Here is a 57671-nt window from a genome sequence, read left to right as displayed (position 1 = left end):
TGTTTCAACAAGTTTTTCCTTTTGTTCAACAGCCTTTCCTATTTCGTATAAAGGCAGACTTTTGTCAGAGAAATACTTTTTCAATATTTCTGCTTGCTCAGGCGAAACAAATATAAGAAGGCCGCCGGAGGTTTGTGGGTCAAACAATAAAAACTCTTCTTCCCTCGATAATGCGTCTCTATGTCGAACGTTTTTATGGAAAGAGTAGTGGTTTTTGATGATTCCTTCTGGCACAGCTCCCTGTTCTAGCAAAGGAAAAACATCATCGAGATGCGGGATTTTATCATTATAAATTTCAATTGATACTCTGCTTTTCTCTGCTACTTCTGACAGGTGGCCTAAAAGACCGAATCCCGTCACATCCGTACAGGCATGAATATCTACCTCGAGAAATGCTGCAGATGCCTCACGGTTCAACGTCATCATCAGTTCCACCACTTCGTTTACTTGCTGTTCACTGGCCAGCTTATGGTCGATGGCAGTTGTGTAAATACCAATGCCCAGCGGCTTGGTTAGAAAAATTAAGTCTCCTGGCTTACCACCTGATTTGCTGATGAATTTACCACCCTCAGGGATGAAGCCAGTTACACTGAACCCATATTTGGGGGAATCGTCGATGGTATGGCCGCCAACAATGGCAACACCGGCTTCCATCGCTTTATCTGCTCCACCCTTGATCATAGTTTCAAGGTAGCTTAGAGGCAGGGATGAAATCGGGAATTCAATGATATTTAACGCATACTTAGGGATCCCTCCTTTTGCGTATATGTCGCTGAGGGCATTCGCAACTGCAATTGCACCAAATTGATAGGGGTCATCCACGATAGGTGTTATGATATCGACAGTTTGCAGGAGGGTTTCATTTTGATGGGTAAAAGCAAACACATCTTCCCCAATGCCTGCAATAATTTTTTGATCAGATGAATCTGGTAAATTACGCAATACTTGCGCAAGGTCTGAGGACCGTATTTTACATGCTCAGCCAGATCCTGAAGAATAAGAGGTTAACGCAATATTAGGATTATGCATACTCTTCTCCTTTGTTTTTAATAACTTCATCATACCATGATAAGATTCCGGGGTGTAAATATGGATTTCCACCAATTAAAGAGTTTTTACTATGTAGCCAACTACCTTAATTTTTCAAAAGCTGCAGAAAAGGTTTCCCTTAGCCAGCCTGCCGTTTCCAGGCAAATTGAAGCATTGGAAGTCTATTATAAGCTTTCTCTCTTTAATCGAAGTGGCAGGAAGGTTGAATTAACAGACGCAGGACGGAGATTGCTCCAATATACCGAAAAAATCCTTTTGCTGACAGAAGAAACAGAAAAAGCCATGATGGCCCTTACCAACCTGGAGACTGGTGATATTAGAGTGGGAGCATGCACGACTGTTGGCAACTATATTCTGCCCGCTTTAATTGTCGATTTTCAAAACAAATATAAAAAAATAAAGGTAGATTTAATAATTGATCATACAGATTCTATCATTGAAAAATTAAAAAAAGGAGAATTGGATGTAGCTATTACTGCTTATGGAAATAATGATCCATTATTAACATATAAGCCAATTTTGAAAGATGAAATAATATTCGTTACTGACAGAGGTTTCAGACTGGATGGTGTATCTTCTATCCATCAATTGAAAAATGAGTTATTCTTTTTAAGAAAAAAAGGCACAAATACAAGGGGACTTATTGATTTACTGTTTGAATCACATGGGTTCCAACCAACTAAGCTGCTTGAATTCGATACAAACGAAGCAATCATGAGAGCACTTAAAAATGGAAGAGGAATTGGTATCCTGCCACAGCTTGTTATTACGGATAAACTGCAATCAGGACAGATAGAAAGGTATGAAATTAACGAAAGAAGCCAAAGAAGCTTTTCAGTCATATCACCAAGAGAAAAATTTATCAGTCCTTCTCTTTTGATTTTCAGCAATTATATAAAGAAGAATATATTTGCTTACAGTTAAAGAATAACAAGTTTTGCACATTTTATAGAGGCATAAACAAAAGGGAATTTAGTTAATCATATTAGATTCTATAGAAAAATTTAAATTCTTCTTTAACTAAACTGCGTCGTCGTTACTTTAAGTACATTTTTTTCACAAACTCTAAAGACTTAAATGTGATTTGCAAAAATCTGCCCCGTTTAAAGAAGACTGGTAAACAGCCTGTCATTCCTTGACACTTTTTGTCATTCAGTGATATGAAATGTGTCTCTACAATTTTTGGCTGTATTCATATTAAATCTACTAGGTAATTCTAATGCGAGAATATTCGATTTAATAACAAGAAAACGGACTAGATAAAAATACTCAGAGCAAACCAAATGCCTTTTAAGTATTTGGTTTGTTAATTGCTAACTTACTTTTGTTTTGTTTCCAAAGGTGAAGATTAACAGAATCTTTTTGTTCCTTTTTTATTTCAACTATAAAAGTTGGTATGTACTCAAATTTTAGAGGACAATAATAGTAAGTATTCTCATTAAATTCGCTCTGCTGAAAGTGTTCTAACCAACAATAGAAATAGTTAGTTATAACCATCCCATAAATTTTATTAATTAACCATAAAACTAATTTGCGAGTTCTATATTTTTCATCAATAGAGGATATCGTTGCATAAAAAAGCCTTTCAAAAAAACCATGTTCTTGGTAGGAATAAACTTTAAAATTAAGGTAAGTATCATGAATCTTTGGTCTTTTTTTGTCTACTTCAGAAATATTACTAAGCCCCTCAATAAATTTTCTCCAATGAACATAGGCGTTAGCGTATGGACACTTTGGCTTAACAGGATGTTTCCTAATATTAAATTCTATACATTGTTTGTGTTTAAATAATATGGTAGCTTTAAGGTGCCTAACAAATGAATGAAAGGTTTTTAGAGTAGACAAGTACAGTATTTTAAAGTCGTTTTCAGTAAAATTGAATTTCTCCTCATTATTATTTGCTTTTGGACTACTGAAAGTAAGTAACTCTTCATTACCTATATTCTCATTACATTTATTAAATAAAATGTAATTATACTTCTCTAAAGCAGCCTCTCGGACAATAAATACACCAGGATCAAAATAAAGAATTATATTTCCTTTATTTGATTTATTTTCAATTAATTCTTTTGTAATACTGCAGCTTGACTGAAATTTTTTTACTGTTTGCCATTTCATTTTAGCATCAAAAAACAAATGAACTTTTTCGCTTGACTCTACATCTCTATTTAATTCTTTAAGTTGAAAATTACTATTAAGAGAATCATCAACTATAATACTCTTTTTATGGTTAGTGATGGCCAAAGGTATTTGATGAAAAGGGCAGTAACTTAAGAATTTATATTGATGGAATATGCTATGATAATTAAACTCTATACATTTTTTGCAAGTTGTAACTTCCTTTCTAAACAACTTTTCAAATGGGAAATTATTAATAGGCAGTCCAGCAGTGATTAATTTAACTAAGTTCAACTGATGTTGACAGATATCATAACCAATTAATATATTCGGTACTGAATTAAATCTAGAAAAAAATATTGAGTGATTGTTATCTGAAACAATTTTATCACTGGTGAAAAGATTTAAAATTTCTTTATTGCTAACATTGTTTGCTTCCTTTATCTTTTCAAAAATACTCCATATAGACTCAAACTCATTAATCCAGCTATTATTCCAGTTTAATAAAGATTTTTTCTTTATATCCTTCTCAATAATTATAATTGAACTCATATGTTCCTCCCCCTCACTATGATTATTGACAGCCGGAGGTGAAGAAATACAAAAAACTGCTGAAAATTTTCAGCAGCATAAAATATATTTAATTTTTTCTTCTTGAATCCAATTTCTCTATTGCTAGTTTCCTTGGATTATAATTTTTTTCAGAAGTTTTAATTCTTCTTTGTTTCACACTTTTATTCGGACAAAGTTCACTATATTTCGTAATTAATTTACTATAATCAGGTATATAATCCACCCAATAAATCTTGTCGCAATTGTCTAACCTAGAATTCACTATTAAGATTTGATTTAAATTTTTATATTTAATGTAATCAACACTAGTATTTTCTCTATTTTTTGTAGATAAAGAGTTTAGCAAACTATTAAAATGATGTGAATATAAATGGGCAATTACTCTATTAATAACCCATTCTAATTTAGGTACATTAAAATTAAAATTGTCTGATCGAATCAAATCTTTTGTCATAGTAAGAATTAAGTTTCTATCAATTCTATTTGCAATATCAAATCCTCGGTCATTTATTCTGTCTTCATAGGCATATCGATTATCAACACTTGTTGCTTCATTAAAACCTTGTAGATTTTTTCTGCTTTCTAGGTATGCGAAAGCTACCGGGCAAAAAAAGGAATTATCTTCTTCGCTCACTCTTAGATGATTCTTCATTCGCTTAAGGCAACTTCGGTGATATTTATAGACCTCTTTACGAATTTTCCTACTGATGGCTTTTATCGTTTGCCTGGTGGATAAAAATATTTCATCTATTACATTTAAATAGGGATTTCTATAGGGAAAACTATCGAGAAGTAATAATGGAACCATATTTCCTTTAATATTTGAAAAAGATATTGAACCATTAGAAACCATCCTACCACTTTTAATATGCGGTATGTCAGAAACTAAAGTTATCATTTTTTTCAAAAGATTATTTTGTAAAGGAAAGTCTTTATGGTGTAAAAAATAGGTTCCTTGTAACACTTTTAACTCTTCTTCATTTAACGTTAACCAGCTTCTTAGTTCTATTGATTTTATATCTTCCATTCTCGGGCTATACCAGTTAGGGAATAACTCGTCATTCTCTTCTAAGTATCCATTTCCACAATTACAATGAAATGGAGGGGTAGCTTTATTGGTTATTTCATAACCAAAGTCATTTCGGTACCATCTGCTACAACGTTCACAAGCTTGAATAAGTTTTTGATTATGAAAAGGACATTCGTCAATTATTTTAAGTTGATGAATAATACTATGATATCCTTTTTTAATACAAGTTGGACAAATATAAAGGCTGTTATGAAAGTATTTATTTACATTTGTTTTTCCATCAAAAAGTGGTTTGCAAAGCATATCAATAAGATTATTATTATATTCTTTTATGGAAAAACCGAAATAATGTTTGAATTGTTTATCATCAATTCCTTTTAAGGTCAATAACTCCCGGTGATTCCAACCTATATTTGATTTCAATCCCTTAACATGTGCTGTTCCACATATTTTTAAAAGTTCTTTTGAGGGAATTAGGTTTGCATGCTTGATTTTTTCAATAATGCCCCAAGGAGATTCAAAGTCGGCTATCCACTTAATATCCCATGTCAACCTTGTGCATAGTGTTTCTGTAGGTTCTAGATGTATGCGATTCAAAATAGGTTCAACCCTTTTACCACAGTCTATATTAATTAGATAGCACTATATAATTCAGATTCTATATAACTTGAGTACGTAATAGCATCGATCCATTGAGTTTTTGAAATAGAGCTCAAATCCTCACCTTCAACACCATATTTCTTTAATGCATATTCAATGGCTAAAGTTAAATATTGCATAGGGATTTCAAATCGAGAACTTAGTCCAGCTTCTCTTCTCATTTCTGTATAAATTTCCATCAACTCATCAGTATAATTTGCCAATCTAAATCCATTTACAAACGCATCAGGAAAATAATATTTAGTAAAGCTGAATCCACTATTTGCAGGGAATTCACAATCTTCATCATATCCTAGTAGGCATTCATACATATCTGACCGGTTACATACCCCCTCAAATTTATGTTGTTGTACCATAAACCTACCAATTATCTGAGCTTGACCTAATTCAAGAAAGACAGACCTCTGATCGAGTAACTCTTGCTGTCCTACTAAAAAAACCGTTAAAGAGACACCGAATCTGTCTAACTCGTTATTTATATCCATTAGCCACCCATACTGTATTTCGTGTAATCTTTGTGCATCATCTATGAAAAGTACTATTCTTTTTTGTCGAGAGACTTCAGCTTCTTGAATTAGAAATTTAAGCAATCTTTGTCTTTTAACATTTGCCTTTCCAGAAAAAGGAATTCCGTGCCCAACATCGATTAAAAGATCTTCAAAAAATACAGCTTCATTTGGGTTTTTATACTTTCGACAAGTAATAAAATAAATTGGTAAACCCTCAAATTCATTGGGAAGGATATGAGTCAGATACTTAATTGCTCTTGTTTTTCCTAGTCTGGGTCGACCGTAAATTATTGCACCAGGAAAACGGTTATTTAAACACTGCTGTATTTTAAAATATAGCTTTTGGATTTCATTTGTTGCCAGCAAATATCTACCTGTTTCAATCGGATGGCTACCATTTGGTATTATTGGACGATCTAAGTCTTGAGGAGCTTGAATTTGATTTGCTTGTTCCATAATTATTACCTCGACAATTCATTAAAAGGTTAATGTTCTCTTTAATCTTTTTTTATTTTCTACTTCAACACTTGGCATCTTATCTTTAGTATTTATTTTAATGGGACTTACATTGTTTAATTTAGGCGGATTAACCTTTTTCCTCTCGGATGTCTCTGGTATGTTTTTGGCTACTTCCTGTTCATTGGCTAAAGTTTTTTCTAACGAATTTAATTTATTTCTATATCTTTTATGTGTGATCGCTTTTTCTTTTAAATACTGTTGAAAAGCCCTAATCGGGTCATCTTTTGTGGTAAAGTGAATGAGTTTTTTATTTCTCAAACTAAAAATCTCTTTTCTTAAAGCCAGGCTATGCTTTGTTTTACCCCAATAACCGCTTCCTACTAATTTTCCGAGTTCTGATCCATCTGGTAAATATGCAGTTAAAAACCTTACATCATCAATATTTATAACTAATTCCAGTGTTTTTCCTATTAAGCCTGGAGACCTTAGTAAAAGTTCATTTGTATATCTTACGTTTTCAAACTGAATATACGGTCTTCTTCCCTGCTCGATACTTCCCTTAACTTCCCGTTTAGCTTCAACGCATAAAAATGGAATATTATCTCGCTCTTCTTCGGGAAGTTGGCGAATAATTGGGTCTTTATTTATTCTGTGTTGTAATGCTTCTAATGGAGTTGAATAACTTGTTCCTTCATTAGGCGTAGAATTATAATCAGCAATTAACACATCTGTTAATTCTTCAAGATCGTTTATATTCATCTTAAATTTTAGTGCTTGTTTTTCTGGGTTATTTCTTCTAGGATCCTTAGGATTGCTGCCTGTTGTATTTATTAGTCGGTGGAACCCATTTTCCTCAAGTAATCCAAAAAATCTCTCTATCAAAGACCTTTTTGTTGGGGATTTAATTGGACCAGCGTTTACTCTGCAGTTTATGATTCTTTTTACTCTGTCCCTTACTATGATGGATAAATTGGCTTTTGCATTGTCATAATAAAATTCATCCCATAAAGCCCACTTTGATTCTTTTATAAGCCCGGAAGGTATTCCTCCATTTGGTGGATATTTTAAACCAGGAATAGTCAAGTTAAGAGGCTTCCAAGGTTCTATTGATTTTTTCACACATTGCAGAACATCGTTTGAATTGTACTCTTTATTTAACGAAATGTGATATCCGAGAACTGCTCTTGATGCTACATCTATGATCACTAATAACCAAATTCGATCTAAAACCTTAGTAACTTCATCTCCAGAAGGTGTTTCAAAAGTTAATGAGAGGGATAGATCAATTTTGTGTCCGTCAAATTGGACCCTCTCGTATGGTTTTAAAAGGGTAGGTGCTTGTTCGTTAAAGTGACTATTAATATTATCATGATGTTCATTTTCACTGTTGTATCTATAGCTTGCATCAGACATTTTATCTTCTTCTAATTTTTGAAGATAGCTATATAAAGATCTTCTTGCCAACTCTTTCGTGTTAAAGGGGTAATCAAAAGGCGCTTTTAATCCTAACTCTCTACATTTCTCAATAAACCTTTTATGTATTCTGTTTTTTTTCATAACAGGGTCGGTTAGAGACTTATTCTTATTTTTGAAGAATAAAGTATCGATTAATTCTTGCAATACTGGATAGGTTTTTAACAACAGTGCAAATGCTCCAGTCTGCTGATTATAGTGCTTCTTTGATGTAGAGTTTGGTAACTCTTTTCTGTTATATTGTTTGATTGTCTTTCCAGGTATTAATGCATTAAATCCGTAAATTATCCCAAACTTATCTTCATATAAGCACTTCTTGAAAAAATTATTAATTTCTTTCCTATCTATGCCAGTCTCTATCTTTATTTCTTTAAGAGAATCGCCTTTTATAAACATCTCTACAGCTTTTTTTCTTTTTTTATAAGTCTCCAAATCTTGTTCGGGCATGATATTTAAATTTGCTCTTGGCCATTTGGTTGTATTTAATAATTCGTTATCGTATGATTCTGTGATTCTTCTTCTGGACAATGGAGCCACACCTCCGTATTTATATTTATTGGTTTTGAGTTTAAATTGGATGCTATTTTGTTATTGAATATTAAGCTATAAAGAGCAACTATGATTCTTTGCTCAGTAATCGAGTCGTTTAATTCATTCAGGACCGTTTTTATTGTCCTTTTCTCAAAAGATAGACATTTACTAACTTTATGTATATCTAAATCTATGGGGTTAGAACTAGAGAGATAGGGGATTATCCGCTTTGCATTATTTATTAATAGTTGATTTTTTAATAGATATGAATAATCTTTTACCTCTAATTGTCTGTTATTTTCCTTGCACCATTTTGCTAAAAAGGTAATTTCTCTTTTTTGTTTCTCACTTTTGCTTGCTTCAATAATTACAATGCTTTCCTGTCCATTTTTGTATTTTAGCCAGAAGTTAGGGATAACTTCAATTTTTTTCTTATTTAAAACACCCGATATCACTAAAGGACGTTCACAAAATGATATTATTTCATGGTTTATTTCAATCAGCAGCCATAATTCATAATTAGCTTGTCCAAGATAGCAGACATCACGTTTTAATTTAGGACTATAGGCCTCCCAATAATTCTTATAAAACGAGCTGTTCCTCATTATAGGATGCGGTTCATACAATTGTCACACCTCAATTCATAAATTACATATAGCTTACTCTAATTTCAAATAACTATGAACATATAAAGTTATGGGAAATACTCAATTTATTTCCTCATTGTTTTTGTTTCTTATTCGTTCCTTCAATTGGTTGCTTCTTTTGAAGGCCTTCCCTCTTTTTATACCTTCTAAATAAACCTCAGGATGACTAGATAAGATTAGTCTGATCTCTTCTTCTGTTAAGTAAATAGAATGCTTAGTTAATCTGATTTCTATGAATTTCAAAATATAACCTCCTCTCATTTTATTCTCATATTTTCCAATTTTTTAAGTGTTTATACTTGCTTTAACTTTGGTCAAAAAGAAAAACGTCTACAATTTAGTAGACGTTTGATAATTTGTTTAAATTAATGGTTACTTATTAATTCGTTAACTCCTTTACAAACAAGGAATAGATAGCCATTTTGTGTTTAAAAGATTCAATGCCACCTTCAAGACAGTTTACAATAAGTTTTGCGATTTTTTCATCAGAAGGATACCCTTTATTTTCAATCCAACCTTTACTATTGTTTGAATCCATAATAATAACTTGTTCTGTATCGGAATTGGTAACAATTGTTGAATTATGAGTTACAATTATCACTTGTCTATTGTTTTTTATCTGTTTTAAACTTTCTACTAAATTTTTATAAATATATTGATTATCTAGGTTATCTTCAGGTTGATCTATCACAAGAGGAGTGTTATCCATAGTATAATAACCATAATTAAATAGGAATGTTAAAACAGCTACAACTTTTTGCCCAAGGGACATTTCTGTTATATCTTTCATTAAAGAACCACTGGTACTTGTTAATTCTTTTGAATTCACATTAAATCTCAACGTGAATTCATCAATAACTTCAAACCAACTAACTAAAGTATCTTCAATTAATTTCCTATTAGAAGAAATTTTTTTGTAGATTTCTTTATATAGTTCAAACTTGTTTTTTTCATTCACTTCTAAGATTTCCGATACAATATCTGAGTATTTAATTTCATTTTTATTAGCAAAAAAAGAAATACCCAGTTTCCTATCTAAACCATGGAAATCTTTTTTTAATAACAATTTTAGAAACACTAAAAAACCATATTTCTTTGAAAATTCCTGGATATAACGAGCCACATTATCCCAATTTAAATAGGTATTTAGAATTCTTTGATTAGAGCTAATGTTTTCTAACAAATTGTTCAGATAATAATTATCCTCTTTTAATTTTGGAGAATAAACTATCTCCAGCAAATTTTCAAACTCATCATTGAATCCACTTATTTGTTTATTGATTTTTTCTTTTCTTTGATTTACAGCAATTAACATTAGGTCTATATTTTCTCGAACATATTTATAAAAACTTCTATCAGAAATTGTTTTAATACTTGTCAATATGTTTGAGAAACTATCTCCCTCTAAACGGAAAAGTACCATATCCCTAATAAATTCATCCACTTTTCCGAGATTTATTTTGTTTATGATATTATTAATTGAATATGACCTTCTATATATATTGGTTAATATTTTGAATGAATCATCTGAATCAAGTTTTACAAAACTATTTCTATCGACTTTATATAGAGATACCCAGTTTGGGGATAGGTGTATCTTACCTTCAAGATTATCAAGCAAAGCGTTCTGTAAAAAAATATTATCTATATAATATTCGCGTTCAAGATCCTTTGTTTGTGGCACAAATTCTAAAATATAATCATTTTCTCTATAATAAAAAAGAATATATATCTTCTTATGTCTTGAGATAAATTCCAGCTTTTTAATGTCATTAACTTCTAAAGTTAATGCAACCTCTATTATATTAATAATTGTACTTTTTCCGGTTCCTCTACCACCAATAATGCAATTTAAATCTCTGGAGAAATCAATACTAAAGGCTTCCTCAGTAGTTTTGGTAGGCTTATTTATTAGAAAGCCTGCATCACCAGGATAAGCTACCATACCTTTAATGAAAATGTTAGATTTGTTAGGTTTTATTTTATAAATATTTATAGGATGATTTTGAAAGGATTTTTTTAAAGAAGCGAAGTTCACCTTATTAAATTTCACCCAAGTATTCTTCACGCCTAAAGTGTCAATAGAATGAGAATCGCTTTCAAATATTACTCCTAGACGCTTAGAAGCTACTTTATCATGATGCCATATTCTATTTCTTTGTGCGTCTTCACTTCCTAAGTTTGTTAGTCCAAAAACATGCATTAGGTTAGAGGAGAATAATGTTTTATTATACAATCCACTTCCATGAAGATTACTAGTATTTAAATGAGCAATATAAGCAAGTCCATCTAAAACTCCTGTAATCTCTTTTATGATATATTCACCAGTATAATATGTTCCTTCTTCCTCACTAATAATGATCTCATCAAGGAAACTTTGGATTTTGTCGTATTTATGTTCGTTAAATATAGCTATAAGATGATTCTGCTCCGAGCAAGAGATCTCAACACCAAGAAATAAATATACTGGATTCTTTTTATTATTAAATTTCTTTATTCTTTGTTGATAGTACTCTTCTAACGCATATTTTAATTTTTGAAATCCTTGAATTGTATTATGGTCAGTAATAACAGCCACTTCAATGTCTTCTTGATACATTTTATGCGCGATTAACATATACGCTAAATATTCTTTAAAAGAATGAAATGGCTTTCCACTCAGCTTAAGTTCTTTAAAGTAATCTTCACTTGTATAGTGATCCATATTCCGTATTAATTCTTCTTTATTACTATTTGTTAAATATCCTATTAAAACTGAAAAATTAAGAATTTCATCTAAAGATAATGTATGGTAGTTACTTCCTTTAATAAGTTCATAATCGTAAGAAGCTGGTGTATGGAAATGAAATTCACATTTTTTTAATTCACCGTAGCTTTTTCTTTTTGAATTGATCATATCAACAATACCAGATAGATAATCGTATTCCACCCCCGAAAAACTACCCCCTCTAAAATTCATAATACTTATTTTACCATATAAATTTTAATCTTTATTTTATTACTTTTAATATTGTATATAGTTTATATCCACTATTAATTATGGGGAAATTTAATTCAAGCCCATGACGGTACTTATAAAATATCACAAAACTAAAAGTAAAAAATTACACCGTATTATTTTAAATAAATTCATTAAAAAATTTAAGTTATGTATGTAGGGTCTTTTTCTTCATTATATTATTATGTAGGTATATTCTCTTCATTAAATAAATGAAGAGAATATACCTACATAACAAAAAGAATCTTGTTCTCTAAGCGTTTTCCTTATATTCAAATGTAGGACGATTTTCTTCAACGTACATCCCGACTTTACTAAAAAGAAACACGAAAAATCATCTGCACCTGTGGCTGATCATTTTTCGTGTTTTTACTGTGCTTCTATTCCTCTATCTTATGCGAAACAAAATCACTATGTTGAGTTACATTCGTATATGTTGATCTTCCTAAATAAAGCGGAATCGTGAGCTCATCGAAATTTGGCATGCCGTTTTCTAGGAATTTATCTGGATCCTTGTAAAATTGTACGATATTTGCAACAAACCAATCGTGGTCACCGTAACTATGACGGTCTATGACTTCACATTCATATGCTATATATGCATCACGCAGTATCGGTGAATTCGTTGCTGATCCGTGATCGAAACTGATGTTCGCCTTTTCAAATTTGTTCACTTTTGACCCCGTATACACACCTGCTTGCTGAATAAGAGCAGAATATTCAAATGGCACAAAATTAATGGCAAATTTGCCTTCAGATTTTATGAGCTGGTAAGTATGACGTTCACGGCCGATGGCAACTCCGTAAATTGGCGGCTCGTAAGATATGTAGGAATGCCAGCCAGCAGCCATGATATTATTTTCTCCGTTATGATTAACCGTCACCAGTGCGACCATTCCTGGATAACTATGCATTACAGTTTGATTGATTAATTGAATCATTATGTATGTCCCTCCTTTTTATGTATAGCGCTGTATTTCTTAAGAAGCATGGGCAACTGTCTATTTTTCCTATTTTAATACCGTCATATTTTTAGTCACATATCCTATATTGAATATATTATAGGAGGTTGCTCAATGAATTATCCTCAAACTTATCTTCACAGAAAAGATCAGCAGAACGATGAAAGGATTATACCTTTATTGTTCCTTGCTGCTGCCGCACCTGCATTTTATGGCGGTTATGGATTCGGTGGTCCCTGGTATGGTTACGGACGTCCTGGGTACTGGTACGGCCGCAGACCATGGTATGGATTTGGCCGACGTCCCTGGTATGGATACGGTCGTCGTCCCTGGTATGGCAGACCATGGTGGTAAGATAGCAAGTTAGCAAAAATACAAGGCTCTCCCTGTTTTTCAGGGAGTTTCTTAGTTTTATTAAACAAATTTACTCTATTATAGCAAAAAACTGAAATTTCGTATTGCGAAGTAAATTCAAAATCTTTAAAATTAAACAGAATAACTATACTACCTCATGATTAAGGGAGATTCTATGAACCGCAAAGTTTTTCTTTATGTAAAAGCATTTTCAGATCTAGGAACCTTTATGGATTTAATCGCAATCAATGTTTTGATGTATATCGCTACCGGAAGTCCTGCCTGGCTTGCAGCCACCATGGCGTTCCGTACATTAGGCGGTGTTTTATCGAGCTTATTTTCAGGTGTTCTTGCTGACCGTTTTGACCGGAGAAAAATCATGATATGGACTGATGTTTTTCGTGCAATCATCATACTGAGCTTGATTCCCTTCCCTAATCCGGTAATGATATTGGTTGTCTGCTTCTTGATTGGTTTGACGAGCAGCTTTTTTGCTGTAAGCTACAGTGCTGAAATTCCGCAAATTTTCGGTCAGGACAAGGTTTTAGAGACGAATGCTCTTATCTCGAGACTTACATCGATCAGCTTAGTTTTTGGGTTCATTGGTGCTGGATTGATCACAGATTTTCTCGGTTACCAGGTTACCTTGATCATCGACGCTGCTACTTATCTAATATCTGCAGCAGTATTAATCAAAATCAAGTGGCAAACAACTGAGCCGGCAAATTCAGTTTTGATCACCAATGGATTTAAACAGAAAGTTTCCCAGATTGGTAGAGATTTAAAAGAAGTATATACTTTCATCCTTTCAGTGCCGATGTTATTGTATGTAAACATTGTTTTCCTAGTTGGTTCATTTGCCGGTGCCTCTCATAATCTTGGTATTCCTTTGCTGGCTGAAACAATTGATTCCAGCAAACAGAGCTTGATTTACGGGCTAATCTGGGGTGTCTGGGGAATCGGCTCTGTGCTAGCCACCGTTCTGCTGCCGAAAATGAAATTCCTGCAGGGTAACCACCTGTATCGTACATATTTTTTTGCAGCGATCTTGATGTCGACTGGCTTTATAACCTTTCTGTCAAATTTAAATATCTGGATTGTCCTTATGTTTGCGTTCTTTACCGGGATTTTTGATGCCTGCTTCACCACCCTGCACGCGACCATCCTTCAGAAAACAGAAAATTACATCAGGGGGAGAATATTTGGCGTTGGCATGCTGTTAAAATCATTAGGATTCGCACTTGGCTTTGTCGTTGCCCCGATTCTGTTAGAAGCTCTTTCATTGGCTAAAATGGTCTGGATTTTCCACGGAACTTTGATTACTTCAAGCTTTTTGGTGATGCTATATTCAAATGCTAATAGGAAAAAGTATAAGGAAGTAAATCAAAGTTTATAACTGAAAAAGGAACTCCTACTATTGCTGGAGTTCCTTTTGTTTAACTTTTAGCTTTTGTGTCGCCCATGAAGACAAGAGTGAAATCTTCAATAAAAGCTGGAATGTCTGCTTCCATGCCTATCCAATCCAAATTCTCTTCTGGTTCCTGCTCAGGCTTGGGCCTGAAGTCAGCCATACTTTTACCCCTGGCGCGCCCAAACAATTCTACTGATACTCGTCTTGGCAAATATTTCACAAGATTTTTGTTCACCAGGGCACTCAAGGTGATCACATCATGGAGCGGCGCCCCCTGGATGCCCGGAACATTCTTTTTATACGCATCAAAGTAATAATCATATACAGGTTTAATTAGATCCTTAAAAGGAGACTGGCTGTTTTGTGCAAGATAGTCTATTACTGCTGGGGGAATGATGGCTTTATTAGTGATATTTAAAGGATGTAGAAATACATTTCTTGCCTTTTCCAGCACCTGATTAGCCGCAATCGGATCGGCATAGAAATTTGCCTCAGCTTCGGCTGTGACATTGCCAGGTACGAGGAACGCTCCTCCCATGATATAGACAGCACTCACTGTTTTGAACGCTTCCTCGCCATATAAGATAAATGGGATCGCCAGTTCCGTTTGTCTTCCGACTCCGACGATTACAAGATTATCATGATACTGGTTAACAATATCAAGGATTTTGTCAATATCATAAACCTCTACTTCCCCCAAATCCTCTGGGGGTCTGATGGGACCAAGCCCCTCTGGTCCATGTATTTCCGGATAAAAGGTAGCCAGTTCACCAGATAAAGGGCCCGATGCACCTGCAATGATCGGTATATCCTCTCTTCCTCCCAGCTGCAATAAATAGGCTGTATTATTTATTGCCTGTTCTTTTGTGATATTTCCGTACCCGGTAACAACCCCCACAACATTTAGTTCAGGATGAAGCAAGGCATACATAAGGGCCAATGAATCATCTACCCCTGAATCCGTAAACAACAGGATATTATACATAGCAACCCACCCTTTTTTTCATGTTACCTATTTTATGAAATATAACTCCTTCTGATACTCCTTCCATTATTTATGTTCAGAAAATAGGGATATGACATTCTTAACCGATTGATTCCCTTATTTTTTTACAAAATATTGTCTGTCGTCCTTCCTGCTCATTTTCCTCGAAAAAGAGAATCTTCCACTCTCTGAATTCTTTAATGAGCTCATTCGACTCTAGCTTAAATTGATTTGAAATATGCTCGTTCGCTGCTGCTTTTTGTTTGTAAAACGTTTCGAAGAATAAATATCCATCATCTTTGATCACTTGTTTTACTAGTGGAAATAGAGAACGTTCCAGATAATATGTCATTACCGCTAAATCGTATTTACGGGTCGTTAAATCGGTTCTTTCTTTTGTAAGATCGGCCACTTTAGTTGTAATATTCAACCCTCGTTTGGCTGCCTGCTCTTGAACATAGTTAATAGCAATGTCAGAAATATCAATAGCTGTCATGTCATAGCCTAGCTCTGCCAGGAAGAAGCTATTGCCTCCCAGTCCAGAGGCCAAGTCGATTGCAGTCCCTCCGTTTAGGTAAGAAGCCATCTGTAGCAATCTTTTATTTGGTTCTGGAGAAGCCTGGTTAGTCAGCTTATCCATATATTTTCGATTCCATTTATCTTGAGTGTCCACTATATATCACTGCCTTCCGAATGGAGTTATCAAAAATATACCATATATGAATTATCTCCTCGTTTTACACTTAGTTTTTATAATATTCTGAAAACATATTGCTAAATCACTCAAAAATAGTCATACTTTAATTGTAACAAAATATTTATAATTATCAGTTATTTTAGTAAGCGCTTTCATATCTTATTATTTTTATTAGGAGGAGATCAGATGTCACTCACGAGAAAAATCCTTTATGGTATGGGATTGGGTATTATTGTTGGTCTTATTTTTAACTTAGCATTGCCTGGAGTGTTCGAAACAGTCAATAGTTATGTATTTGTCCCTCTTGGAAAAATCTTTGTCAATTTGATTAAAATGCTTGTTGTCCCTATTGTCATCGTTTCTCTTATACTAGGAACTGCGGGCATTAGTGATCCTAAGAAGCTCGGCAGGATCGGCGGCAAGACGATTTCTTTCTTTCTCGTGACCACCGCAATTGCATTAGTTTTGGCGATTGGAATGGCACTTCTGGTTCAACCAGGTTCAGGCAGCTTCCAATTGGATGGCGCAAGTTTTGAAGCTGCTGAGGCACCGCCGGTTATTGAAACATTATTGAATATTATTCCTGCCAACCCTCTTGGTGCTATGGTTGAGGGCTCCATGCTCCAGGTCATCGCATTTTCAATTATCATTGGCTTTGGTATCGCAAGAGTTGGTGAAAAAGCATCTGGACTGATCAAACTGGTCGAACAGGCAAACGATGTACTGATGTATTTAGTTCAGGCGATCATGAAATTTGCACCATACGGCGCTTTCGGTTTGATTGCCACAGCAATCGGCAGCCAGGGACTTGAGGCAATCACAGCAATGGGTAAATATATGTTCGTGGTTTTGTTCGTCCTGCTGCTACACCTTGTGATTACTTATGGGTCAGCAGTATCTTTGCTCGGAAAACTGAACCCGATTAAATTCATCAAAGAATTCTCACCAGCTATGATTGTTGCATTCAGTACATCTAGTAGTGCAGCGACCCTGCCTATTTCGATGAAAACATTGCAAAATAATCTCAAAGTTTCCAAAAGTGTCAGTGGTTTCGTGCAGCCGCTGGGAGCCACGATTAATATGGATGGAACAGCCATCATGCAAGGGGTTGCCACCATCTTCATTGCCCAGGTATATGGAGCCGAACTTGGACTGGGTCAATTATTGACTGTCATATTGACTGCGACCCTGGCAAGTATAGGAACAGCTGGTGTCCCTGGAGTGGGATTGATCATGCTTTCTATGGTATTAACTTCAGTAGGCTTGCCTGTTGAAGCCATAGCTCTAGTGCTGGGGGTTGACCGTCTCCTTGATATGTGCAGAACAGCTGTAAACATTACCGGGGATGCTGCTTGCGCCGTCTATGTTGCCCGCTCTGAAGGGGAAACTTTAGAAGAAGTTGAAATAGACGAGAATGTTACTGCATAATTTCTAAACTGTTATGAACAGCTGCTCAATTGATATTGAGCAGCTGTTTTATTTGGCCTTCTTGAAAACTATAAAGCTTTCCGTTACAGTTCATGCGTGTCACAATATTCATCAATCAACTTTTCGATCTGATCAAGTTCAGGTCCTTCCCCATCAAAAGAAAATTTTATTTCTTCGATAAATTCCCCTTTATGGTATACATGAATAGCTCCATCCTGATTAATCACACTATATTCAGGTTCAAATACATAACCACTTCGTTCGATTGCTCCCATCCTTTTATCCCTCCTGCTTTGTATTCCTTTTTTGTATTCCCCAATGAGTGTCGATGATACCCACTTATAGCCTACTCCCCCGGGAGATAAGTTAAATCCTTTTACAATCCTGAATAAAGGGTAGATTATATACACGTGGCGTTATACAGATTTTAATGTGAGTAAGAGGTTTTATATAGAATTTTTAAGGAGGTAATCTGATGAAAGTACTTGTCGTAGGTGCTAATGGACAGATTGGCAAACAACTTGTTGGTCTGCTTAAAGAAAGTAGTGAACATGATGTAAGAGCGATGCTGAGAAAACCGGAACAAACTCAGGAGTTTGAAGAAAAAGGTGTAGAAACTGTAATCGCCAGTCTTGAAGGTACCGTTGAAGACATCACATCTGCCGCAAAAGGCTGCGATGCCATTGTGTTCGCAGCAGGTTCAGGAGGAAATACAGGTTTGGATAAAACACTGTTAGTGGATCTTGATGGCGCTGTGAAAACGGTGGAGGCTGCAGAGCAGGCTGGAATTGACCGGTTCATAATGGTCAGTGCCCTGCAAGCTCATAAAAGAGAGAATTGGTCTGAAGCCATTAAACCTTATTATGTGGCAAAACACTATGCTGATCGCGCTTTATTGCAGAGCAGCCTGAATTATACAATCATCAGGCCTGGAGGGTTACTCAACGAACCTGGTACGGGTAAAATTGAGGTTGCTGAGAACCTGAAAACTGGCACGATTCCAAGAGTTGATGTAGCAAAAACCATATTGGCATGCTTGAATGCGAAAAATACTTCCAAGAAATCCTTTGATTTAATTTCGGGAAAAATTGATATTTCTGAAGCGATTAAAAGTTTTTAATAGGAAGAACAAAAAGCGCAAGCGCCTCTTTCAGCCCCGACAAGCGGTGGAGGGCCGACCAGTGAAGTCGTTCTTTGACTTCATTGGGCGGACCGAAGCGACTCGAGGGGCTAGGCGCTGGAGCTGGATTAAGAAAACTTCCTGAAGTTATCCACACCTCAATAACTTTTAAATTCCTTAACGATTAAAAAAGAGTTTACCCTGCTGGTAAACTCTTTTTCCCTACTTTGCTGAATAAAAGCACAGGTCAATTTGTATCAATCATTTGTAAATTTACTGTTGGAAGCTGAATATTGTGTTCAACAAAGATGGCCGCGACCATATGTCTTAATTTACTTTCAATCTTTTCTTTGATTTCAAAGTTAACGACCGGTATTTCAATCAGGAACTCCATAGCCTTGCTATGAAAATCAATAAAACGAATATCAGGTTCCGGAGAATCTAGGATGCCATCTTCATTTTCCTTAATTTCATTAACTGCTTGTTCAAGCAGAGCCTGTACCATATGAGTATCTGTCCCAAAAGCGACACTCACCTTTACCTGAGCCATCATTCTTGCACTGGTTCGGTTCTTGACGATCTGTTCGATAAAATACTGGTTAGGAACAATCAGTGTCCCTTCCTTTGCAGTTCGGATGATTGTGGATCTTAAGCGTATTTTTTCAACACGCCCGACCTTATCATTGATTTGAATGATTTCCCCTACTTCAATCGGTCTTTCAAACAAAATGATTATACCGGATACAAAGTTACCAGCAACATTCCTCATGCCAAAACCAATACCAATGCCAAGAACACCAAAAACTGCTCCTATCGCAGTCAGGTTGATCCCTACACTTGTTAAACTTACAGCAAGGGCTGCAAACATAACAGTATAGTAAATGATTTGATTAAAAGTATAGCCTAATCCCCTGTCCACCCCATAGTAATCGTATACAGAGGACAAAATATACTTATTGAATAGCTTAACTAACCTGTGAGCCAGCGAAACGATAAGGAATGCTATGACAATCAGCAGGATTGTCACCTTTACTTCCCCATGGGTATATAGCGGCTCAAATAACAATTCATTCTTTGAGAAGGTTAATAAGAGCAAAATGATGATTCCATAAAAAGTTACCCAGTCCGCAAGCGAATCGATTATCGGCAGAGATTTTTGAAAAAATCTTGAATCTTTGGCAGCCGAAAACTTAGCAACCCTTTTTATCAGCCAATTTCCTACAATAATAATTACTAAAAATACAGCAAGTCTTATAATATCCTCGCGTGAAATGTCCCTAATAAAAGTATCTACCATGTGAACCACCTGCAATTCCAATATATCTGTCTATTCCTGTAAAACAAGCGAATTAAACTTAACAGGTATACAAAAACAGACCCACTCCTTTATAGAATGGGTCTGTTTTTGTATAAAAATTCAATTAAACTAAATCAACATTATGGTATACCTGCTGGACATCCTCTAAATCTTCCAGTGCATCGACTAGCTTCTCGAATTGTTCCTGCGATTCTGGGTCCAGAGCAACTTCATTCTGAGGCAGCATTGTCAGTTCAGCAACAGTAAAATCTGTAATCCCTGAATTCCTGAATGCCTCCTGGATTGCGTGGAATTGTTCAGGCTCACCATAAATAATGATGGATTCATCTTCTTCAAGGATATCGCGTGCATCAACATCCGCTTCCATCAATATTTCCAATGCCTCATCAGCAGACTTTCCTTCAAATCCAATTACTGCAGTTTTGTCGAACATATAAGATACGGATCCTGCTACTCCCATATTGCCGCCGTTCTTTCCGAAAGCAGCGCGTACATTGGATGCAGTACGGTTTACATTGTTCGTAAGTGCATCAACAATTACCATGGAGCCATTAGGGCCAAATCCTTCGTAACGAAGCTCTTGATAATTTTCTTCAGCTCCGCCCTTGGCTTTTTCGATCGCGCGGTCAATAATTACTCGTGGCACATTATATGTCTTTGCTCTTTCGAGGACGAATTTCAGCGCCTGGTTGGATTCTGGATTTGGTTCACCCTGTCTGGCTGCAACATAAATCTCAAGCGCGAATTTAGAATAAACCCTGCTTGTATTTGCATCCTTGGACGCTTTCTTCTCTTTAATGTTGTTCCATTTACGACCCATAAATTCCACTCTCTTTCAACTTATATCAGATAGCTGCAATGTTTATACATGTAGCAGCTGCTGCTCACAGATAATATTATACCTTAAATGGAAGATTTGTTAAGAGGTTAGTATACACCGAGAGAGCAAAGGGGATGTCCCCCCGCTGCTAAAGTATTTCTCCAGCAATCAGTTCATAAGATTTTATTCGGTCCTCTGGTGAATATGTGATAGTTAGAATCATTATTTCATCAGCGTTATACTTCTTATGCAAATCAAGCAATCTCTCTTTTACCTGCTTTGGATCCCCTATAATCATTTTCCGCTTCATGTCTTCCACAGTTTTATAATCTTCTTCCTCAAGCTTGTATTCCTTTGCGTCTTCAATAGAAGGTACACCGGATGAACCTTCTCCGTTTCCCTGCTGGATGCTCCATATAAGTGAGCTTAATGCAATTTCTTCCGCCTGTTCAGTGGTTTTAGCGCAAATGGCCGAAACCGTCAAAATGGTTTGCGGAGATTTTATGCTTCCTGGCTTGAAAGAGTCATAGTAAACTTGCAAAATGTCTTGAGGATCCTTATCGCTCATAAATAATCCGAACGCATAAGCTATTCCGTAATCAGCCGCGAGCCTTGCGCTTTTTTCACTCGTGCCGAGAAGCCAGGGTTCTGGACGGACATCTGGTAAGGGAGCTGCCTTTATTTTTGCTAATTCGCTTCCTTCTGGGTGTTCATGATTAACAAAATGAAGCAATTCTTTCAATGATTCTGGAAGTTTCCAAACGTTTTGCAGGAAGTTGTCTGACAAAGCATTGGTGACCTCTGCAGAGCCGCCTGGGGCCCGGCCGATTCCGACATCAATCCGGCCTGGGAACAATGTTGCAAGCAAATTATAAAGCTCGGCCACTTTGTAAGGTTTGTAGTGTGGAAGCAATACAGCGCCCGAGCCTATTCGGATTTTGCTTGTCCTTGCGCCAATATACGGAAGCATCACTTCAGGTGCAGGACAGGCAAGCCCCGGGATATCGTGGTGCTCAGCAATCCAGAAACGCGTATAGCCCAAATTTTCGGCAGTCTGTGCAAGCAAAACAGATTCTTCCAGAGCCTCTTTGGCTGTCTGGTTCGCTGAGATTGGGGCCTGGTCAAGGATACTTAATTTCATTTCTTACTCCTTTACTTCTAATAAGGTTAATTGAAAGGTACCGACCTGTCCGCTTTCATATAAATTCGTAACAGAGGTCGAGTACTCGACAATTTTTCCTCTAAAGGTTATTTCTTTAGCAGGAAGGTGTACATCAAATTCGCCTTTATATAATAATGTGGTGACATTATGATAGTCTTCGCTTGTAACAGGAAAATGCGCTGCAATTCGCCTTTGTCCGCCAGTATTGTCCATTTCAAAATGACTGATTAAAATTGTTTCTCCATCTAAAATAATTCTGTCAACCAAAATATCCACTCCTATACACTTGCTGAATTACATTTTATCACTCATGAACTTTAAATAAAAAATGCCTGCCCTAAGTGGACAGGCTGTACCGACTCGTTATATTTTTGCAAGATAATCTTTCATCACCTTAACAAGCTCTTCAGGCTGTTCATACATGCTCATATGGCCGGCATTTTGAATGACTTTCTTCTCAATATTATCTCTCGATACAGTAAATGTTTTTTCAGGAGGGATAATTTGATCCTGTTCACCAGCAATCAAGAGCACAGGAAGGTCCGTTTCCTCTAACACTTTACTCCGTTCTGGTCGATCCTTCATCGCCATCAAGGCGCTGACAAGGCCTTCCACCTTGGTCATCATGCCAATTTTGACTGTCTCTTCGATTTCCTTCGCATTCACTTCTGTATTTTCAGGAGAAAAGAGCTTCCTGGAAAGTCCTTCGATAAATGCTCCAGCTCCCTCTTCCTGAATCTTCTTTGCATTGTTTTCCCGGGCTTCCTTCGCTTCTTCTGAATCCGGATTGGTTGTTGAGTGTACCAAAGAGAAAGCTTTTAAGTACTGTGGGTATAACTCGGCAAATGCCAGGGTGATATATCCGCCCAGTGAATGACCGAACATTGTTACCTTATCCAACCCTAGCTGATCCAATAATTCTTTAATTGTACTGGCCATATCCTGAATGGAATATCTGTCCTTCCCCATGCCTGACTCTCCGTGTCCAGGAAGGTCGAGTGCGATGACTCTATACTCGTTGGCCAATTCGGGAATGATTTTATCCCAATAGTGCTTGCTGCCGGCAAATCCATGTATGAGGAGGATTGGATTTCCTTTGCCTTGATCATAAAAACTTACTTCCGTACTACCAGTTCTTACCTTCTTTGAGTCCATATCTTCCGCTCCTATCGTTCAGTATATTTATTATATTCCCCCAATCTCGTTTATTAATCTATCGCTATAATCGATAGGCTGATATTTCCACAGCTATAAAGGTGTATTCTCTGTTACAATTTTGAGGTTGATAAAACACAGGAGGATACCCTTATGAAAAAACGTTTTCTGCCTCTGATGATCGTTTTACTCACCTTCATGGGCGGTTTTATATCTGGAACATTATATTCGAATACGCAAAAAACTAAAACAATCACAACTAGTGCAGAAGCAGCACATTCAACCAAAACACCTGGAGTTAAGAAAGAATCACAATTGAAAGAGCAAGAATCAAAGGTTTTAATTGGCTATGTCCAGGATTTCAGGAAACCGGACGAGATCGATTACAAAAGCCTGACACATGTGATTTTTTCCTTTGCACATCCAAACTCGGATGGCAGCCTGTTAATGAATGGAGATCATGCTGTCAAAAATTTAAGAGCGATTGTTACTAATGCGCAAAAACACGATACGAAGGTTATGCTGGCAATCGGCGGCTGGTACCATATCAATGGCGGGGAATCTTATGACTATTTCAAGGCAGCAATCTCAAACCCTGCTTCAAGAAAAAAACTAGTTCACGAGCTTGTTAGCTTTGCAGAAAAAGAAAAGCTAGATGGCATAGATATCGACTTTGAGCATCCTCGCTCAGCAGAAGATGCTCAATATCTGGCTGTTTTTGCAAAAGAATTAAGTGAACAATTGAAACCAAAAGGTAAGGAACTGTCCATCGCAGTAAATGCCAAGGTGCACAGCGTGACAGGGACTGAAATTCACTCTGTCGTGTTTGAGCCATCTATGTTCAAGTACTTTGATCATGTCAATTTGATGGCTTATGATGGCCAATGGGATGGAGAGTATAATGCTGCGAACCTATCACCTTACTCTTATTCTGCTAATATAGTGGCGTACTGGACAGCCCTTTTTGACAAGCATGGATTTTCAAGGGAGAAACTAGTCCTGGGTGTGCCGCTATATGCACAGCCTGAGGATCCTTCGGTCAAACAGGTCTCATACGAAGCTCTTATCAATCATCATCCTGCAAATACCGGAAAGGACCAGGTCGAAATGAATGGGACAACATACCATTATAATGGCCATTCCACATTGAAAAAGAAAACCTATCTTGCACTCTCCCAACAGCTGGGCGGCATGATGCTATGGGAAGCAGGTCTAGATGCTAAAGGGAATCACAGTGCCACGGCTTTAATCTCAGGGGAATTAAAAAAACAGGAAGATCCTCGATACTATACCCGGAAATAAACAAGGAAGCCGCTATTGGCTTCCTTTTCTTTATGGGCCTATTGGACACCGTTTAGTTACTGCATGAATAAGTTAGCAGTAAAGAACTAAACGGTGGTGAACTGATGAATGAGATTACCAACTATTTTGTCCGGACCGGTCATTAGAAGGGTCGACCCTTCTACTATATATATTTGGATTGCTTTAAGCCGTCAGATTGAAATCGATGCTCAATTATTCCAGATTGATATTACTGGTACAGACGAAGAGAACAAGTATATTCTTTTAGATATCCATACTGAAACCAAAGTGTTTAAAGCTGGAGAGCAGTTATTTATATATTTGGTTAAAATCTCTCCCGCCGATTCGAATTTCCCTCCCTGCACCCTCCTTGGTTATGATTTAATTTTTAAAAGAGGACGATTTGTTAATAATCTAGGTAGCTATAACCTGCTCAATCCTGATAGTCCTCGTTCAATCGTATACGGAGATCTTAAATATCCTTCGTTTTATTTAAACCATGAAAACGAGCCTACAAACTTGCTGTATGGCTCCTGCCGAAAGCCGCATGGACAGGGTGATGATGCCTTATTTGCTGCAGACGTGCTCGTAGAAAATAAACATCTTGATCTTTTAGAGAGACCTAATGCCTTATTTTTAATGGGAGACCAGATTTATGCTGATGATGTTGCAGACCCGCTTTTTCCCATCCTGACTGAACTTGGCAAGGGATTGATTGGTGATAGCGAAATCGGCAAATTACATGAGCTCCTGCCAGAGAACTTATATACCCAACTACACCAGGTGAATGGACGGCAATTCCTGATCAAGCATCTTGCCAACTTTTCTACCAGGAAGGGCGATAATCATCTGATCACTTTGGGTGAATATGCAGCCATTTATTTATTCAGCTGGAGCCCGGAAATTTGGGATTACATCCATGAGAATGAGCTGCTTCTTTCCTTTCAGCAATTACAGGAAAAAAATAAACTTCACTTTAAGTTGGATAAAGATGAAAAGACGAGATTGAAGGAATTGTCGATGTTGGAAGCAAGGTATGATGAGCAAATCGAGAATATAAGGGACTTTGTCGTCTCCCTGTCTGCGGCAAGGCGTTTGATGGCTAACACGCCTACCTACATGATCTTTGATGACCATGACATGACAGATGATTGGAATATATCCGAAAAGTGGACTTCTTCAGTCAGAGAATCCTCTTTGGGAAAGCATATCATAGGCAACGGTCTTACAGCCTACTGGCTATTCCAGGGGTGGGGTAATGAACCGGAAGGATTTGACCAGACATTTTTCCAAAAAGTAAATAGCTATATTGCCTCAACCAGCATTGATTCAGCCAGTTATAATGACGGGTTGAATTATCTATGGAATTATCATTCCTGGCATTTCATCGCTCCTACCGTCCCAAAAACAGTCTTTCTTGATACAAGGACCCAGCGAGAGTTCGATCCTAGACCAAAGGCAATTAAGCTGGGCAGAATGATAGAAGAAACGACGCGCACTCCCCTGTTGATCAGCAAAGAAGGCTGGGAGGCTATTTCTCAAAAATTGATTCAAAGCGGCTGGAAAAGCAAGACTCCCCTGAATATAGTTTCACCAACTCCTTTTTACGGAATGGGATTAATCGAATCCTTTCTCCATAAATATGTATATCCATTCAAAGTATTAGGCTTCCCCGTCCAGACTTCATTTGATTTTGATGGGTGGAAATACAATGGCAAAGGTTTTCATGCGTTTATTAACCAAATTGCCTCATGGGATCCTGCCTACTGTGTTTTGCTTTCCGGCGATGTGCACTTCTCTTCATCCGTGAAATCAGAGGTTCAGTTTCGATCCGGTAAAAAACATTCATTCTATCAATTTACAAGCAGTCCAATTCATAATGAAAGCTTTACTGGATTATGGGGAGCATTGATGAAGTCAGTGCTTTGGCTTAACGCTAGGAAACGGAGAGAACAGTCCCTTTACCGCAGCTGCGGGGATTCTTACACTCTCACCCTTGGAAAGAGTGATGTGAATCCAGATAAAAGACTATTGTGGGAGGAAAAAATAAACTATCATTCTTTTGAAGATGGCAGCGTTGCCGAAACGAAAAACTCAATCGGTTATCTGGAGGTCGAAAAAGGCAAACTGGAGAATACTTTGCTTATGACAGTGGATTACGGCGAAAATGTAGAATGAAACAGGCGATCTCTTTATAAAAAAATGTATGACAGTGTATTCTGACGAAAACTCAAAAGTATCAAATCGTAATCCGCACGAAATAACCCAGGGGATTTCTACCTCTGGGTTTCATTTGATATGTTTTTACGTTTTACAAAAAAAGTAATGTAAAATTGTAAACGATCATTACGCAGTATTGTAAGACAAGATGTACAGGAGTGCTAAGAGCTAATCTCTTCGAATTCTTTAATTTTCTCGAGCCTTTCTACAAGCACCATGCACTTTCTGTCGCCAATTTCATAGATATACATTTTATGGCCGTTTTCCTTCAGGAGCTTCTTGAATTGGATTTCGCCTGATAAGTCATATCCGTTTGCTAAATCCGAAATTTTCTTTAGTATTTGCTCCCTGCTTGGTTCGTTAGTAGATGCTATTTTAATAGGTATCGGAATCCCCTTTATTTTAAAGGTGACAAGGACGACGCTTTCCAATTGAATCAACTCCTTTCAAAAACAATTCGACAAACTCGTTTAATTTCCTTCTATTTACAAGTTTTTTTACTAATGCCTTTACAATATAAAACTAAAAAAGGAGCGAGGCTTAAACCTCCCTCCTCCTCATTATTCTTCTTCATTCATCATTTCATCAAATGCTGAAGATACCTTTTCAAATTCATCATCAGATTCAATTGCTTCAAAATCTCCATCTTCGTCTACTTTCAAGAAAAAGATATCAATATCCTCTTCCGTTTCTGTTTGAAGATCTTCAACAAAGCTGACTGCTGCATAGTCAGTGCCTTCAATCGTTAACGTACCGATCACCTCGACCTCTTGTTCCACATCATTCTCGTCACTAATTGTAAATACTTCGCCAACTTCAAGTTTTTCCATCGGTTGTACCTCCTGTCTTTTTTTTATACAAAGCATAGTATCTCAAAACTATGTAATCCACATTCTGTTTAAGACTAAGTTAAAAAGAAGTTTTTAGCCAGTATAAAGCCTAATTACCTGATAAAAAAGATGCTATTTTGTCTTTGTTATCTTGAAAAACCTGCCGTCCCAGAAACTTTAGTTCTGCCATATTAGTAAAATCATCAAAAGGGACTTCTTCTGATAGCTCTGTATTCAGTCTGAGGTAATGATCGCCTAACAAAAGCCTACAGTGATAAGAAACTGATTCAGAGGATAAATCCATCGCCAGATCCAATAATTTTGGCGTAACCTTTAAAGTTGGAAAATGGAAAGGCAGCCATTGCCGGATGCCCCAATACTTTTCCTCACCTATGGAAAAATCGATATTCTGTTGGCCAGTTCCAATCGATAGTATATGGATGTCGGCTAAGTCGGTTTTAAAGTGGTGCAGGGCTTCCGTCACACAAACCAACGATGGATTATTAGCCCATAGTCCTCCATCGATCGATAAATATTGATTATTTACATTATTGGGTGGAAAGTAGATTGGCGCAGAACAAGACGATAATACAGCATCCCACAACTTTATCGATAGTTCATTTTCGGACGAATAACCAAAGTCAGTTCGATGGACATAAGGTTTTCCATGGGTTATATCAACAGCTGGTATCAACAAAGGCTTATCGATATCACCAAGAGTAATTTCCTTGAAGGCCTGTTTTAACAGCCGACGTAAATACCTGTCACTATAAACACTCTTGAAAAGACCAATCTTGGCTTTTCGCACAAAAATCTTTTCACCATAAGTTTCGTACCTGCCCATCACCTCTTCCATCGATGTGTTCAAAGCAGCTGAAGCAGCAATGATTGATCCTGTACTTGTGCCTGAGATCACATCAAAGAGTTCACCCACAGGCTTTCCAAACTCTTCCTCTATCGCTTGCAGGATAGCAATCGGGAAAATGCCTCTTATACCGCCACCATCGATGCATAACATTTTCATGAAATTCCCCCGATTCTTCCTTAATGATCTCATTCTTCCCATTCCACCGGGACAATATAATCAAACCGAATAAGCAAAAAAGAAGAGCTGCCCATTGAGAAGGCAGCTCTTCTGGAAAATACAACTTATGATACTTTATCCTTTTCATGGTTGAAGGAATATTCTTCTTCCCAAAACTCAGCATTTTTGATGCCAAGTTTTTTGGAATTGAAGACTGGATCAAGTCCTTGCTTTTTCTGTTCCTCATAGTCCTTTAAGGCAATCAAGGCTGGTTTCGCCAGAAGAACTATGGCTATCAGGTTCAGCCATACCATCAATCCCAGACCAGCATCTCCAAGTGCCCATGCCAATGACGCTTCTTTTACCGCTCCATAGAAGACCGCGCCAAGGATGACAATTTTGAGGATGAACATTGGCACCTTGCCGTTTCTTCCTCTAAGAAGATAAGCAATATTCGTCTCAGCCATATAATAGTAAGCCATGATTGTTGTGAAAGCGAAGAAAAATAGTGCTACAGCAACGAATTCTGCACCGAATCCAGGAAGAACCGCATCAACTGCAGCCTGTGTATATCCTGGACCTGCTTCCACTCCCTTAAGGTTTTCGACAATGAATGCTCCGTCAGCACCAACGGTATTGAACATTCCTGTGAATAGGATCATGAATGCTGTTGCGGAACAAACGAATAGTGTGTCGATGTATACAGAGAATGCCTGGACCAGACCTTGTTTAGCCGGGTGTGAAACCTCTGCAGCAGCAGCTGCGTGTGGACCAGTACCCTGACCAGCTTCATTGGAATAAATACCGCGTTTAACACCCCATGCAATCGCGCTGCCAAGAATACCGCCAAACATTGAGTCAGCACCGAAAGCGCTTTTGAAAATCAAGGAGAAAACGGCAGGAACTTCTGAGATATTCATTCCGATAATGACTAGGGCGACAAGGATGTAACCAACAGCCATAAATGGAACTGTATATTGCGCGACAGTCGCGATCCTTTTTACGCCTCCGAAAATGATTAAAGCCAAAAGTGCGATTACGACAAAACCTGTCACTGACTTGCTAACGCCAAAAGCATTCTCAAGACCAAGTGCAATCGAGTTGGACTGAATTCCTGGCATTAATAGTGACATTGCCAGCAAAGCAGCTATGGCAAACGCAATCGCGAACCATTTGATTCCAAGACCTTTTTCGATGTAGTAAGCAGGACCGCCTCGGTAGAGACCATCTTGCTTTACTTTGTAGATTTGGGCTAGTGTCGATTCTACGAACGCACTTCCTGCCCCGATAAACGCAATCGTCCACATCCAGAAAACCGCACCAGGACCGCCCATTGCTATAGCCGTGGCAGTACCTGCGATATTACCTGTTCCGACCCGGCCTGATAAAGCGATAGATAAGGCCTGAAAAGATGAAACGCCAGCATCGGAACTTCTTCCTGTGAACATAAGTTTAACCATGTCTTTCAGGAGTCTAACTTGCAGAAAACGTGTCAGGATAGAGAAAAGCAAGCCGATACCCAGAATGATGTAAATGACCGGGTTGCTCCACAAAATCCCATTGAGCCAAGAAACAAATGCTTCCAAATGAATCCCCCTTTACAGATTTGATTTCTTTCTATTTTGAATTATAAGACAATTTAACTCAAAGGACAATCAAAATGTGATATTTAACAGCAAACAATTTATATAACTGTATAAAAACAAGGGATCGAGTATTTATTTTGTTGGTTTCCCGCAACCTGTACCGGGTTTATATGGGTTCTGTTCGGGTGTGATTCCCTTGCTTCCATCAAAACCTGACAGAAGTTGCACCTTGTTCTGACAGGTTTTCGCTGGTTTGCTCTAAAGCTGTCCGAAGTTGCTCCATGTTTGGACAGCTATTCGCTGATTACCATCAAATCTGTCAGAAGTTGCTCCAAATTCGGACAGGTTTTCGCGCTATCTCCTTCACACCTGTCCAAAGCTAGCCATAAACAAAAACAAAGCGAGAGACGACTGTCTCCCGCTTTGTTTCTTAATGTCCACTCTTCTCTCGTAAAATCGGAAGTGTACAGCAGCGGAATGAACCACCGGACTTTATGATCTCTGTTATATCCACTTCAATTACTTCGAATCCCTTACTTCTTAATTGTTCATTAACTCCTTTATTTACTGGCAAGCTGAGGATTCTTTTGTAGCCGATACAGAGCACATTCGTTCCAAGTGTGAATTGTTCCTCTTCGCTAACATCTATTAGGTCATACCTTGAACTGAACAGATTAATATCTTCCTCTGTCAATGCTGGTCGATAGATTAATGCGACTTTTGGGGAAACGACATTGAAAACACAGTCAAGGTGCAAGTACTCTGCTTTAAAGGGAACGGCTTTAACTTCAAAGTTTGGAAGCAATCCTTGTAAATGATCTGCTGCTTGTTGGTTGGTTCGGTTACTCAAGCCAACATATATAGTGTCTTGATCGATGACTACATCCCCTCCCTCGATCTGATCACCAATTAAATTATAATAGGATATTCCCTCATCCTCGAGCCACTGTTTCAGGACGTTCTCCTCGCCCTTTCGCACATCGCTAGCCATATCCGCAACAAATATGGTTTGGCCGAGTGTAAACCCGATATCCCTCGTAAAAACTTGCTCAGGGTATTTTTTATGGTATGGAAGAAGGATAACCTCCACCTCGTAGTTTTTCAAAGTATTCACGAATTCATTGTGCTGTTCCAAGGCAACTTCTATATGTATGCCTTCATCCTTGAAATGTTTCTGAGTTTCATTAATTACATCCCGTATTGTCATATACTGCGGGCTACAAAGAATGACTTTCTTAAGTACGTCATATTCATTTATGACATACCCTCTATTTTCGGGCTGCATATTCTGTTCCATCCTCATTCCTCCTTTATGTACAAATCACTTTAGGTTTTCCGGATTTTACTTTAATCATAACTTCACCTTGAAAAAATCCTGTCAGATATCCTGACGAACCTGCTGACTTTTTTGCAAGAATTCTTTACGCTTATGAAAATTCACAACCGTTTCAGGAAATGAGGAGATGAATGTGGAAAGACAGAATACTTCTGATTTGGCACAATTGATTATCATGCTTGATCTTTTTCGGGATGAATTGTATGAAGAACTTTTGAAAAGACATGGAAAGCACGCTGTAGAAATATTACGTGCTGCTCAAAATGAAACTTTTTAAGGAGGGATTCCCTGTGTCCTTGCATTTGCGTACTGCCGTAGAAAAACTAAAGGACCATTATATCCAGCATCTGATCAAATCAAACATTACAAATGAAAGCGAAGAAGAATTAAGAAAATTAACATTGACTGAACTTAAAAATTTAATTAATGGATATTAACGGTTTTTATTATACAAATTAATAGTCATGTAAGGAAATATGACATATAATATTTAAAACTGTTAAAAAGCGTGGTGTATGAATTGGCTGCAGACCCATCCTCCTTTAAAGAAAAGAAAGTAATAACTATAGGTATTGTCAGTGAGCTGACCGGACTTTCTGAACGACAAATACGATATTATGAAGAAAGGAAATTAGTCTTTCCGGAGCGAACCCCTGGTGGAAGCAGAAGATATTCATTCGTAGATGTCGAACAATTAGTGGAGATTGCCAACAAAATTGAAGATGGCGTCCAGACTTATGAGATCCGGCAGGAAATGATTAAGGAAAAGAAAAAACATAAAGACGAGGCACATAAGAAAATGATACAAGGACAATTGAACGCTCGATTCGGCGTCCGAAAATATTAAACTATAAAACCTTCATAATGGAGGTTTTTTCTTTTTTGAAAAAATCATGTTAGGTTTTCTTACACAAACGTAGATTGATTAAAAAATACATGCGAGAATACAAACTACATTCACAATTTGAAAGGGGAAGAAAAAAATGGATACGTTATTTTTAATGAATAGCCTATGGGTTATGATTTCCGCGGTTTTGGTTATTTTGATGATTGGAGGTTTCATCCTGCTTGAAACAGGATCAACACGAATGAAGAACGCCGGCCACATTGCAGGAAAAACTATTCTTACCTTTGGGATCTCATCAATCGTTTTCTGGGCTGTAGGTTATGGACTTATTTTTGGAGAAGGTAACTCGATACTGGGTTTTTCGGACTTCTTCTATTCTGGTTACGATGTAGAGGGCTTAGGACTTTCAGGTGCTGTATTCTTTCTATTCCAGCTGGCATTCGCCGGGATTTCCTTAACGATTGCCTTTGGCGGATTTGCTGAGAGAGCAAAATTATCTGTATATCTTGTCTTTGCACTTCTATTCTCAGTTTTAGTTTATCCGTTCATTGCCCATTGGATTTGGGGCGGCGGCTGGCTTGCAGAACATGGAAAACAGGATTTCGCTGGTTCAACTGTAGTCCACCTCACTGGAGCAATGGCGGCACTGGCAGCGACCATCCTCCTGAAACCGCGTATTGGCAAATTTAATAAAGACGGTTCAGCTAATAATATCGAAGGCCATAATCAGGTTTTCACAGCATTGAGCGTATTGTTACTATGGGTTGGCTGGTTCGGATTTAATGCAGGAAGCACCGTTTCTGTTGATGGAGCATTCTTTGGGTTTGTTGCTCTCAACACGAATCTTGCGGCAGCTGCTGGTACAGTTGCAGCCATGCTCATCTCTTGGATTGTTTTAGGCAAAGCGGATGTTCCAATGATGCTGAACGGAGCGCTCGCAGGTCTTGTGGCCATTACCGCATCCTGTGCTTTTGTTGATACTTGGGCATCGGTCATCATCGGGCTGATTGCCGGCATCCTTGTTTTCTACAGTATTCGCTTCTTTGAAAGCAAAAAGATAGATGATCCTATCTTTGCGCTATCAGTACACGGTACGGCGGGTGTTTGGGGAACTCTATCAACAGGATTCTTTGCAACCCCTGAGCTAGCCACAGTAGGAAACCCAGGATTATTTTATGGCGGCGGCCTTGAACAGCTGGGAGTTCAGGCACTGGGAGTTGTTGCCTCAGGTGCTTTCGCTTTCATTGTATCTTTTATCATCCTATCGATTATGAAGGTAACAATGAAGGGCTTGAGGGTAACGGAAGAGGAAGAAATCATCGGGCTGGATATTAGTGAACATGGTAGCTACGGGTATCCGGAATTGGTCAATAAAGAAGCAGCTGTAAAGGGATCAATTGAAATCCCCTCAACAGGCAATGTTCCTTTAAGTTCACAGCGACCATCTGTCAATTAATGTTAGAGGTAATTAAGCGGCGGCCCCTATTGTGGGCCAGCCGTGTTTTGATGAATGGAGAAAGGAGGCCGTCCGCCTTATGAACTTGAGTCATGATTCAAATATTAATGGAATAAGAGTCAAAAGGCTGTCTGACGCATCTTTTAGCAATGAACAATTAAACCACTTTCATGATTTCATCTATGATCAAGTCTTAACTGCTGCATTATGCAAAGTCTCAAAAGAATATGGGAATCCCCCTTCCCCATTCTCTTTCTTCGTCATGGGCAGTGCTGGTCGAATGGAGCAATCTATTTGGAGTGACCAGGACCACGGATTGGTTTTCACACTAAAAACAGATGAAGCACAGGAGTACTTTTTAAAGTTAGGAAAAGAGATTTCCGAAGGATTAGAGATCGCTGGCTATAAAAAATGTTCAGGTTCTGTTATGGCCAGCAATCCATTGTGGTGTAAATCAATGGAAGATTGGGAGGCACAACTTGGACTTTGGGTTGGTGAATCTACATGGGAGTCAATCCGCTATTTGCTCATATTCGCAGATGCCAGGTCGATCCACGGCAATCCTGGCCTGGTAAGCAGATTGAAAGAAAAAGCCTTTGATGAAGTTAAAAGAGAGCATTTGCTGTTAAGAATGCTTGATAACACAATGTATATGAAAAAAGGGGTCGGAGTACTTGGCCAGCTGCTTGTAGAAACTCATGGTGCCTATACTGGATCTATTAATCTTAAGGAAACAGCATTTCTCCCCTTTGTGAATGCAGCAAGGTTGTTATCATTTTACGGAGGGATAAAAGAAACTCCCACACTCTCTCGTATCAGCCTTGTATCTGACGTCATGATGCCAGATCAAGATAAATCTTTGTACAGCAAGAATTTCTCTGCACTGCTTGACTATCGCCTTAAACATGGATGCAACAGGGATTATGACTCCGGCCACTACGTAAATACGAGCAAGCTCACTAAAGATGAAAAGAAATCATTGAAGGAAATTCTTAAAGTTGGTGAACAATTTTATGAACATGTCCGGAGGATGCTTGAGAGGATGTAAGTTTTATGGGGATGAATGATATGGTTCGTTTCTTTCGACAAATGACCGGGAAGCTTGGGTCGCACATCTATGCAGGAATGCCCCCTCACTCAAATCCGCAGCAAATGTCTTTTTTAAGGCAGCTGCAAAAAGAAATGAAGGAAGGAAATAGCCTCGACTGTCCGTTGGAAGAATTGCCAGTCGTCGTTTTTGACCTCGAGACAACAGGCTTTTATCCAGAAAAAGGCGATGGGATTATCTCAATAGGAGCTGTCAAAGTAATTGGTTCCAGGATACTAGATGATGAGGTTTTCTACTCTTTAATCAACCCTGAAATTCCTGTACCTACTAATGTCCTTACACTGACTTCTATTACTGAGAAAGAGCTCATGGCTGCCCCGAAAACTTCAGAAGTGCTGATAGAATTTTTAAATTTTATTGGCAGCTCAGTACTGGTAGCTCACCATGCCAAACATGAGCTAGCCTTTATGAAGAAATTTACAAGCAGCCATTTACGCTTTAATTTTGAACACAGAGTGATAGATACTTCATTTTTAATAAAATTATTCCAGCCTGTTGTCAGTTCCCTGCCTTTGGAACAAATTTGCATTGAGTGCGGAATTGAAGTAAACGATAGGCATCATGCATTGTCAGATGCTAAAATGGCAGCAAATCTTTGGACTTTCTATCTAAAAAAAGCCCGTGAGCAGGACTACCGGAATTTGCGGGAGGTATATGAATACTTATCCTTAATAAGGTAACCTTGTTCCACGCACCCCTCCCCAAACTCCCTTTCTTAAATGTCTTTATACGATTTATCTCAAATCATTTTATTTTGATTACCGAAAGATAATTGTTACTATTGAATTGTATAACCGCTGGGAAAAGTAAAAATGCTAATCCTGGCAGTTAATATTATTCGATGAAGGAAGATGAAAAATGACCGACAACAAACGTTTAAATGATATAAAATATTCCGTGCTCGACTTGGCTCCGATTCTTGAAGGTGGCACAGCAGCAGATGCGTTCAAAAACACACTGGATCTTGCCCAACATGCTGAAAAATGGGGCTATAACCGCTATTGGTTAGCAGAACATCATAACATGCCTGGCATAGCAAGTTCCGCTACATCGGTTGTCATCGGCCACGTTGCTGCTGGTACATCCTCTATTAGGGTTGGTTCAGGCGGTATTATGCTCCCAAACCATGCTCCGCTAGTGATAGCTGAACAATTCGGTACACTTGAATCTCTCTTCCCGGGGCGAATTGACCTTGGTCTTGGTCGCGCTCCAGGAACTGACCAGGTAACGGCATATGCATTACGTCGTGAACGTCGCAGTGATGGTCAGGATTTCCCTGAGCAATTGGATGAACTTCGCGCATATTTCAATCCAGAGCTCGATTCTCAATATCGAAGTGTCAAGGCGGTCCCCGGAGAAGGATTGAATATTCCCATCTGGTTATTAGGATCAAGTGGCTATAGTGCTCAGCTTGCAGGACAACTAGGTTTGCCGTTTTCATTTGCCAGCCACTTCTCACCTGAAAATACTTTAGGTGCACTAAAGCTTTACCGAAGGAGTTTCCAGCCTTCAGAAGTATTGCAAGAGCCTTACGCGATGGTCGGTGTTAACGTGATTGCTGCCGAAACCGATGAAGAAGCAGAATTCCTGGCAACATCGATGCAGCAGCAGTTCCTTAACTTGTTCAGGAATAATCCAAGTCCATTGCTGCCTCCTGTCAAGAACCTGGAAAACCAGCTAAGTGAGTATGAAAAAATGCTGCTGGGCAGCCGTATCGGATCATCTATCGTAGGCAGCCCTGAAACCATCAAAATAAAGCTGCAGCAATTCCTGGATGAAACACAGGCAGACGAAATGATTGTCAACGCGCAAATTTTTGACCATAAAGCAAGATTGAAATCATTCGAAATCGTTTCTGATATTTTTAAAGGATAGAAAAAATAGTTCATGATAGAAAGAGGAGAATTTAATAGATTCTCCTCTTTTAATTTTGCTTATAAGCATGTAGTTTACATCACTTGAGTAATGCCCCGATTGCTCCGCTGAATTCCCCGTTCTGCAGAAATGTTGGTTCCAGCCCCGACATTTTACAATAAAAATCAAGGCATTCTTGCAAGGGCTTATTACCTGCCAGCGTACTTCCGATAAAAATAACTCTTTTTGTATTGTGTAGAGCAGCTGTTTGTACGGTTAGAAGCGTGATGGTCTCTGCTATCATATTCAAAACTGAAGACACTTTGTCGGCCGCAGAACTTGATGAAATAGCTTCAGTCTTTGCGAAGTTGCTCGCAGTTAAATCACCAGGAATTGGTGGTTCTTCTGGATGATAGATATCCTTTACCAGAAGGTCAACGTTTCCTTTTTCACCGGCTGCAGATAAACTCACCAGACTTGTAAAATCACTCGGTTCGGCAAGAAGATTCCCCATTCCCATAAAAGTACCACCGCCAATTCCGCTGCCAAGAACCCTGTCATAGTGCTCGCCTTCAATTTTAAACCAGGAAGTGCCTGTACCAATATTGATGAGCAGGTATTTACCAACACTAGGCAATCCTTCCTTCATCATTAAGTAATTCGCACCTTTAAATGCTGCGGTAAATTCATCGATAATCTCTGATTCCGGAAAGAATTCGGCTTTAATTTTTCCTGCTCTCCCGCCTGTAAGGGAGACCCTTTTGTTAGAGGAAACAAGTTTCAGCCACCCTAATACATCATCCATTTCTCCAATCGGTTGTTTCCGGAAATTCAATCTGCCATTTTCTTCATACGCTATTTTAATTAATGATCCTCCAGCGTCTATGCCGATCATATTATACATGATGTCTCCCCTTTCATGGGAACTTTACCAAGTTAACCTTTTTTCTATTGTAAGTCTTTGAAAACATTGAAAGCAAAGAAAAGCGGCAGTCATTTCCCTGCCGCCTTCAGAATGTGTATTGTTTGTACCTTTACTTTAGCAAAGCTTTTTTATAAAAAGGAACTGGGATTGGGACAGTTGGCCAGTAACTATACTGACTACACAATGACCCCTATTAGTCTGCCTTGATAGGCACGACTTTTCCATCCTCAATCGCTGCGACGATCAGCTCGGCTTCAAATCCACCATTAGGGTCGATCTTTGGAATGACATATACTTTTTTGTCTTCTGGAAGATTATCCAAACCATCCTGCATATGCGCCATGATTTTTTCTGGATCATCTACTGATCCTGCTGCTTTTATCGCTTCAGCGAAAACATACATTGCAATATAATTCAAGCCAGCTTCTGAACCTGGATCCTCATTATATTTTGCCTGATAATTCTTCACGAATTCTGGAATGCCTGGACTGTCAGAATTAACAAGCGGCATTACTCCAATCGCTCCATTAAGGACATCATAGCTGCCAGTAACCTTCTTCATTTCATCGAACTTTGCCTGGTCCATGACAATGAATCCGCCTTTGAAGCCTAGTTCTCTCGCTTGTTTGGCAACTTTTGCGGTTGGCTCAGACGGTCCGCCGATAAACAATACATCAGGCTTCTCCTTCAGGGCATTGGTTATGATCGTAAAGAAGTCAGTATCTTTCGCGAAGTCAATAGAAGAGTTATACACTACTTCTCCGCCTGCTTTTTCCCAATGAGGCTGCAGCTTTTCTGCCCAGTCCTTTCCGTATTGTGAGGCAGTCGGCAGGAAGGCGATTTTCTTGCCGAATTTCTCCATTGAATAATTTGTGAATGGCTCAAGATAGCCATCATAACGAGGAGGGATTCTCACTGTTAATTTATTGCCGCCTTCTGTTACCTTAGGTTCACTAGTGTAGGCGCCAATAACGAATTTTTCCTGCTGGTTAAACACTTGCATTGCAGCCACTCCGCCACTGTGTGGTGTGAAAATAATCGGTGTCTTGTTTTCCTGCATCAGTCTCTTGGCGTTCGCTCCTGCCTCATTTGGCAAATATTTGTCATCTAGCGAGACGATATTGAATTTATATTTTTTGCCATTTACCTCAACTCCGCCGGCATTGTTAATTTCTTCGGCTGCCATTTGTACACCGTTCAATGTCCGTTCTCCGTAAAAGGCTGCAGGTCCGCTTAACGGCCCCGTATATCCTATGTTAATAGTACCTCCTCCTGATGCTTCGCCGTCCAATCCTCCCGTATCCGTTTTTTCAGAGCTGTTGCAAGCGGCTAGGCTAAAAATCAAAGAAAACATCACACTTAAGACCAATAAAAGTTTAGATTTCTTCATTTGCTTTTCCCCCTTAATTAGATTTCTTAATATTCAGAAATATTATAATGAACCGCTTCGCAACCACCTCCCTAAATAAAGAAGTTGCTCTAAGCACCGATATAAGCTTTCTTAATCTCATCATTCGCGAACAGTTCCTCTGAAGTACCTTCAAGCACAACAGCACCGTTTTCGAACACATAGCCTTTATCAGCAATCCTCAAGGCAGCATTTGCATTTTGTTCCGCCAGGAGAATAGTGGTGCCTTCACGATTGATGGTTTTAATTACTTCAAACATCTGCTCTACAATCAACGGAGCAAGCCCGATTGATGGTTCATCGAGAAGCATCAGCTTCGGTTTAGCCATTAGTGCTCTCCCGATGGCAAGCATTTGCTGCTGACCTCCACTCAGTGAACCAGCCATATCAACCTGCTTCTCTTCTAAAATAGGGAAAAGTTCGAATACGTGCTTCATCGATTCCTTTATCCCTTTTTTATTCTTTCTGTGGACATAGGCTCCCATCTTCAAATTCTCTTCTACTGTCATTGATGGGAAGAGTTTACGCCCTTCTGCACACTGGACAATGCCTGACTGTACAATTTTATCTGGAGAGCGTTTGTTAAGGGGTTCACCTTCAAATTCGATTCTTCCAGAAGACGCCTTGTTCAGCCCGCTTATCGTCTTGAATATTGTGCTCTTTCCTGCCCCGTTCGCCCCTAGCAAAACAACAATTTGACCAGGAGAGACCTCTAGATTCACATTATGGACAGCTGTGAAGCTTCCGTATTTAACTGAAACATCCTGCAGTTTAAGCACTTGCGCTCCCTCCCAGATAAGCCTTGATGACAGCAGGATCATTCTGGATCTCTTCAGCAGTACCCTCCGCGATTTTCTCTCCGTAGTTGAGAACCATAATTTTGTCTGCCAGCTTCATGATCATTTGCATTTTGTGTTCAATCAGGCAGACAGTAATCCCTTTATCGACCATTTTCTTCATTAATTGTGCCAACCCCTCAGTTTCATCAGGATTAACACCGGCTGCAGGCTCATCAAGGAAAACAATTTCTGGATCTGTCGCCAGAGCCAGCGCAAAGGCCGTTCGCTTTTTTTCTTCCTGAGTCAGGCTGCCAACCAATTTCCCTGCAACTTTTTCTAACCCGGTAAAGTTTATCACTTCGAGGGCCTTTTCACGGCATTGTTCTTCTTCTCTTTTCAACCTCTTTGTTCTTAAAACAGCGTCCAGCAAATTGGACTTTGTCCTCAATCTGTGTCCGACGACCACGTTGTCAAGTACAGTTGACTGTTCAAACAGATTGGTAGTTTGAAAGGTGCGTGCAATTCCCATTTCAGCTATTTTATTAGGAGGCATCCTCGTAATATCCTGACCTTTCAGAATAATGCTGCCTGAACTCGGAGGGTGGAAGCCGCTTATCAAATTGAAAAACGTAGACTTGCCGGCGCCATTAGGACCGATGATGGCATTGATCTTCCCTTTTTCAACTGTAAAATCCACATTGTTCACAGCTGTCAGGCCGCCAAATTTCTTCGATAAACTCTTTGTTTCAAGGAACATTCTTATCCCTCCTTCACCTGATTTTCTGCCGAGATTGGGCTTTGTGAAAATCGTTCGTCCTGTTGGGCTTTTGCAAGCTTTTTCTCAGCACGTTTTGCATTCCATCCGGCAATCGAACCTGCGATTCCTCGTGGGTAAAAGATTACCAGCAGTGTAAGAATCGGACCGAATATAAGCATTCGATAATCCTGGAGAAATTGCAGCTGCTGTGAAATCCAGACGACCAGAACTGTTCCCACGATCGGGCCTGAAAGCGTTCCGATTCCGCCAATCAACAGGTAGGTCAGCAAATCAAACGTGATGACGATGTTGCCAATATCAGGACCAATGAAGCGGATGAAAGAGGCGTATAGTGCTCCTGATAATCCAGCAAAAAAAGTCGAGAGTACGAATACTTCGAGTTTATTTTTCATTGTTGATATACCGATTGTTAGGGCGAGGTCCTCACTATTGCGAATAGCAATGTAAGTCCTTCCGGTCAGGGAATGCACGATACGGTAGACAATCAGAATCACAACTAGCAGAATCGCAAGGACAAGGTAATATTGTGATAATGGTGTTTCAAAGGAAATCGGCCCGATATTTCCTGGTGCTGGTATGCCGATCAGACCTCGGACTCCTTCTGTTAAGCTATCCCACTTATCAATGATAAGGTAAAGGATATACCCTACACATAGCGTATAGATGGCAAAGAAATGCTCTTTTGTCCTGAGTGCAATCAGGCCAATCAAAAAGCCAAGAACACTGGTAATAATCAGGGAGAGCACAAAAGCCAGCCAGAAATTCATCTGGGCTTTTACTGTCAAAAGCCCTAATGAATATGCCCCAACCGCAAAGAATCCAGCATGTGCCAATGATAAATATCCTGTGTAACCGGCCAGAAGATTAAGCCCATACACACCAATCATCCAGATAAAAGAGAGAGTCATGACATGGATGAAATAGTCATTTTGGGTCACAAATGGAAAGACGATGGCAAACAGTATGAGTACTGGAATGATAAATCTTTTATTAATGATATTTGCCACTAGTGTCCCCCCTTTGCAAAAAGGCCTGTTGGTTTTACGGATAGAATGACCACCAGCAGGATGAAAGCGATGATGTCTTTATAATCGTTTGAAATATACGTTGCTCCCAGGCTTTCGCTGAACCCTAGAATGTAGCCGCCGATGATGGCTCCCGGAATACTGCCCATTCCTCCGAGAATGATGATGACAAAAGCTTTTAAAATGACCAGCTGCCCCATGCCCGGAAAAACCAGATTGATAGGCGCAGCCAGAGAGCTGGCGATCGCCGCAAGCCCTCCGGAGATCAGGAACGTCAGCATCGCGACCCGATTCGTATTGATTCCCACAAGGTTAGCGCCGTCACGGTCCTGTGACATGGCGATGATGGATGCCCCTGTATAAGTCTTTTTCAGGAAAAGGAATAGCAGTACCATGACGGCAATCGCCGAAATGATGATCAGCAATCTTTGCAAGGTAAAGGTCAATCCGAATAACTGTACGACCTGGCCATATGGTGTGGGCATTGTTTGATAGTCAGCTCCCCAGACATACTGAGCAAAAGCTTCCAGAAACAACAGAATGCCGATCGCAGCAATTTTGTCGTGAATAGGCGGTGCATGCCTTAATGGGTAAAAAACTAAACGTTCCATCAGCACACCAATAAGTCCGACAACAATGACAGAAACCAGGATAGCCAGCCAATAATGAAGCCCGTACTGAACCATCATCATCAAGGTGATATAGCCACCCATCATATATAGGGCACCGTGGGCGAAATTCGGGATATGAAGGATACCGTAAACTAGAGTTAGTCCGAGGGCTACTAATGCATAAACACTTCCAATCGTAAGCCCATTGAACAGCTGCTGAACCAAAATCTCCATCAAAATCCTCCTTATAATTTGATAGCTGCCTTCGACGGAGTGCTTTTACCTCACCTGTTTTTCAGCTTTTTCCCGTTCTTCCTCCTGTAATTTACGCCATAGGATCTTGCCGCTGCTTGTCATTGGGAACTGTGACCTGAACTCGACTTCACGGGGATATTTATAGGCTGCCATATGCTGTTTGGACCATTCGATGATTTCATCTTCACTTATTTCTCCATCGTACCCCTCATTTAGAATCACGAAGGCCTTCACCGATTCACCTCTTCTTGGGTCTGGAATACCAACCACCACAGCTTGCTGTATGGCTGGATGCTTGTAAAGATAGGATTCGACTTCTGTAGGCCATATCTTATAACCGGAGGCATTGATCATTCTTTTGACGCGGTCGACCATGAAGTAGTATCCTTCTTCATCAAAACGGCCAATATCCCCTGTTCTGAAGAACTTCTTGCCGTCAATGTCAATGAATGAATTCCTGCTTTCGTCTTCCCTGTTGTAATAACCAACCATTACCTGCGGGCCATTCACAACGATTTCACCAATCTCTCCTGCACCAAGTTCTTTTCCGGTTGATGGTTCAATGACTCTTGCATCGACATCAAAAGACGGAATTCCAAGGCATTGCATTTTAGGCCTGTCAGGCGGGTTGAAGTGGGTCTGAGCAATGGTTTCTGAAAGTCCATATCCTTCCACAAACCTTAGGCCTGTAAGATTGTATAATTTTTCTCCAACAGCCTCGGGCAGTGCCGCTCCGCCGCCTGAAATCGAGGTTAATGTGGCGATGTCTTCTTGTTTCAGTTTCGGATTTGCAAGGAAATCGACAATCATTGTTGCGATTGCCACCCAGTGCGTGCATCCTTGTGATTGAATCAGTTCAACTGCTGCTTCGCGGTTCCATCTTGTCATCAGCACCATTGTGCTACCTGAATAGATAGGCATATGCATGCTGTGAACCATACCGGTAACATGAAACAATGGGAGGGTGGTTAAATGAACTGCACTGGTGGTAGAGCTCGACCAGTGATACGCACCAATGGTATTCGCCTGAACGGTACGGTTTGTATGCATACAGCCTTTTGGCAGGCCAGTTGTCCCAGAAGTATAAGGTAGCACAACAAGATCTTCTGCCCGGGTCTTATGGATGTTAGGTTCATACTGCGCATCAATGGATTCCTTCCAGTGGAAGTGTCTTGGCTGATCATATAGCTTTCTTGCTGCCACTACCTCCGGAGGCACTATGCCGTTGAATTCATCCCCTTTATAATCAGAATAAGCGGCAACAACCACATTATTTAATGGAGTTGTTCCTATGAGAGGCTCGACCTTGTCATAAAGTTCCTGGCCAACAAGCGCGGAATTGATTCCACAATCCTTGATGTAAAAGCTCAGCTCTTCAGCGGTCAGCATTGGATTAATAGGCACCACGACTGCATCTGCTCTTGAAATTGCATAGAATCCAATCACGAATTGAGGTGAATTTTGCATGAACAACAATACTCTTTCCCCTTTAGTAACACCCAGCTTCTGTTGAAGGAAACCTGCCAGTGCGTTGACCTCTTCATCAAGCTCCTTGTAGGAAATTGAATTTCCATAATAGTAGATCGCGCTTTGGTCTGGATAACGAGCTGCACTTACTTTCAAATTTTCATATAGTGATGTTTCTGGCAATTTCAGAGATTTAGAGATTTTTGGCCAATGCTTAAAATGAAGATTAGGCATCATTTATCCTCCTTATTTCTTACTCAACTGGTTTAAGAGAACTTCTGTTTTTAAAAGCCTTTGCGGCATCTCTGATTGATTTCTTGGCATCTGGCAGGAATTCTGTCATTCCAAGGAATCCATGGAGCATTCCAGGAACGCAGACATATTCTGTTTCTACTCCGGCATTATTCAGTTTCATGGCAAAGTGTTCGCCGGCATCGCATAGAGGATCAAGCTCTGCTGTCATAATAAAAGCTGGCGGAAGCTGTGCAGTGACATCATCGGGAATCAGCATCGGTGCGGCCAGAGGATTTTGTGTATCAGCTGGTGTGTTCAGGTATTGTTCACGGAACCAGTTCATTGTGGACTTCGTTAAATAGTATCCTTCGCCGTATTTTTCGTAAGATGGAGTATACTCAAATCCTGTAGACGGGTAAAACAGCATTTGGTAAGCAATCGACGGTGTCTGTCTTTCGACTGCAAGAAAGCTGACAACAGCTGCAAGATTTCCTCCTGCACTATCCCCCGCGACCGCGATAAAGTTTTCATCGATATTCAGCTCGTGAGCGTTTTCAAACACCCATTGAGCAGCTAGATATGAATCTTCTACTGCAACCGGGAATTTGCTTTCTGGTGCAAGACTGTAATCAACAGAAACTACTATACATTCAGCTTCATTAGAAAATGTGTGGCATAGAGCATCATGAGTTTCGATGTTGCCGATCACCCAGCCGCCTCCATGATAATAAACTACGGCTGGAAGCTTTGACTCTCCAGCACCTTGAGGTGTATAGATCCTGATATCAATTTCTCCGTTAAATCCTTTAATTTTCCGATCTGCCGTTTTAGCCTGCTTTTCAGCTCTGCTCATTTGTTTAGCAGATTGTTCAAATCCCTTTCTTGCTTCCTCCAATGGCAGCTGTTCCAGTGGCGGAACAGGGTTATTGGCAAATGCTTCAAGTAACGCCTTTACTTCCGGTTTTAATGACATAATCTGTCCTCCTTTTTATGTAAGCGTTATCATTTTATATTGCAATAATTCTTTTTTTATCTATAAGCATAGGAACCTTATTAAATATATTTTGCTGGGAAACGAATTCAATTTCCTTGTCAAATCCATGGTTGCTCAGCATTCGACCTACTCGGGAAGCTTTTAGGATATCATCACTATTTTGATTGTGCCCATGGTAGAAACTGTACGCAGCATAGGCTGAATCAGTTAGGAAGAACTCGTCACCGAATTGCTTGATGAGGCAGTCAATGAAGCAGCCTGCTCCATGGAAATCTTCGACATTAAATTCATTGGAAGAACCCGAGCAGACCACCACGATCGTCTCTCCCTGATATTCTTTTAAAATATGATTGGCGACTGCCTCGCAGTTCAGTAGCGAAGCAGCATAAACCGCATTCGCATCGGCGGAATTTCTGAGAGCAACTGTTCCATTAGTGGTAGAAAGAATGACAGACTTCCCTCCTATCTTCTCTTTCAATTCTAGTGGATTTGGCGATAGAAACCCGTCGATTGTTTTGCCTTGATACTCCCCAACCAGAACGAAACTGTCATTTTCCATGCCGGCAGCTTCCTGTTCGGCTGCCTTTCCATCCAGGACAGGGATCACTTCTTTCGCACCGAACTCAAGTGCTGACGCGATAGTGGAAGTAGCCAGCAGAACATCGAAAACAACAGCGATTTTGTTGTCAGCCATTTTCTGTTTATCAATGTCCTCTTTTTTTAGCAAAAGATGAACTTTCAACAGCATTCAGCCCTTTCTGTCATTTTTTTTCTGAGGTGTAAAGAGCATATTGGATTAGGCTGCTGACAAATGCATCAAGGTGCGCAAAGCGGGGATCCTTCGTCTGTCCCTTTTTCCACCTGTAATAGATTTGCTGGCAAATGACAGCAAGCTTGAAATAGGCAAATGTTTGATAAAAATTCATGTTAGCCAGATCCCTGCCGCTTATTCTTGCGTAATTCTCCATAAATTCATCACGTGTCATGAACCCGGGAGTTACCGTGACCGGCGCTTTTCCCATCCCTTTTTTCAAAAGATCGGGGTCTTCGGGTTGTATCCAATAGCTCATCGCAACACCCAAATCGGCAAGTGGATCACCTACAGTTGTCATCTCCCAGTCAAACAATCCAACCATTTCAGTCATTTCCTCATTGAACATGGCATTGTTCAATTTGTAATCATAATGGATGATTGATGGCGTTTCTGATTCAGATACATTCTTCAGCATCCATTGCTTCAACTGCTCATCACCTTGAACGATATCCGTTTCCGCCCGTTCATACCGGCGGATCCAGCCTATTACTTGCCTTTCCATGAAGCCTTCGGGTTTGGTCATTTCCGTAAGCTTTGTTTTCGTATAATCAATGCTGTGCAGCTCTACAAGGTGGTTGACCATCGTTGCTGACAGAGACCTGCATATCTCTCTGCGAGGCGTAATACCTTCCGGGAAATCAGTGTCAAGAACAATACCGCGTTTTCTTTCCATTACAAAAAATGGGCTGCCGATGACACTTTCATCTGCAAACAAATATGGTTTTGGAGCCGCCCGGAAATGGGGGCTGATCTCTTTCAGGATTTTATATTCCCGTTCCATATCATGCGCTTTTGGGGCAACGGGACCGAGCGGGGGACGCCTTAAGACCGCCTCCCAGTCACCCATCTTCAGCTGGTAGGTTAAATTAGATTTTCCAAAGCTGAATTGCTCGATCGTCAGGTTTTCTTCAGGAAGATTCGGCAATTGCTTCCTCAGGTAATTTTCGATAGCGCTGGTATCTAATTCTTCTCCTTGCCTGATTGGAATCGTATCAGAAGCCATGAGTACCATTCCTCCTTATAAGTGAAATTTTTATTCTCGTTCGATAATGGTGGCGATTCCCTGCCCGCCGCCGATGCAAGCAGTGATCAGCGCGTACCGCCCGCCTCTTCTCTCAAGCTCGTAAACAGCTTTCGTGATTAGTATTGCTCCTGTTGCTCCCAATGGATGTCCATGAGCAATCGCCCCGCCATTGACATTGACTTTGGCTTTATCCATGGTTAGCTCCCTGTCACAAGCAATCACCTGTGCAGCAAATGCTTCGTTAATTTCGATGAAGTCCATGTCATCGAGAGTCAGGCCAGACTTTTCAAGCACTTTTCTGACTGCTGGTACAGGTCCTATGCCCATGATCTTTGGATCCACCCCGGCTACTGCCTGCTCCCTTACGACCGCCATTGGTTTCACACCCAATTCTTGTGCTTTCTCCCTTGACATAACCATCAGCGCTGCGGCCGCGTCATTCAGGCCTGAACTGCTTCCTGCTGTGACCGTTCCATTTGGTAAAAAGGCTGGCTTAAGTTGGGCCAGGGTTTCCATAGTCGTTTGCGGCCGCGGGTGCTCATCCTTGTTGAAAATGACTGGTATCCCTTTTCGGACAGGTATCGTAATCGGCACAATTTGTTCATCAAATCGTCCTTCAGACATCGCTGCTGCCATTTTTTGCTGACTGGAGAGCGCGAATTCATCCTGTTCTTCCCTGCTAATTGAATACTTTTTTACTAGATTTTCCGCTGTGATTCCCATTGGCGGATCGCCGATTTCTTTTGGTGAAAGCTGGGACTTCCTGAAGCTTGGAGGCACAGGGCTGTAAGGTCTTTCTGGTTTATCCATTAAATACGGAGCCCTGCTCATGCTTTCGATGCCGCCAGCAACATAGACATCACCAGCCCCCGCCTTAATTGCCTGGGCCGCAAGATTGACTGCATTTATTCCCGAGCCGCACTGGCGGTCGATCGTCAGGCCGGGCAGTGCAAGCGAAAGACCTGTTTGCAGAGCTGTCAGCCTGGCTATGTTGCCGCCGCCGCTAATGACATTCCCCATGATGACATCCTCGATCATTTCAGGCTGTACATTTGCCCTCCTGATAGCTTCATTGATTACCTCAGCTCCGAAGACATGGGCAGGTACAGAAGCAAGCGCTCCTCCCTGCCTGCCGATTGCTGTCCTAACCGCAGATACAATCACTGCATTTCTGTTCATGGATGCTGCCTCCTTTTACAGTACGTGTGTTCCGCCATCGACGACTACTATATCCCCGGTAATATAATCCGATGCTGATGCTGCCAGGAATACTGCTACACCCTTGAGGTCAGTGTCAGAACCAAATTTCCGGAGTGGAGTTCCCTCGAGAATGGCCTGGCCGCCTTTTTCAAGTAAACCCTTGGACATCTTTGTCGGGAAAAAACCTGGTGCAATCGCATTGACATAAATGCCGCGCGGCCCCCATTTTGCTGCCAGATCCTTTGTAAAAGTAATGACAGCACCTTTGCTGGCGTTATATCCAATGGCATCCATCACCTTTGGGTTGGAGCCTTTAAGCCCAGCAACCGACGCGATATTGATGATCTTGCCTGACCCTTGCTCTAGCATCACTTTTCCAGCTGCCTGTGACATTAAGAATGTTCCTGTCACATTGACATTCAAGACTTTTTGCCATGCTTCAAGCGGCATTTCTTCCGCTGGTGCGCCCCAGGAGGCTCCGCTGTTATTCACAAGGATATCGATCCTGCCGAATCTCTCGACGGTCTGTTCTACTACATTTTTCACATCTTCCGGGTTGGTGATGTCACATTTCAAAGCCAGGGATTCAACTCCGATCTCCTTCAGCTTCCCGCTGACTTCTTCACAGGCGTCTACTCGCCGTGAGCAAACCACGACATTGGCACCCGCTTCTGCGAAACCAATCGCGATTTGTTCTCCCAGTCCTCGTCCTCCGCCAGTGACAATCGCTACTTTTCCTTTTAGTGAAAACAGTTCAGATACATGCATAGATGTTTCCTCCTTACAGATATTTTTTCAGTTCATATCTTGCTATCGCTCGTTTGTGTACTTCATCAGGACCATCTGCGAGTCTTAGTGTCCTGATATTCGCCCATGCAGCTGCGAGCGTAAAGTCATCGCTTACACCTGCAGCTCCGAATGCCTGGATTGCCCTGTCGATGATTTTGAGTGCCATATTAGGAGCGACCACCTTGATCATCGCGATCTCTGCCTTGGCTTCTTTGTTCCCGACTGTATCCATCATGAACGCAGCCTTTAGTGTAAGGAGTCTCGCCTGCTCGATATCGATCCTTGCTTCCGCGATCCACTCCTGAATTACACCCTGGTCGGCGAGCTTTTTTCCGAAAGCAGTTCTTTGGAGAACTCGTTTTGACATCTCTTCAAGAGCTCTTTCAGCGGCACCGATCGTTCTCATACAATGATGGATCCTCCCCGGTCCGAGACGGCCCTGGGCAATCGCAAAGCCCTTTCCTTCACCCCATAGCATATTGGAAGCAGGAACTCTTACATTCTTGTATTCTATTTCCGCGTGTCCATGAGGCGCATGGTCGTACCCGAAGACGGGAAGGATTCTTTTAATCGTTACTCCCGGTGTATCAAGAGGAACAAGAATCATAGATTGCTGCTCATGCTTCGGGGCTTCAGGGTCATTTTTACCCATCACAATAGCAATCTTGCAGCGTGGATCACCAGCACCTGAAGACCACCATTTCGTTCCGTTAATGATATACTCATCTCCATCACGGACGATGCTTGCCTGTATGTTCGTTGCGTCGGACGAAGCGACGTCTGGCTCTGTCATCGAGAAGCAGGACCTGATTTCGCCATCCAGGAGAGGCTTTAACCATTGTTCCTTATGCTCTTCAGTTCCATAACGGACAAGGACTTCCATATTGCCGGTGTCAGGCGCAGCACAGTTGAACACCTCTGGTGCAATACTTGACCTTCCCATAATTTCGCAGAGCGGTGCATATTCGAGATTGGTGAGACCTTCGCCGTATTCGCTCTCTGGTAAAAACAGATTCCAGAGCCCTTTTTCTTTCGCCTTCACCTTCAGTTCTTCCATGATTGGGGGAACTTTGGAGAATGGGTCATGTTTGTCAATTTGTTCTTTATAAAGCTTTTCATTCGGATAGACATATTCATCCATAAACTCAGTCAGCCTGGCCTGATATTCCTTGACCTTGTCTGTATGGTTAAAATTCATCCATTCCACCTCTTTCTTTTTAATACTAACTAGTAGGTATGTTCGCTTTTTAATAATCTTTTTCCAGTTGAGCAGCTATAATGTTCTTCTGGATTTCCGATGTACCTTCATAAATTCTTGTGATTCGAGCGTCACGGAAATATCTTTCGACTGGATAATCAGAAATATAACCGAGTCCTCCGTGAACCTGCACTGCTTTATCTGCGACCCTGTTATAAACCTCCGATCCATAGAGTTTCAGCATGGCAGCTTCCTTTATAACCTTCTGGCCAGAATCAACCATCCAGGCAACTCGGTATGTAAAAGACCTGAGCGCTTCGATTTCAACCGCCATTTCCGCCAGCATATGGCTTACTGCCTGATGCTTGATAATCGGTTTATCGAACTGGATCCTCGCTTTCGCGTAGGCTACAGACATGTCAAGGAGCTTTTGTGATGACCCCAAATTTCTCGCTGCAAGGCCTGCCCTTCCATTGGCCAGGATTTTTAAGGCATTTACATAGCCTTGGCCTTCATTTCCAAGAATATTTTCAACTGGGACCTCGCAATCCTCGAACACCAATTCAGCCGAATGTGACCCTTTCAGGCCCATCTTCTTTTCAACTTTGCCGAGCTTGAAGCCGGGAAAGTCCTTCTCAACGATGAATGAAGTAATTCCTTTTGCTCCTTTTTCAGGGTCCGTCACTGCCATCACTGTATATACATTCGCCTCTAATGCATTCGTAATATAGTGCTTCAATCCGTTCAGCACATATTTATCGCCTTTTTTCACAGCTGTCGTTCTCAGGTTTGCTGCATTCGAACCGGCATCAGGTTCTGTCAGGGCAAAGGCACCGATTTTCTTTCCGCTGGCCATAGCGGGCAAATATTTTCGCTTTTGCTGTTCATTGCCCAACTCGACAATCCCGACTGTGCCAATCCCGGTATGGGCTCCAATCAAAGTCGTATAGCCATTGTGCGTCTGGCCGATTTCCTCATACAGGGCACATTTCTCCACCATGCCGATTCCAAGTCCGCCGTATTCCTCCGGTATGCTTAGTCCGAAGAGGCCCATTTCCCTGGAAAGCTGGATGATGTTTTCCGGAATTTTGTCTTCTTCTTCGATCTGCATCGCCACAGGCTCGACTTCACTCTGGATAAAATCACGGACATTTCTTTTTAACGCGAGTAAATCCTCGTTAAAATCAAAGTTCACTATCGTTTAACACCTCGTTTCTGCTATTTTTTAATCTGCGAAATCGAAAGTAAGTCCATAATTGAACCGATAATCCTAAGATTTTGTGTTAATTCCTGAAAACTCGTTATACTCCTAAATGGCATTCATCGCCACGGCTATAGCAATAAACCCCGCAAATCTCTGCCGGGTTTTAGATTATTAAGAAGCATACCGATGATAGAGGATGTCTCCCTTAATGACTTCATTGCCATTTTGATTGACAGCTCGAACGTGGAATGTGAGGATGTTCTCATTTTCCTCAGCCAGCTCAGCCTGGAGAGTGACTACATCATTCAGGAACACCATTCCTTTAAAACGAATCGTATAATCCTGAATGAATCCTTCCTCGTAAAATTCGGTGAAAAGCTTTCCCAGGTTGCCCATAGTCCACATACCATGAGCGATGATTCCCGGAAGCCCAACTTTTTTCGCCTCTTCATCGATTGTATGGATAGGGTTGTAATCTCCTGAAGCACCGGCATATTTTATCAGGGTGATCCGGTCGACCGGATCCAGCTGAACTTCCTTCAGGGATTCGCCTACCTTCAATTCTGCCAAGCTACTCATCCAATCAGCACCTTCCTTACCGCTTCGGTGATAATGACAGTTTGCGTGGAGGAAAAGACTTGTTTTCCCATTTCGTCTTCACCAAAGCTTTCTAATACTAGGAAGCCCATTTCACCCTGGGTTCCTTTCTTTTCGAAATAATTTTTGATTACCGAATAACAAGTTATTTCTTCACCTACAAGTAAAGGGCGTTCGTAATGATAAGTCTGTTCCCCATGGATCAGGCCTTTATTAGGAAGGTTCAGTCCTTGTATTGTTCCGTAATCGAAAACCCTTGGAAAAGTAGGCGGGGCAATGTTCCTTTTATATCTGGAGTTTTGGCCGGTTCCCTCATCAATGAAAATGGGGTGTAGATCTCCGAGGGACTCAGCAAATTTCTTGACAGCGCCACGTTCCACAATGTTTTTTACTTTATTGGACTGTTTGCCAATATGCTCTTTAAACACTTACTCTTCACCTCACTTTAGTTTTTTGGACCCCCAGCCACATAAATGACCTGGCCGTTGACAAAGGATGATTTTTCATCAGCAAAGAAGGCTACTGCATTGGCGATATCCGCCGGTTTTCCGCTCCTGCCGACCGGAATGCTCGCGACACTGTGTTTAATCAGGTCATCAAACGAGATTCCGATTCGCGCTGCTGTTTCTTTCGTCATTTCCGTCTCGATAAAACCTGGAGCGACCGAGTTGGCTGTGATTCCATAACGTCCAAGCTCGATTGCAAGTGTTTTAGTGAAACCCTGGAGACCTGCCTTTGCAGCTGCGTAATTTGCCTGACCTCTGTTTCCGAGTGCGGAGGTTGACGAAATATTGATGATCCGGCCATATTTCTGTTCAACCATATACTTCTGAACTGCTTTCGCTGCATTGAATGAACCTTTCAGATGGACGTCCATGACCGTTTGCCAGTCAGAATCACTCATTTTAAAAAGCAGGTTATCGCGGATGACCCCGGCATTGTTCACAAGGATGTCGACAGAACCAAAAGTGTCATGCACTTCTTTCATTGCCTGTTCAACCTGCCCGGAGTCCGTCACATTCGCTACTTTGGAATAAACTTCATATCCCTTCTCACGTAACTCGTTCGTTGTTTCCGCCAATGCTTCTTCATTCAAGTCAATAAAAGCAACCTTTGCTCCTTCCTCGGCGAAAAGCTGAACGATTCCTTTTCCGATTCCTCTGCTGCCTCCCGTCACAAAAGCAACTCTTCCCTCAAATCTTCCTGCCATTCTAGTTCCTCCTCTATCTATTAAACTGTTAACGCTTTCATTTGTTCGTTATACAAACTGGCCGATTTTCACATGCCCTTTCAATAGGTCCCTGGCGATAATCATGCGCTGGATTTCATCCGTGCCGTCGTAAATTCTCCAAAGTCTTGCTTCACGATACCATCGCTCGATTGGCAATTCCCTTGTATAGCCCATACCGCCATGAATTTGCATGACGCGGTCGACAACCCTGTTCCCCATGTTGGAGCCATACAATTTTGCCATCGATGCCATATGCCTGTTATCCTCACCGGCATCCAGTGTATAAGCAGCATTGAGCACGAGCCATCTTGCGGCTTCGATTTCCACGGCTGAATCTGCAATCATCCACTGGATAGCTTGTCTTTCCGCAATCGGTTTGCCAAAGGTAATGCGCTCTTTGGAATAGTCAATCGCCATTTGCAGCAAGCGTTCCGCTGCTCCGATCGCCCTGGCACCAACAACCCATCTTGCAAACCCAATCCACTCCAGTCCCAGTTTATAGCCGCCATCGACTTCACCCAGGATATTTTCCTCTGGTACGCGGACGTTATCAAACACCAGCCCAGCCGGCCCCCATTCGCCCATCGTATGTATGAATTCTGATTTCCAGCCCATATCCCTGTCGACTATAAAGCAGGTCACGCCGTCACGTCCTGTTGCCCTGTGTTTTTCTTTATCAGTGATCGCAATGACCATGACAAAGTCCGCTTCATTTCCGCCTGTTATAAATGTTTTCTCGCCATTAAGGACCCATTCATTTCCTTCTTTTACTGCTGTCATTTTAATATTTCGTGTATCGGACCCTGCACCTGGCTCTGTCATCGCGAAGCAAGATTTTTTGTCCCCGTTGATGGTTGGGATCAGGTACTTTTGCTTCTGCTCTTCATTTCCATAATAAAGGATATTGTCGGCTGAACCGCCAAATTGGAAAGGCACGAACGTTTTAGATACTTCCATTAAAACGATGGCCATCATCATCTGTCCCAAATCTGCACCGCCATATTGTTCCGGTGTATTGATGCCCCAGAATCCTGCCTCTTTAGCTTTCAGCTGTAGCTCATGCAATTTTCCGGGAGGAAGGCTTGGACGTCCTTCTCTTTCATTTCTTAAAACTTCATTCTCGAGCGGTATTAATTCTTTCTCTACAAATCGACGAATCGTCTTTTGCACCATCTTTTGTTCTTCCGTAAGGCGTAAATGCATTCAAGTCACTCCCATCTTATTCTTGTATGTTGATATTCTATTAAAAATATATGTCTTAATTATTCATTACATACCTACCGGTTGGTATGTTAGTTTTATTTTAGAGTGAAATTTCTGAAAAATCAAGTTATTTATAAAAAAAGCAGGGATATCACCCTGCTAAAAATGAGGTAAATTATCGAGGTTGTTTTCTTTAATTCCATCAGGCTCACTCCTGAGAATATCGCGGCCATATTTATGGAATACATCCACATGTGCGAGTTTCCCCGCTTTAGCCTCAGTAAGAGCAGAAACATAATCAAGTTCCCTTCCGCTTTCTGTTTTAAAAGCAATCAGATCGCCATCATCATTTTTACGGACGGCAATGATTTGTTCTTTTCCTGATTGTGGTGAGTTAGCTTCCAGTTCCGCTTGTCCCTGGCTTCGCTCCTTGTATTCATTGTAAATCTGGTTATAATCTTTGTTTTCCATAAAAAACACCTCCCGAACATATGTTTAGTCTTTGCTATAGGGAGGCTTTTATACAAATACTGTTTTCGTAAAGTTTGTTGTTAAAATCCAAAAGCCGATTTTACAAAAAAAGGGTGACAATAAGTCACTCCTCTAAAATGGCTGCCAAGCCAATGTCCTGGCCTTATTAAACCGCTGCTCGACTTCTTTCCAGTTAACGACGTTCCACCAGTTTTCAACATATTTGGCCCGTTCGTTTTTATACTGCAAATAATAGGCGTGTTCCCAAACATCCAATACGAGTAACGGGACAACATCCCATTGTGATAAATTCTGGTGTTTTTCTGCCTGGAGTATTTCCAGTCTGTGGGAACGTGGAGACCAAACAAGGATTGCCCAGCCAACAGCCTCAACATTTTTCGCAGCTTCCGAAAAATGCTTTTTGAATTGATCAAAGCTGCCGAATGAATCGTTGATTGCTTTTCCAAGCTGGCCTTTTGGCGAGCCGCCGCCATTTGGACTCATGATGTTCCAAAAGATCGTATGCAGATAATGGCCGGCACCATTGAAAGCTGCTTCTCTCTCCCAATGTTTAATCAACCCGAAATCTCCAGTCTGCCGTGCCTTCTGCATCTCTTTTTCAGCCTTGTTCAAACCATTTACATAGCTTTGGTGGTGCTTTGAATGATGCAGCCTCATGATTTCTTCAGCGATGACAGGCTCAAGTGCATTATACGCATATGGCAAAGGTGGCAGTTTATGTCCTCCTATTGGGACTGGCTGCAGTCTTTGGCCTTGCTGTCGATCATTTTCTGTTTCAGAATCATTTAAATAATCCGCAAGCTCGTCATATAAGTTTCTTGCTTGAACATATAGCTCTTCCTCATCCACGGAAGTTTCAGCTTGAACTTTCAGTGTTAAAAGTTTTTCTTCCCACTGCTTTAATGCGGTTTCTTTTGTTGAGTCTCTATGCTGTCCTTTTACAGAAGCCCATTTTGCTTCCATCTCCCTGCACCATTCCAGCAATGAATACCTAAACCAATACCCATTCATTATAATCCCTCCCCAAAACTGCATCCATAATCAAAATATGAATAGACTGGATTGGTGATTACAGTATTTTGGATTAAGGCTTACTTTGCTGCAGGAAAAAAGTTTATAATATGAATTATGTGAAGATTTATTTAAGAGAGGAGTTTTATAATGGCATACCCAAACACAGATGAAACAGTAAGCTTATTGAAGGAATTGGTTAGCATCCCAAGTCCTTCGGGAAATACGAATGAAGTTATTACATATGTAGAAAATTATTTAAAAGAGTTACAGGTTGAAACGAAACGGAACCGCAAAGGCGGATTGATTGCGACTCTTCCTGGAAAGGATCAGCAAAGCCACAGAATGCTGACTGCCCACGTTGATACTCTTGGAGCGATCGTAAAAGAAATCAAGCCAAGCGGGCGTCTAAAGCTTGATTTGATTGGCGGTTTCAAATACAACTCCATTGAAGGCGAGTATTGTGAAATTGAAACTTCAAGCGGCAAAAAGTTCACTGGCACAATACTAATGCATCAAACCTCCGTCCATGTTTATAAGGATGCCGGGAAAGCAGAACGCAACCAGGACAACATGGAAGTGCGTCTTGACGAAAAAGTACATAGCGTGGAAGATGTGAGGGCACTTGGAATTGAAGTAGGAGATTTTGTTTCATTCGATCCACGTGTTCAAACAACACCTTCAGGATACATTAAATCACGTCACCTTGATGACAAAGCAAGCGTGGCCATCCTGCTACAGTTGATCAAACAAATTAAGGCAGAGAACATCGAATTGCCATACACAACACACTTTTTGATTTCCAATAACGAAGAAATTGGCTATGGCGGGAACTCGAATATCACACCGGAAACCGTTGAGTATCTAGCGGTCGATATGGGCGCAATGGGTGATGGCCAGTCAACGGATGAGTACACAGTTTCCATCTGTGTAAAGGACGCGAGCGGTCCGTACCATTACGAGCTGAGGAAAAGACTGACACAGTTGGCAATCGATAATGAAATCGGCTATAAGCTGGATATTTATCCATTCTACGGATCAGACGCATCTGCCGCTATCCGTTCAGGACATGATATCATTCATGGACTAATCGGTCCTGGTATCGATTCATCCCATGCGTTTGAAAGGACACACAAGGATTCAATTGAGAATACAGCGAAACTGTTATATCACTACGTTCAATCTGAAATGATCTTATAAGAGTAAAAGGGTGACTGGCTTCGAATTGAAGTCGTCACCCTTTTTACGTGTGTACACCATAATTCATGCTGTTTTATTAATAAATCGAATAAATAATAAGGTTAAGTGCTGCTTTTACTAAAATGAAATCTACATTGAATTATGGATAATGCAGAGCCGTTGCTTTTCCCCAAATGGAATCCTCCACCGAATTACGGGTAATGCAAAGC

At 40.2% G+C, this 57671-nt stretch carries 57 protein-coding genes (1 of these 57 running past the window's edge); 15 read left to right on the top strand and 42 right to left on the bottom strand.

The window, feature by feature from the left end; all coding sequences use genetic code 11:
- Nucleotides 1–969: the 5' portion of a selenide, water dikinase SelD gene (gene selD, locus TY49_RS07270; protein WP_041965243.1), read on the bottom strand. It extends 27 nt beyond the left edge of the window; only the first 969 of its 996 coding nucleotides appear in the window; its start codon is at nt 967–969; the stop codon falls past the left edge of the window.
- A 120-nt stretch (nt 970–1089) separates the two neighbouring features.
- Between selD and TY49_RS07265 the strand changes: the two genes are divergently transcribed.
- A complete protein-coding gene (locus tag TY49_RS07265; RefSeq protein ID WP_041965242.1) occupies nt 1090–1974 on the top strand; it encodes a LysR family transcriptional regulator in 885 nt (294 codons plus the stop codon).
- A gap of 366 nt (nt 1975–2340) precedes the next feature.
- On the opposite strand, the gene TY49_RS07260 is transcribed toward TY49_RS07265, so the two are convergent.
- The 8 genes from TY49_RS07260 to TY49_RS07225 form a co-directional block, all read right to left on the bottom strand.
- Nucleotides 2341–3720 (bottom strand): hypothetical protein, encoded by a 1380-nt coding sequence (locus tag TY49_RS07260; protein WP_041965241.1) that lies wholly within the window; start codon nt 3718–3720, stop codon nt 2341–2343.
- Between the two features lie 88 nt (nt 3721–3808).
- Nucleotides 3809–5368: a hypothetical protein gene (locus TY49_RS07255; protein ID WP_041965240.1), complete on the bottom strand. Its 1560-nt coding sequence runs from the start codon at nt 5366–5368 to the stop codon at nt 3809–3811.
- Nucleotides 5369–5403: 35 nt separating this feature from the next.
- Nucleotides 5404–6396, bottom strand: coding sequence for an ATP-binding protein (locus tag TY49_RS07250; protein WP_041965239.1), 993 nt, complete (start codon nt 6394–6396; stop codon nt 5404–5406).
- Between the two features lie 21 nt (nt 6397–6417).
- Nucleotides 6418–8400 (bottom strand): TnsB C-terminal domain-containing protein, encoded by a 1983-nt coding sequence (locus TY49_RS07245; RefSeq protein WP_041965238.1) that lies wholly within the window; start codon nt 8398–8400, stop codon nt 6418–6420.
- On the bottom strand, nt 8355–9029 hold the full coding sequence (locus TY49_RS07240; RefSeq protein WP_041965237.1) for a hypothetical protein: 675 nt from the start codon (nt 9027–9029) through the stop codon (nt 8355–8357). Before TY49_RS07240 ends, TY49_RS07245 begins: the two co-directional genes overlap by 46 nt.
- 81 nt (nt 9030–9110) lie before the next feature.
- On the bottom strand, nt 9111–9293 hold the full coding sequence (locus TY49_RS07235) for a hypothetical protein (protein ID WP_041965236.1): 183 nt from the start codon (nt 9291–9293) through the stop codon (nt 9111–9113).
- 136 nt (nt 9294–9429) lie between these two features.
- Nucleotides 9430–11979, bottom strand: coding sequence for a Spaf_1101 family AAA-like ATPase (locus TY49_RS25220; protein ID WP_052442116.1), 2550 nt, complete (start codon nt 11977–11979; stop codon nt 9430–9432).
- Between the two features lie 449 nt (nt 11980–12428).
- A complete protein-coding gene (locus tag TY49_RS07225) occupies nt 12429–12989 on the bottom strand; it encodes a flavin reductase family protein (protein WP_041965235.1) in 561 nt (186 codons plus the stop codon).
- A gap of 135 nt (nt 12990–13124) precedes the next feature.
- Here TY49_RS07225 and TY49_RS24570 point away from each other — a divergent pair, with 135 nt between their 5' ends.
- Nucleotides 13125–13364: a hypothetical protein gene (locus TY49_RS24570; RefSeq protein ID WP_156972626.1), complete on the top strand. Its 240-nt coding sequence runs from the start codon at nt 13125–13127 to the stop codon at nt 13362–13364.
- A 175-nt stretch (nt 13365–13539) separates the two neighbouring features.
- Nucleotides 13540–14760, top strand: a complete 1221-nt coding sequence (locus TY49_RS07220) for an MFS transporter (protein ID WP_041965234.1) — start codon at nt 13540–13542, stop codon at nt 14758–14760.
- Between the two features lie 40 nt (nt 14761–14800).
- Here the strand turns inward: TY49_RS07220 and TY49_RS07215 are convergent, their stop codons facing one another.
- Both TY49_RS07215 and TY49_RS07210 read right to left on the bottom strand, forming a co-directional pair.
- Entirely contained in the window at nt 14801–15760 is a 960-nt protein-coding gene (locus TY49_RS07215) for a nucleoside hydrolase (RefSeq protein WP_041965233.1), read from the bottom strand.
- Between the two features lie 100 nt (nt 15761–15860).
- A complete protein-coding gene (locus TY49_RS07210) occupies nt 15861–16400 on the bottom strand; it encodes a class I SAM-dependent methyltransferase (RefSeq protein WP_156972625.1) in 540 nt (179 codons plus the stop codon).
- Between the two features lie 243 nt (nt 16401–16643).
- Here TY49_RS07210 and TY49_RS07205 point away from each other — a divergent pair, with 243 nt between their 5' ends.
- Nucleotides 16644–17885 carry a dicarboxylate/amino acid:cation symporter gene (locus tag TY49_RS07205; RefSeq protein WP_041965231.1) on the top strand — a complete coding sequence of 414 codons (1242 nt, stop codon included), beginning with the start codon at nt 16644–16646 and terminating at the stop codon, nt 17883–17885.
- A gap of 83 nt (nt 17886–17968) precedes the next feature.
- Here the strand turns inward: TY49_RS07205 and TY49_RS07200 are convergent, their stop codons facing one another.
- Nucleotides 17969–18160, bottom strand: coding sequence for a YbxH family protein (locus TY49_RS07200; protein WP_041965230.1), 192 nt, complete (start codon nt 18158–18160; stop codon nt 17969–17971).
- A gap of 200 nt (nt 18161–18360) precedes the next feature.
- Here TY49_RS07200 and TY49_RS07195 point away from each other — a divergent pair, with 200 nt between their 5' ends.
- Nucleotides 18361–19005: an SDR family oxidoreductase gene (locus TY49_RS07195; RefSeq protein ID WP_041965229.1), complete on the top strand. Its 645-nt coding sequence runs from the start codon at nt 18361–18363 to the stop codon at nt 19003–19005.
- Nucleotides 19006–19252: 247 nt separating this feature from the next.
- On the opposite strand, the gene TY49_RS07190 is transcribed toward TY49_RS07195, so the two are convergent.
- The 5 genes from TY49_RS07190 to TY49_RS07170 form a co-directional block, all read right to left on the bottom strand.
- Nucleotides 19253–20302: a mechanosensitive ion channel family protein gene (locus TY49_RS07190; protein ID WP_041965228.1), complete on the bottom strand. Its 1050-nt coding sequence runs from the start codon at nt 20300–20302 to the stop codon at nt 19253–19255.
- A 124-nt stretch (nt 20303–20426) separates the two neighbouring features.
- Complete coding sequence (locus TY49_RS07185) at nt 20427–21143, bottom strand: YebC/PmpR family DNA-binding transcriptional regulator (protein ID WP_041965227.1); 717 nt, start codon at nt 21141–21143, stop codon at nt 20427–20429.
- Nucleotides 21144–21291: 148 nt separating this feature from the next.
- Nucleotides 21292–22284, bottom strand: a complete 993-nt coding sequence (locus tag TY49_RS07180) for an LLM class flavin-dependent oxidoreductase (protein WP_041965226.1) — start codon at nt 22282–22284, stop codon at nt 21292–21294.
- Nucleotides 22285–22287: 3 nt separating this feature from the next.
- The gene (locus TY49_RS07175) at nt 22288–22581 is read right to left on the bottom strand and encodes a DUF3219 family protein (protein WP_232310404.1); all 294 of its coding nucleotides are present in this window, start codon (nt 22579–22581) and stop codon (nt 22288–22290) included.
- Nucleotides 22582–22668: 87 nt separating this feature from the next.
- Entirely contained in the window at nt 22669–23460 is a 792-nt protein-coding gene (locus TY49_RS07170) for an alpha/beta fold hydrolase (RefSeq protein WP_041965224.1), read from the bottom strand.
- A 153-nt stretch (nt 23461–23613) separates the two neighbouring features.
- On the opposite strand from TY49_RS07170, the gene TY49_RS07165 reads away from it, so the two are divergent.
- The gene (locus TY49_RS07165; RefSeq protein ID WP_041965223.1) at nt 23614–24762 is read left to right on the top strand and encodes a glycoside hydrolase family 18 protein; all 1149 of its coding nucleotides are present in this window, start codon (nt 23614–23616) and stop codon (nt 24760–24762) included.
- A 108-nt stretch (nt 24763–24870) separates the two neighbouring features.
- The gene (locus TY49_RS07160) at nt 24871–26940 is read left to right on the top strand and encodes a metallophosphoesterase family protein (protein ID WP_041965222.1); all 2070 of its coding nucleotides are present in this window, start codon (nt 24871–24873) and stop codon (nt 26938–26940) included.
- Nucleotides 26941–27143: 203 nt separating this feature from the next.
- On the opposite strand, the gene TY49_RS07155 is transcribed toward TY49_RS07160, so the two are convergent.
- The 5 genes from TY49_RS07155 to TY49_RS07135 all read right to left on the bottom strand — a co-directional run bounded on the left by TY49_RS07155 (nt 27144) and on the right by TY49_RS07135 (nt 31719).
- Nucleotides 27144–27413, bottom strand: coding sequence for a hypothetical protein (locus tag TY49_RS07155; protein ID WP_041965221.1), 270 nt, complete (start codon nt 27411–27413; stop codon nt 27144–27146).
- Between the two features lie 129 nt (nt 27414–27542).
- Nucleotides 27543–27812 carry a DUF1292 domain-containing protein gene (locus TY49_RS07150; RefSeq protein WP_041965220.1) on the bottom strand — a complete coding sequence of 90 codons (270 nt, stop codon included), beginning with the start codon at nt 27810–27812 and terminating at the stop codon, nt 27543–27545.
- 109 nt (nt 27813–27921) lie between these two features.
- A complete protein-coding gene (locus TY49_RS07145; protein ID WP_041965219.1) occupies nt 27922–28836 on the bottom strand; it encodes a CBASS cGAMP-activated phospholipase in 915 nt (304 codons plus the stop codon).
- A gap of 125 nt (nt 28837–28961) precedes the next feature.
- Nucleotides 28962–30422, bottom strand: coding sequence for an alanine/glycine:cation symporter family protein (locus TY49_RS07140; RefSeq protein ID WP_041965218.1), 1461 nt, complete (start codon nt 30420–30422; stop codon nt 28962–28964).
- A 430-nt stretch (nt 30423–30852) separates the two neighbouring features.
- Complete coding sequence (locus TY49_RS07135) at nt 30853–31719, bottom strand: dimethylarginine dimethylaminohydrolase family protein (protein WP_232310403.1); 867 nt, start codon at nt 31717–31719, stop codon at nt 30853–30855.
- A 172-nt stretch (nt 31720–31891) separates the two neighbouring features.
- On the opposite strand from TY49_RS07135, the gene ykzB reads away from it, so the two are divergent.
- The 7 genes from ykzB to TY49_RS07110 all read left to right on the top strand — a co-directional run bounded on the left by ykzB (nt 31892) and on the right by TY49_RS07110 (nt 37044).
- Nucleotides 31892–32035, top strand: a complete 144-nt coding sequence (gene ykzB, locus TY49_RS24935; protein ID WP_198135599.1) for a protein YkzB — start codon at nt 31892–31894, stop codon at nt 32033–32035.
- 13 nt (nt 32036–32048) lie between these two features.
- Complete coding sequence (locus TY49_RS24205; protein WP_156972623.1) at nt 32049–32195, top strand: Fur-regulated basic protein FbpA; 147 nt, start codon at nt 32049–32051, stop codon at nt 32193–32195.
- An 83-nt stretch (nt 32196–32278) separates the two neighbouring features.
- The gene (locus tag TY49_RS07130) at nt 32279–32605 is read left to right on the top strand and encodes a MerR family transcriptional regulator (protein WP_041965217.1); all 327 of its coding nucleotides are present in this window, start codon (nt 32279–32281) and stop codon (nt 32603–32605) included.
- Between the two features lie 136 nt (nt 32606–32741).
- The gene (locus TY49_RS07125; protein ID WP_084135413.1) at nt 32742–34061 is read left to right on the top strand and encodes an ammonium transporter; all 1320 of its coding nucleotides are present in this window, start codon (nt 32742–32744) and stop codon (nt 34059–34061) included.
- Nucleotides 34062–34140: 79 nt separating this feature from the next.
- On the top strand, nt 34141–35109 hold the full coding sequence (locus TY49_RS07120) for a DUF294 nucleotidyltransferase-like domain-containing protein (RefSeq protein WP_084135412.1): 969 nt from the start codon (nt 34141–34143) through the stop codon (nt 35107–35109).
- Nucleotides 35110–35114: 5 nt separating this feature from the next.
- Nucleotides 35115–35849: an exonuclease domain-containing protein gene (locus TY49_RS07115; protein ID WP_041965216.1), complete on the top strand. Its 735-nt coding sequence runs from the start codon at nt 35115–35117 to the stop codon at nt 35847–35849.
- A gap of 178 nt (nt 35850–36027) precedes the next feature.
- On the top strand, nt 36028–37044 hold the full coding sequence (locus tag TY49_RS07110; RefSeq protein WP_041965215.1) for an LLM class flavin-dependent oxidoreductase: 1017 nt from the start codon (nt 36028–36030) through the stop codon (nt 37042–37044).
- 79 nt (nt 37045–37123) lie between these two features.
- On the opposite strand, the gene coaW is transcribed toward TY49_RS07110, so the two are convergent.
- The 20 genes from coaW to TY49_RS07010 form a co-directional block, all read right to left on the bottom strand.
- The gene (gene coaW, locus TY49_RS07105) at nt 37124–37927 is read right to left on the bottom strand and encodes a type II pantothenate kinase (protein ID WP_041965214.1); all 804 of its coding nucleotides are present in this window, start codon (nt 37925–37927) and stop codon (nt 37124–37126) included.
- Between the two features lie 214 nt (nt 37928–38141).
- Complete coding sequence (locus tag TY49_RS07100) at nt 38142–39338, bottom strand: ABC transporter substrate-binding protein (RefSeq protein WP_041965213.1); 1197 nt, start codon at nt 39336–39338, stop codon at nt 38142–38144.
- A gap of 89 nt (nt 39339–39427) precedes the next feature.
- Nucleotides 39428–40135, bottom strand: a complete 708-nt coding sequence (locus TY49_RS07095; protein ID WP_041965212.1) for an ABC transporter ATP-binding protein — start codon at nt 40133–40135, stop codon at nt 39428–39430.
- Nucleotides 40128–40892, bottom strand: a complete 765-nt coding sequence (locus TY49_RS07090) for an ABC transporter ATP-binding protein (protein WP_041965211.1) — start codon at nt 40890–40892, stop codon at nt 40128–40130. The genes TY49_RS07095 and TY49_RS07090 overlap by 8 nt, the downstream gene beginning before the upstream one ends.
- Before the next feature lie 2 nt (nt 40893–40894).
- Nucleotides 40895–41920 carry a branched-chain amino acid ABC transporter permease gene (locus TY49_RS07085; RefSeq protein ID WP_041965210.1) on the bottom strand — a complete coding sequence of 342 codons (1026 nt, stop codon included), beginning with the start codon at nt 41918–41920 and terminating at the stop codon, nt 40895–40897.
- Complete coding sequence (locus TY49_RS07080; RefSeq protein ID WP_041965209.1) at nt 41920–42783, bottom strand: branched-chain amino acid ABC transporter permease; 864 nt, start codon at nt 42781–42783, stop codon at nt 41920–41922. Before TY49_RS07080 ends, TY49_RS07085 begins: the two co-directional genes overlap by 1 nt.
- Nucleotides 42784–42828: 45 nt before the next feature.
- Nucleotides 42829–44505, bottom strand: coding sequence for a long-chain fatty acid--CoA ligase (locus TY49_RS07075; RefSeq protein ID WP_041965208.1), 1677 nt, complete (start codon nt 44503–44505; stop codon nt 42829–42831).
- A gap of 19 nt (nt 44506–44524) precedes the next feature.
- Entirely contained in the window at nt 44525–45478 is a 954-nt protein-coding gene (gene lipP1 / locus TY49_RS07070) for a LipP1 family hormone-sensitive lipase (protein ID WP_041965207.1), read from the bottom strand.
- Nucleotides 45479–45512: 34 nt separating this feature from the next.
- Complete coding sequence (locus TY49_RS07065; protein ID WP_041965206.1) at nt 45513–46247, bottom strand: 2-phosphosulfolactate phosphatase; 735 nt, start codon at nt 46245–46247, stop codon at nt 45513–45515.
- 13 nt (nt 46248–46260) lie between these two features.
- The gene (locus tag TY49_RS07060) at nt 46261–47316 is read right to left on the bottom strand and encodes a phosphotransferase family protein (RefSeq protein ID WP_041965205.1); all 1056 of its coding nucleotides are present in this window, start codon (nt 47314–47316) and stop codon (nt 46261–46263) included.
- A gap of 30 nt (nt 47317–47346) precedes the next feature.
- Entirely contained in the window at nt 47347–48516 is a 1170-nt protein-coding gene (locus tag TY49_RS07055; protein WP_041965204.1) for a thiolase family protein, read from the bottom strand.
- A 15-nt stretch (nt 48517–48531) separates the two neighbouring features.
- Complete coding sequence (locus TY49_RS07050) at nt 48532–49305, bottom strand: SDR family oxidoreductase (protein ID WP_041965203.1); 774 nt, start codon at nt 49303–49305, stop codon at nt 48532–48534.
- A gap of 13 nt (nt 49306–49318) precedes the next feature.
- A complete protein-coding gene (locus tag TY49_RS07045) occupies nt 49319–50524 on the bottom strand; it encodes an acyl-CoA dehydrogenase (protein ID WP_041965202.1) in 1206 nt (401 codons plus the stop codon).
- Nucleotides 50525–50573: 49 nt separating this feature from the next.
- Entirely contained in the window at nt 50574–51719 is a 1146-nt protein-coding gene (locus TY49_RS07040; RefSeq protein WP_041965201.1) for an acyl-CoA dehydrogenase family protein, read from the bottom strand.
- 180 nt (nt 51720–51899) lie between these two features.
- A complete protein-coding gene (locus TY49_RS07035) occupies nt 51900–52307 on the bottom strand; it encodes a MaoC/PaaZ C-terminal domain-containing protein (RefSeq protein WP_041965200.1) in 408 nt (135 codons plus the stop codon).
- Nucleotides 52304–52753 (bottom strand): MaoC family dehydratase N-terminal domain-containing protein, encoded by a 450-nt coding sequence (locus TY49_RS07030; protein ID WP_041965199.1) that lies wholly within the window; start codon nt 52751–52753, stop codon nt 52304–52306. Before TY49_RS07030 ends, TY49_RS07035 begins: the two co-directional genes overlap by 4 nt.
- Before the next feature lie 17 nt (nt 52754–52770).
- On the bottom strand, nt 52771–53535 hold the full coding sequence (locus tag TY49_RS07025; protein ID WP_041965198.1) for a beta-ketoacyl-ACP reductase: 765 nt from the start codon (nt 53533–53535) through the stop codon (nt 52771–52773).
- Between the two features lie 48 nt (nt 53536–53583).
- Nucleotides 53584–54759 (bottom strand): acyl-CoA dehydrogenase family protein, encoded by a 1176-nt coding sequence (locus tag TY49_RS07020; RefSeq protein ID WP_041965197.1) that lies wholly within the window; start codon nt 54757–54759, stop codon nt 53584–53586.
- Between the two features lie 159 nt (nt 54760–54918).
- Nucleotides 54919–55230, bottom strand: coding sequence for a DUF3892 domain-containing protein (locus TY49_RS07015; protein ID WP_041965196.1), 312 nt, complete (start codon nt 55228–55230; stop codon nt 54919–54921).
- Between the two features lie 132 nt (nt 55231–55362).
- Nucleotides 55363–56262, bottom strand: coding sequence for a superoxide dismutase (locus TY49_RS07010; RefSeq protein WP_041965195.1), 900 nt, complete (start codon nt 56260–56262; stop codon nt 55363–55365).
- A gap of 150 nt (nt 56263–56412) precedes the next feature.
- Here TY49_RS07010 and TY49_RS07005 point away from each other — a divergent pair, with 150 nt between their 5' ends.
- Entirely contained in the window at nt 56413–57462 is a 1050-nt protein-coding gene (locus tag TY49_RS07005; protein ID WP_041965194.1) for a M42 family metallopeptidase, read from the top strand.
- Nucleotides 57463–57671 lie beyond the last annotated feature (209 nt).

The organism is Mesobacillus selenatarsenatis SF-1, from assembly GCF_000813125.1.
Taxonomy (GTDB): Bacteria; Bacillota; Bacilli; order Bacillales; family Cytobacillaceae; genus Mesobacillus; species Mesobacillus selenatarsenatis.
This window is presented reverse-complemented; position numbering and strand designations above follow the sequence as displayed.

Bases quoted from the DNA above. Each gene is read 5' to 3' on its own strand.
- TY49_RS07265 (WP_041965242.1), top strand. From the start codon at position 1,090: ATGGATTTCCACCAATTAAAGAGTTTTTACTATGTAGCCAACTACCTT.
- TY49_RS07260 (WP_041965241.1), bottom strand. From the start codon at position 3,720: ATGAGTTCAATTATAATTATTGAGAAGGATATAAAGAAAAAATCTTTA.
- TY49_RS07250 (WP_041965239.1), bottom strand. From the start codon at position 6,396: ATGGAACAAGCAAATCAAATTCAAGCTCCTCAAGACTTAGATCGTCCA.
- TY49_RS07225 (WP_041965235.1), bottom strand. From the start codon at position 12,989: ATGATTCAATTAATCAATCAAACTGTAATGCATAGTTATCCAGGAATG.
- TY49_RS24570 (WP_156972626.1), top strand. From the start codon at position 13,125: ATGAATTATCCTCAAACTTATCTTCACAGAAAAGATCAGCAGAACGAT.
- TY49_RS07220 (WP_041965234.1), top strand. From the start codon at position 13,540: ATGAACCGCAAAGTTTTTCTTTATGTAAAAGCATTTTCAGATCTAGGA.
- TY49_RS07215 (WP_041965233.1), bottom strand. From the start codon at position 15,760: ATGTATAATATCCTGTTGTTTACGGATTCAGGGGTAGATGATTCATTG.
- TY49_RS07210 (WP_156972625.1), bottom strand. From the start codon at position 16,400: ATGGATAAGCTGACTAACCAGGCTTCTCCAGAACCAAATAAAAGATTG.
- TY49_RS07205 (WP_041965231.1), top strand. From the start codon at position 16,644: ATGTCACTCACGAGAAAAATCCTTTATGGTATGGGATTGGGTATTATT.
- TY49_RS07200 (WP_041965230.1), bottom strand. From the start codon at position 18,160: ATGGGAGCAATCGAACGAAGTGGTTATGTATTTGAACCTGAATATAGT.
- TY49_RS07195 (WP_041965229.1), top strand. From the start codon at position 18,361: ATGAAAGTACTTGTCGTAGGTGCTAATGGACAGATTGGCAAACAACTT.
- TY49_RS07190 (WP_041965228.1), bottom strand. From the start codon at position 20,302: ATGGTAGATACTTTTATTAGGGACATTTCACGCGAGGATATTATAAGA.
- TY49_RS07185 (WP_041965227.1), bottom strand. From the start codon at position 21,143: ATGGGTCGTAAATGGAACAACATTAAAGAGAAGAAAGCGTCCAAGGAT.
- TY49_RS07180 (WP_041965226.1), bottom strand. From the start codon at position 22,284: ATGAAATTAAGTATCCTTGACCAGGCCCCAATCTCAGCGAACCAGACA.
- TY49_RS07170 (WP_041965224.1), bottom strand. From the start codon at position 23,460: ATGGACTCAAAGAAGGTAAGAACTGGTAGTACGGAAGTAAGTTTTTAT.
- TY49_RS07165 (WP_041965223.1), top strand. From the start codon at position 23,614: ATGAAAAAACGTTTTCTGCCTCTGATGATCGTTTTACTCACCTTCATG.
- TY49_RS07160 (WP_041965222.1), top strand. From the start codon at position 24,871: ATGAGATTACCAACTATTTTGTCCGGACCGGTCATTAGAAGGGTCGAC.
- TY49_RS07150 (WP_041965220.1), bottom strand. From the start codon at position 27,812: ATGGAAAAACTTGAAGTTGGCGAAGTATTTACAATTAGTGACGAGAAT.
- TY49_RS07145 (WP_041965219.1), bottom strand. From the start codon at position 28,836: ATGAAAATGTTATGCATCGATGGTGGCGGTATAAGAGGCATTTTCCCG.
- TY49_RS07135 (WP_232310403.1), bottom strand. From the start codon at position 31,719: ATGGAACAGAATATGCAGCCCGAAAATAGAGGGTATGTCATAAATGAA.
- TY49_RS07125 (WP_084135413.1), top strand. From the start codon at position 32,742: ATGGATACGTTATTTTTAATGAATAGCCTATGGGTTATGATTTCCGCG.
- TY49_RS07120 (WP_084135412.1), top strand. From the start codon at position 34,141: ATGAACTTGAGTCATGATTCAAATATTAATGGAATAAGAGTCAAAAGG.
- TY49_RS07115 (WP_041965216.1), top strand. From the start codon at position 35,115: ATGGGGATGAATGATATGGTTCGTTTCTTTCGACAAATGACCGGGAAG.
- TY49_RS07110 (WP_041965215.1), top strand. From the start codon at position 36,028: ATGACCGACAACAAACGTTTAAATGATATAAAATATTCCGTGCTCGAC.
- coaW (WP_041965214.1), bottom strand. From the start codon at position 37,927: ATGTATAATATGATCGGCATAGACGCTGGAGGATCATTAATTAAAATA.
- TY49_RS07100 (WP_041965213.1), bottom strand. From the start codon at position 39,338: ATGAAGAAATCTAAACTTTTATTGGTCTTAAGTGTGATGTTTTCTTTG.
- TY49_RS07090 (WP_041965211.1), bottom strand. From the start codon at position 40,892: ATGTTCCTTGAAACAAAGAGTTTATCGAAGAAATTTGGCGGCCTGACA.
- TY49_RS07080 (WP_041965209.1), bottom strand. From the start codon at position 42,783: ATGGAGATTTTGGTTCAGCAGCTGTTCAATGGGCTTACGATTGGAAGT.
- TY49_RS07075 (WP_041965208.1), bottom strand. From the start codon at position 44,505: ATGCCTAATCTTCATTTTAAGCATTGGCCAAAAATCTCTAAATCTCTG.
- lipP1 (WP_041965207.1), bottom strand. From the start codon at position 45,478: ATGTCATTAAAACCGGAAGTAAAGGCGTTACTTGAAGCATTTGCCAAT.
- TY49_RS07065 (WP_041965206.1), bottom strand. From the start codon at position 46,247: ATGCTGTTGAAAGTTCATCTTTTGCTAAAAAAAGAGGACATTGATAAA.
- TY49_RS07060 (WP_041965205.1), bottom strand. From the start codon at position 47,316: ATGGCTTCTGATACGATTCCAATCAGGCAAGGAGAAGAATTAGATACC.
- TY49_RS07055 (WP_041965204.1), bottom strand. From the start codon at position 48,516: ATGAACAGAAATGCAGTGATTGTATCTGCGGTTAGGACAGCAATCGGC.
- TY49_RS07050 (WP_041965203.1), bottom strand. From the start codon at position 49,305: ATGCATGTATCTGAACTGTTTTCACTAAAAGGAAAAGTAGCGATTGTC.
- TY49_RS07045 (WP_041965202.1), bottom strand. From the start codon at position 50,524: ATGAATTTTAACCATACAGACAAGGTCAAGGAATATCAGGCCAGGCTG.
- TY49_RS07035 (WP_041965200.1), bottom strand. From the start codon at position 52,307: ATGAGTAGCTTGGCAGAATTGAAGGTAGGCGAATCCCTGAAGGAAGTT.
- TY49_RS07025 (WP_041965198.1), bottom strand. From the start codon at position 53,535: ATGGCAGGAAGATTTGAGGGAAGAGTTGCTTTTGTGACGGGAGGCAGC.
- TY49_RS07020 (WP_041965197.1), bottom strand. From the start codon at position 54,759: ATGCATTTACGCCTTACGGAAGAACAAAAGATGGTGCAAAAGACGATT.
- TY49_RS07015 (WP_041965196.1), bottom strand. From the start codon at position 55,230: ATGGAAAACAAAGATTATAACCAGATTTACAATGAATACAAGGAGCGA.
- TY49_RS07010 (WP_041965195.1), bottom strand. From the start codon at position 56,262: ATGAATGGGTATTGGTTTAGGTATTCATTGCTGGAATGGTGCAGGGAG.
- TY49_RS07005 (WP_041965194.1), top strand. From the start codon at position 56,413: ATGGCATACCCAAACACAGATGAAACAGTAAGCTTATTGAAGGAATTG.